51 protein-coding genes, 1 tRNA gene and 2 pseudogenes (1 of these 54 running past the window's edge) are annotated in these 57671 nt (G+C 68.2%); 20 read left to right on the top strand and 34 right to left on the bottom strand.

Annotated elements, in window-relative coordinates; translation table 11 throughout:
• Both ACLBYD_RS23105 and ACLBYD_RS23100 read right to left on the bottom strand, forming a co-directional pair.
• Nucleotides 1-527: the 5' portion of a 3-hydroxybutyrate dehydrogenase gene (locus ACLBYD_RS23105; RefSeq protein WP_060653981.1), read on the bottom strand. The gene continues 211 nt to the left of window position 1, outside the view; only the first 527 of its 738 coding nucleotides appear in the window; the start codon lies at nt 525-527; its stop codon lies off the left edge, out of view.
• Nucleotides 524-1912: an MFS transporter gene (locus ACLBYD_RS23100; RefSeq protein ID WP_447818297.1), complete on the bottom strand. Its 1389-nt coding sequence runs from the start codon at nt 1910-1912 to the stop codon at nt 524-526. Before ACLBYD_RS23100 ends, ACLBYD_RS23105 begins: the two co-directional genes overlap by 4 nt.
• Nucleotides 1913-2035: 123 nt before the next feature.
• Between ACLBYD_RS23100 and ACLBYD_RS23095 the strand changes: the two genes are divergently transcribed.
• From ACLBYD_RS23095 to ACLBYD_RS23075, 5 genes are all read left to right on the top strand, one after another.
• Nucleotides 2036-2935, top strand: a complete 900-nt coding sequence (locus tag ACLBYD_RS23095) for a LysR family transcriptional regulator (protein ID WP_447818296.1) — start codon at nt 2036-2038, stop codon at nt 2933-2935.
• Between the two features lie 9 nt (nt 2936-2944).
• Nucleotides 2945-3877 (top strand): tRNA glutamyl-Q(34) synthetase GluQRS, encoded by a 933-nt coding sequence (gene gluQRS / locus ACLBYD_RS23090; RefSeq protein ID WP_447818295.1) that lies wholly within the window; start codon nt 2945-2947, stop codon nt 3875-3877.
• A gap of 86 nt (nt 3878-3963) precedes the next feature.
• Nucleotides 3964-4890, top strand: a complete 927-nt coding sequence (locus tag ACLBYD_RS23085) for a hypothetical protein (RefSeq protein ID WP_413768427.1) — start codon at nt 3964-3966, stop codon at nt 4888-4890.
• A gap of 108 nt (nt 4891-4998) precedes the next feature.
• Complete coding sequence (locus ACLBYD_RS23080; protein ID WP_447818294.1) at nt 4999-5745, top strand: RDD family protein; 747 nt, start codon at nt 4999-5001, stop codon at nt 5743-5745.
• A 125-nt stretch (nt 5746-5870) separates the two neighbouring features.
• Nucleotides 5871-6602, top strand: coding sequence for a queuosine precursor transporter (locus ACLBYD_RS23075; protein WP_447818293.1), 732 nt, complete (start codon nt 5871-5873; stop codon nt 6600-6602).
• 15 nt (nt 6603-6617) lie between these two features.
• On the opposite strand, the gene tgt is transcribed toward ACLBYD_RS23075, so the two are convergent.
• From tgt to ACLBYD_RS23060, 3 genes are all read right to left on the bottom strand, one after another.
• Entirely contained in the window at nt 6618-7877 is a 1260-nt protein-coding gene (tgt, locus tag ACLBYD_RS23070) for a tRNA guanosine(34) transglycosylase Tgt (RefSeq protein ID WP_016690997.1), read from the bottom strand.
• Nucleotides 7874-9136 carry an MFS transporter gene (locus ACLBYD_RS23065; protein ID WP_447818292.1) on the bottom strand — a complete coding sequence of 421 codons (1263 nt, stop codon included), beginning with the start codon at nt 9134-9136 and terminating at the stop codon, nt 7874-7876. Before ACLBYD_RS23065 ends, tgt begins: the two co-directional genes overlap by 4 nt.
• A gap of 162 nt (nt 9137-9298) precedes the next feature.
• On the bottom strand, nt 9299-12040 hold the full coding sequence (locus tag ACLBYD_RS23060; RefSeq protein WP_447818291.1) for a calcium-translocating P-type ATPase, PMCA-type: 2742 nt from the start codon (nt 12038-12040) through the stop codon (nt 9299-9301).
• 148 nt (nt 12041-12188) lie between these two features.
• On the opposite strand from ACLBYD_RS23060, the gene ACLBYD_RS23055 reads away from it, so the two are divergent.
• On the top strand, nt 12189-12608 hold the full coding sequence (locus ACLBYD_RS23055; protein ID WP_447818290.1) for a pyridoxamine 5'-phosphate oxidase family protein: 420 nt from the start codon (nt 12189-12191) through the stop codon (nt 12606-12608).
• 36 nt (nt 12609-12644) lie between these two features.
• Nucleotides 12645-13511 (top strand): cation diffusion facilitator family transporter, encoded by an 867-nt coding sequence (locus tag ACLBYD_RS23050; RefSeq protein ID WP_229568230.1) that lies wholly within the window; start codon nt 12645-12647, stop codon nt 13509-13511.
• A gap of 5 nt (nt 13512-13516) precedes the next feature.
• On the opposite strand, the gene ACLBYD_RS23045 is transcribed toward ACLBYD_RS23050, so the two are convergent.
• Nucleotides 13517-14119 carry a LysE/ArgO family amino acid transporter gene (locus ACLBYD_RS23045; protein WP_016690991.1) on the bottom strand — a complete coding sequence of 201 codons (603 nt, stop codon included), beginning with the start codon at nt 14117-14119 and terminating at the stop codon, nt 13517-13519.
• Nucleotides 14120-14191: 72 nt separating this feature from the next.
• Here ACLBYD_RS23045 and ACLBYD_RS23040 point away from each other — a divergent pair, with 72 nt between their 5' ends.
• The gene (locus ACLBYD_RS23040) at nt 14192-15073 is read left to right on the top strand and encodes a LysR family transcriptional regulator ArgP (protein WP_447818289.1); all 882 of its coding nucleotides are present in this window, start codon (nt 14192-14194) and stop codon (nt 15071-15073) included.
• Between the two features lie 81 nt (nt 15074-15154).
• Here ACLBYD_RS23040 and ACLBYD_RS23035 read toward each other — a convergent pair whose 3' ends face one another.
• Genes ACLBYD_RS23035 through mdlC form a run of 4 tightly spaced genes read right to left on the bottom strand, consistent with a single transcriptional unit; the run spans nt 15155 to nt 20830 of the window.
• Nucleotides 15155-16252 (bottom strand): ABC transporter substrate-binding protein, encoded by a 1098-nt coding sequence (locus ACLBYD_RS23035; protein ID WP_447818288.1) that lies wholly within the window; start codon nt 16250-16252, stop codon nt 15155-15157.
• Between the two features lie 31 nt (nt 16253-16283).
• On the bottom strand, nt 16284-18092 hold the full coding sequence (locus ACLBYD_RS23030; RefSeq protein WP_447818287.1) for an ABC transporter permease: 1809 nt from the start codon (nt 18090-18092) through the stop codon (nt 16284-16286).
• The gene (locus ACLBYD_RS23025; protein ID WP_271038718.1) at nt 18089-19210 is read right to left on the bottom strand and encodes an ABC transporter ATP-binding protein; all 1122 of its coding nucleotides are present in this window, start codon (nt 19208-19210) and stop codon (nt 18089-18091) included. Before ACLBYD_RS23025 ends, ACLBYD_RS23030 begins: the two co-directional genes overlap by 4 nt.
• 39 nt (nt 19211-19249) lie before the next feature.
• A complete protein-coding gene (mdlC, locus tag ACLBYD_RS23020) occupies nt 19250-20830 on the bottom strand; it encodes a benzoylformate decarboxylase (RefSeq protein ID WP_447818286.1) in 1581 nt (526 codons plus the stop codon).
• 140 nt (nt 20831-20970) lie between these two features.
• Here mdlC and ACLBYD_RS23015 point away from each other — a divergent pair, with 140 nt between their 5' ends.
• Complete coding sequence (locus tag ACLBYD_RS23015; RefSeq protein WP_447818285.1) at nt 20971-21888, top strand: LysR family transcriptional regulator; 918 nt, start codon at nt 20971-20973, stop codon at nt 21886-21888.
• Between the two features lie 89 nt (nt 21889-21977).
• Here the strand turns inward: ACLBYD_RS23015 and ACLBYD_RS23010 are convergent, their stop codons facing one another.
• The 8 genes and pseudogenes from ACLBYD_RS23010 to ACLBYD_RS22975 all read right to left on the bottom strand — a co-directional run bounded on the left by ACLBYD_RS23010 (nt 21978) and on the right by ACLBYD_RS22975 (nt 30195).
• Nucleotides 21978-22733, bottom strand: coding sequence for an IclR family transcriptional regulator (locus ACLBYD_RS23010; RefSeq protein WP_447818284.1), 756 nt, complete (start codon nt 22731-22733; stop codon nt 21978-21980).
• Nucleotides 22734-22830: 97 nt separating this feature from the next.
• Nucleotides 22831-24288: a benzaldehyde dehydrogenase gene (locus ACLBYD_RS23005; RefSeq protein ID WP_447818283.1), complete on the bottom strand. Its 1458-nt coding sequence runs from the start codon at nt 24286-24288 to the stop codon at nt 22831-22833.
• Between the two features lie 34 nt (nt 24289-24322).
• Nucleotides 24323-25147: an enoyl-CoA hydratase/isomerase family protein gene (locus ACLBYD_RS23000; RefSeq protein WP_016690982.1), complete on the bottom strand. Its 825-nt coding sequence runs from the start codon at nt 25145-25147 to the stop codon at nt 24323-24325.
• Nucleotides 25148-25173: 26 nt separating this feature from the next.
• Nucleotides 25174-26409: a CaiB/BaiF CoA transferase family protein gene (locus ACLBYD_RS22995; RefSeq protein ID WP_447818282.1), complete on the bottom strand. Its 1236-nt coding sequence runs from the start codon at nt 26407-26409 to the stop codon at nt 25174-25176.
• Nucleotides 26406-27572: a citramalate synthase gene (locus ACLBYD_RS22990; protein ID WP_447818281.1), complete on the bottom strand. Its 1167-nt coding sequence runs from the start codon at nt 27570-27572 to the stop codon at nt 26406-26408. The genes ACLBYD_RS22995 and ACLBYD_RS22990 overlap by 4 nt, the downstream gene beginning before the upstream one ends.
• Entirely contained in the window at nt 27569-28096 is a 528-nt protein-coding gene (locus ACLBYD_RS22985; RefSeq protein WP_447818315.1) for a hypothetical protein, read from the bottom strand. The genes ACLBYD_RS22990 and ACLBYD_RS22985 overlap by 4 nt, the downstream gene beginning before the upstream one ends.
• Nucleotides 28097-28312: 216 nt before the next feature.
• Nucleotides 28313-28988, bottom strand: a pseudogene (locus ACLBYD_RS22980) (MmgE/PrpD family protein); the annotation flags it as partial.
• Between the two features lie 22 nt (nt 28989-29010).
• The gene (locus tag ACLBYD_RS22975; protein WP_016690978.1) at nt 29011-30195 is read right to left on the bottom strand and encodes an acyl-CoA dehydrogenase family protein; all 1185 of its coding nucleotides are present in this window, start codon (nt 30193-30195) and stop codon (nt 29011-29013) included.
• A 314-nt stretch (nt 30196-30509) separates the two neighbouring features.
• Here ACLBYD_RS22975 and ACLBYD_RS22970 point away from each other — a divergent pair, with 314 nt between their 5' ends.
• Entirely contained in the window at nt 30510-31727 is a 1218-nt protein-coding gene (locus tag ACLBYD_RS22970) for an FAD-dependent monooxygenase (protein ID WP_271038711.1), read from the top strand.
• Nucleotides 31728-31773: 46 nt separating this feature from the next.
• Here the strand turns inward: ACLBYD_RS22970 and ACLBYD_RS22965 are convergent, their stop codons facing one another.
• On the bottom strand, nt 31774-32583 hold the full coding sequence (locus ACLBYD_RS22965) for an IclR family transcriptional regulator (protein ID WP_447818280.1): 810 nt from the start codon (nt 32581-32583) through the stop codon (nt 31774-31776).
• 114 nt (nt 32584-32697) lie between these two features.
• Between ACLBYD_RS22965 and ACLBYD_RS22960 the strand changes: the two genes are divergently transcribed.
• Nucleotides 32698-33738 carry a cupin domain-containing protein gene (locus tag ACLBYD_RS22960; protein ID WP_447818279.1) on the top strand — a complete coding sequence of 347 codons (1041 nt, stop codon included), beginning with the start codon at nt 32698-32700 and terminating at the stop codon, nt 33736-33738.
• Nucleotides 33739-33743: 5 nt separating this feature from the next.
• Complete coding sequence (locus ACLBYD_RS22955; RefSeq protein WP_447818278.1) at nt 33744-34598, top strand: fumarylacetoacetate hydrolase family protein; 855 nt, start codon at nt 33744-33746, stop codon at nt 34596-34598.
• Between the two features lie 101 nt (nt 34599-34699).
• Here ACLBYD_RS22955 and ACLBYD_RS22950 read toward each other — a convergent pair whose 3' ends face one another.
• From ACLBYD_RS22950 to ACLBYD_RS22925, 6 genes are all read right to left on the bottom strand, one after another.
• Nucleotides 34700-35782, bottom strand: a complete 1083-nt coding sequence (locus ACLBYD_RS22950) for a helix-turn-helix domain-containing protein (protein ID WP_447818277.1) — start codon at nt 35780-35782, stop codon at nt 34700-34702.
• Between the two features lie 71 nt (nt 35783-35853).
• A complete protein-coding gene (locus ACLBYD_RS22945; RefSeq protein ID WP_447818276.1) occupies nt 35854-37743 on the bottom strand; it encodes an ABC transporter ATP-binding protein in 1890 nt (629 codons plus the stop codon).
• The gene (locus ACLBYD_RS22940) at nt 37740-39467 is read right to left on the bottom strand and encodes an ABC transporter ATP-binding protein (protein WP_447818275.1); all 1728 of its coding nucleotides are present in this window, start codon (nt 39465-39467) and stop codon (nt 37740-37742) included. Before ACLBYD_RS22940 ends, ACLBYD_RS22945 begins: the two co-directional genes overlap by 4 nt.
• A gap of 118 nt (nt 39468-39585) precedes the next feature.
• Nucleotides 39586-41922, bottom strand: a complete 2337-nt coding sequence (locus tag ACLBYD_RS22935; protein ID WP_447818274.1) for an MMPL family transporter — start codon at nt 41920-41922, stop codon at nt 39586-39588.
• Nucleotides 41923-41998: 76 nt separating this feature from the next.
• Nucleotides 41999-42592 carry an acyl-CoA-like ligand-binding transcription factor gene (locus ACLBYD_RS22930; RefSeq protein ID WP_447818273.1) on the bottom strand — a complete coding sequence of 198 codons (594 nt, stop codon included), beginning with the start codon at nt 42590-42592 and terminating at the stop codon, nt 41999-42001.
• Nucleotides 42593-42688: 96 nt separating this feature from the next.
• Nucleotides 42689-43153, bottom strand: a complete 465-nt coding sequence (locus ACLBYD_RS22925; RefSeq protein ID WP_019290305.1) for an RrF2 family transcriptional regulator — start codon at nt 43151-43153, stop codon at nt 42689-42691.
• Nucleotides 43154-43350: 197 nt separating this feature from the next.
• On the opposite strand from ACLBYD_RS22925, the gene ACLBYD_RS22920 reads away from it, so the two are divergent.
• Complete coding sequence (locus ACLBYD_RS22920) at nt 43351-44298, top strand: sterol desaturase family protein (protein ID WP_447818272.1); 948 nt, start codon at nt 43351-43353, stop codon at nt 44296-44298.
• Here ACLBYD_RS22920 and ACLBYD_RS22915 read toward each other — a convergent pair.
• A complete protein-coding gene (locus tag ACLBYD_RS22915; RefSeq protein WP_447818271.1) occupies nt 44279-44965 on the bottom strand; it encodes a YceI family protein in 687 nt (228 codons plus the stop codon). The genes ACLBYD_RS22920 and ACLBYD_RS22915 overlap by 20 nt on opposite strands.
• Before the next feature lie 38 nt (nt 44966-45003).
• Nucleotides 45004-46524 (bottom strand): MFS transporter, encoded by a 1521-nt coding sequence (locus ACLBYD_RS22910; protein ID WP_447818270.1) that lies wholly within the window; start codon nt 46522-46524, stop codon nt 45004-45006.
• 119 nt (nt 46525-46643) lie between these two features.
• Between ACLBYD_RS22910 and ACLBYD_RS22905 the strand changes: the two genes are divergently transcribed.
• Together ACLBYD_RS22905 and ACLBYD_RS22900 are read left to right on the top strand one after the other, a co-directional pair.
• Nucleotides 46644-47186, top strand: coding sequence for a TetR/AcrR family transcriptional regulator (locus ACLBYD_RS22905; protein ID WP_447818269.1), 543 nt, complete (start codon nt 46644-46646; stop codon nt 47184-47186).
• 73 nt (nt 47187-47259) lie between these two features.
• Nucleotides 47260-47884, top strand: a pseudogene (locus ACLBYD_RS22900) (maleylpyruvate isomerase family mycothiol-dependent enzyme).
• Nucleotides 47885-47895: 11 nt separating this feature from the next.
• Here the strand turns inward: ACLBYD_RS22900 and ACLBYD_RS22895 are convergent.
• Nucleotides 47896-48399 carry a metallophosphoesterase family protein gene (locus tag ACLBYD_RS22895; RefSeq protein WP_447818268.1) on the bottom strand — a complete coding sequence of 168 codons (504 nt, stop codon included), beginning with the start codon at nt 48397-48399 and terminating at the stop codon, nt 47896-47898.
• Between the two features lie 77 nt (nt 48400-48476).
• On the opposite strand from ACLBYD_RS22895, the gene ACLBYD_RS22890 reads away from it, so the two are divergent.
• Together ACLBYD_RS22890 and ACLBYD_RS22885 are read left to right on the top strand one after the other, a co-directional pair.
• Nucleotides 48477-49274, top strand: a complete 798-nt coding sequence (locus ACLBYD_RS22890) for an SDR family oxidoreductase (protein ID WP_447818267.1) — start codon at nt 48477-48479, stop codon at nt 49272-49274.
• A gap of 69 nt (nt 49275-49343) precedes the next feature.
• Nucleotides 49344-49964: a hypothetical protein gene (locus tag ACLBYD_RS22885; protein WP_447818266.1), complete on the top strand. Its 621-nt coding sequence runs from the start codon at nt 49344-49346 to the stop codon at nt 49962-49964.
• Here ACLBYD_RS22885 and ACLBYD_RS22880 read toward each other — a convergent pair.
• The 4 genes from ACLBYD_RS22880 to ACLBYD_RS22865 form a co-directional block, all read right to left on the bottom strand.
• Nucleotides 49918-50721, bottom strand: coding sequence for an alpha/beta fold hydrolase (locus ACLBYD_RS22880; RefSeq protein WP_447818265.1), 804 nt, complete (start codon nt 50719-50721; stop codon nt 49918-49920). The genes ACLBYD_RS22885 and ACLBYD_RS22880 overlap by 47 nt on opposite strands.
• 250 nt (nt 50722-50971) lie before the next feature.
• Nucleotides 50972-51062, bottom strand: a tRNA-Ser gene (locus ACLBYD_RS22875).
• 46 nt (nt 51063-51108) lie between these two features.
• Nucleotides 51109-51582 (bottom strand): nucleoside deaminase, encoded by a 474-nt coding sequence (locus ACLBYD_RS22870; protein WP_447818264.1) that lies wholly within the window; start codon nt 51580-51582, stop codon nt 51109-51111.
• Nucleotides 51583-52143, bottom strand: coding sequence for a tRNA adenosine deaminase-associated protein (locus ACLBYD_RS22865; protein WP_202400029.1), 561 nt, complete (start codon nt 52141-52143; stop codon nt 51583-51585).
• 48 nt (nt 52144-52191) lie between these two features.
• On the opposite strand from ACLBYD_RS22865, the gene ACLBYD_RS22860 reads away from it, so the two are divergent.
• Together ACLBYD_RS22860 and ACLBYD_RS22855 are read left to right on the top strand one after the other, a co-directional pair.
• A complete protein-coding gene (locus ACLBYD_RS22860) occupies nt 52192-53154 on the top strand; it encodes a prephenate dehydrogenase (RefSeq protein WP_447818314.1) in 963 nt (320 codons plus the stop codon).
• Entirely contained in the window at nt 53142-54488 is a 1347-nt protein-coding gene (locus ACLBYD_RS22855; RefSeq protein WP_447818263.1) for an amidase, read from the top strand. Before ACLBYD_RS22860 ends, ACLBYD_RS22855 begins: the two co-directional genes overlap by 13 nt.
• Here ACLBYD_RS22855 and ACLBYD_RS22850 read toward each other — a convergent pair.
• A complete protein-coding gene (locus tag ACLBYD_RS22850; RefSeq protein WP_447818262.1) occupies nt 54485-55084 on the bottom strand; it encodes a putative glycolipid-binding domain-containing protein in 600 nt (199 codons plus the stop codon). The two genes, ACLBYD_RS22855 and ACLBYD_RS22850, sit on opposite strands and share 4 nt — an antisense overlap.
• Nucleotides 55085-55166: 82 nt before the next feature.
• Nucleotides 55167-56186 carry a hypothetical protein gene (locus ACLBYD_RS22845; RefSeq protein ID WP_447818261.1) on the bottom strand — a complete coding sequence of 340 codons (1020 nt, stop codon included), beginning with the start codon at nt 56184-56186 and terminating at the stop codon, nt 55167-55169.
• Nucleotides 56187-56298: 112 nt separating this feature from the next.
• Here ACLBYD_RS22845 and ACLBYD_RS22840 point away from each other — a divergent pair, with 112 nt between their 5' ends.
• Nucleotides 56299-57459 (top strand): GIY-YIG nuclease family protein, encoded by a 1161-nt coding sequence (locus ACLBYD_RS22840; RefSeq protein ID WP_447818260.1) that lies wholly within the window; start codon nt 56299-56301, stop codon nt 57457-57459.
• The last annotated feature ends 212 nt before the right edge of the window (nt 57460-57671 follow it).

The following is a 57671-nucleotide window of genomic DNA, read 5'->3' as shown; positions in this document are numbered from 1 at the left end:
GGGGTGCGGACGTAACCCGGATTGACGCAGTTGCTCGTCACGCCGCGGGGACCGCCTTCGAGCGCGACGACCTTGGAGAACCCCTCGAGGCCGTGCTTGGCGGTGACGTACCCGGCCTTGAACGCCGACGCCCGCAGCCCGTGGACCGACGAGATGTTCACGATCCGGCCGAAGCCCCGCTCGTACATGCCGGGCAGCGCGGCCTTCACGAGCAGGAAGGGCGCCTCGACCATGAGCGTCTGGATGCGGCGGAAGTCGGCGAGGGCGAAGTCCTCCACCGGCCGCACCACCTGGATGCCGGCGTTGTTGACGAGGATGTCGACGTCGAGGCGGAGACCGTCGAGGCCGTCGGTGTCGAGCAGGTCGACACCCCACGCCTCTCCCCCGATCTCGTGGGCGAGCGTCTTCGCGGCGACCTCGTCGACGTCGGCGACGGTCACGCGGACTCCCTGCCGGGCGAGGGCGCGGGCGCAGGCCGCCCCGATCCCGCCGGCACCACCGGTCACGAGTGCGGTGCGGGCCCTCATGCCGAGATCCTGGCGTTCTCGGCGGCCTTCTCCTGGGCGACGGTTTCCGCGTCCGCGGCGTCGATGTCGCGCAGCGAGATGCCCTTCGTCTCCCGGGCCACGATCACCGCGACGATCGTGATCAGCGACGAGCCGAGCAGATAGAAGGAGATCGGGACCGACGACTCGAAGCGGCTGAGCAGGCTCGCGGCGATGATCGGGGCGAGCGACCCGGCGACGATCGAGGTGACCTGGTAGCCGAGCGAGACGCCCGAGTAGCGCATGCGGGTCGGGAACATCTCCGCCATGATCGCCGGCTGCCCCGCATACATGAACGAGTGGAAGACGAGTCCGATGACGATCGCCGAGATGATCCACGCACTGTTGCCGGTGTCCATCATCGGGAAGGCGAGGAAGCCCCAGGCGCCGGCGGTGACGGCACCGATCATGTAGACGGGACGGCGTCCCAGCGTGTCCGACAGTCGTCCGACCATCGGGATGATCACGAAGTGCACGGCGTGCGCGGCGAGCATCCACCACAGGATGTGGCTGGTGTCGGCACCGACGACGATCTTCAGATAGGTGATCGAGAAGGTGACGACGAGGTAGTACATGACGTTCTCGGCGAACCGCAGGCCCATGGCCGTGAACACGCCGCGCGGGTAGCGCTTGAGCACCTCGAAGACGTTGAACGACGTCTCCTTCAGCTTGTCGGCCTCCTGCTGCGCCTCGAGGAAGATCGGGGCGTCGGTGACCTTGGTGCGGATGTAGTAGCCGATCAGCACGATGACGGCCGAGAGCCAGAACGCGACTCGCCAGCCCCACGACAGGAAGGCCGATTCGGGCAACGTGGTGGTGAGGACGAGCAGGACGATCGTCGCGAGGAGATTGCCCATCGGCACACCGGCCTGCGGCCACGACGACCAGAATCCGCGCGAGCGGTTGGGGCTGTGTTCGGCGACCAGCAGTACCGCGCCGCCCCACTCGCCGCCGACCGCGAAGCCCTGGATGAACCGGAGCGTCACGAGCAGCGCCGGCGCCCAGTACCCGATGGCACCGAAGGTCGGCAGGCAGCCCATGAGGAAGGTCGCGACGCCGACCATGATGATGCTGGTCTGCAGCAGCTGCTTGCGTCCGAACCGGTCACCGAAGTGGCCGAAGACGATCCCACCGAGCGGCCGGGCGACGAAGCCCACGGCGTAGGTGACGAACGCCGCGATGATCGCGTCGAGTTCGTTGCCGCCGTCGGGGAAGAAGACCTTGGCGAAGACGAGGGTCGCGGCGGTGCCGTAGAGGAAGAACTCGTACCACTCGACGACGGTGCCCGCCATGGACGCACCGACGACCCTGCGCAATGCCGACGGTGAACTCTCCGGTCCATCCGTTCGTGCCTGTTCGACGCTCATGCCTGCACCCTCCCGGGACACTGTGTGACGGGGAACACTTCCAAACACATATGCCGAGTATCGGTACGCACATATGCATCCACAATGACGCGATTCGCAGATGCGATCTGCAAAACTGCACACATGAGCGTGCCCTCGGCCGATGACCTCCTCGTCCTGCTCGCCGTCGGGCGCAGTGGCAGGTTCACCAGCGCCGCCGACGACCTGGGCGTCAACCACACCACGATCTCCCGGCGGATCGCCGCGCTCGAGCGCAGCCTCGGCGGTCGCGTGCTCACGCGGTCGGCGGCGGGATGGGAACTGACCGACCGCGGTCGCGAGGCGCTCGAGGCCGCCGAACGCGTCGAGGCCGCGGTCGGGAGTCTGCGGAACCCCCGGGGCGAGCGCCGCCTCGAAGGCGTCGTGCGTATCTCCGCCACCGACGGCTTCAGCGCCTACATCGCCGCCCCGGCCGGCGCGCTCGTGCGGCAACGCCATCCGGGTATCTCCGTCGAGATCGTCGCGACCACCCGGCGCGCCTCGCAGCAGCGGTCCGGCATGGACATCGAGGTGGTGGTGGGACGCCCGCAGGTGCATCGGGCCGAAGCGCACCGCCTCGCCGACTACAACCTGGGCCTGTACGCCTCGCGCGACTATCTCGCCACGCACGGCTCCCCGTCGTCGGTCCGCGACCTGCGTGAGCACACCCTCGTGTACTTCATCGATTCGATGCTGCAGGTCGACGATCTCGACGTCGCGCGGCGCATCGCCCCCGACATGCAGGATTCGATCAGCTCGACGAACGTGTTCGTGCACGTCGAGGCGACCCGCGCCGCCGGAGGACTCGGTCTGCTGCCGTGCTTCATGGCCGATCGGCACCCCGATCTCGTCCGGGTCCTGCCCGGCGAGGTCGAGGCGCGTCTGGCCTACTGGCTCGTCGCGCGCTCGGAGACGCTGCGGCGGCCGGAGGTCGCGGCCGCGGTCGCGGCGATCCGGGAAGTCGTGCACGCCCAGCGAGAGGTGCTCCTGGGGGTCGCTCGATAGAGTGCACGGGTGTCACTTTCGGACGAGGACGAAGCAGGAGCGGGTCGCTTCGCACCGAGTCCCTCCGGCGACCTGCACTTGGGCAATCTGCGCACCGCCGTCCTGGCGTGGTTGTTCGCGCGGTCGACGAACCGTCGGTTCCTGGTCCGCGTCGAGGATCTCGACCGGGTGCGTCCCGGCGCGGAGCAACGCCAGCTCGCGGATCTCGCGGCGATCGGTCTCGACTGGGACGGCCGGGTGGTCCACCAGTCCCGCCGCCGGCGCCTGTACGACGAGGCGATCGCGCGGCTCGAGCAGGCCGGTCTGACCTACGAGTGCTACTGCACCCGACGCGAGATCCTCGAGGCCACCTCCGCACCCCACGCCCCTGCGGGCGCCTATCCGGGCACCTGCCGCAACCTCACCGACGAGCAGCGGGCCGAGCGCCGGGCCTCCGGCCGCGCCCCCGCGATCCGGTTGCGGGCGACCGAGGAGTGGTTCACCGTCCACGACCTGCTGCACGGCGATTTCACGGGCATCGTCGACGATCTCGTGTTGCGCCGCAACGACGGAACCCCCGCGTACAACCTCGCAGTGGTGGTGGACGACGCCGACCAGGGCATCGATCAGGTGGTGCGCGGCGACGACCTGCTCACCTCCGCGCCCCGGCAGGCCTGTCTCGCACACCTTCTCGGACTGTCGGAACCCGTCTACGCGCACGTGCCGCTCGCGCTCAACAAGGAGGGCAAGCGACTGGCCAAACGGGACGGCGCGGTGACACTGGCCGATCAGCTCACGCTCGGTCACACGGCCGCCGACGTGCTGGGCACGATCGCCGTGTCTCTGCGGCTCGCCGACCCCGGCGAGCCCGTGTCGCCGGACCTGTTGCTGGACCGCTGGAATCCCGTGCGGCTTCCCCGGGATCCGTGGGTGTTCACGCCGTCCGAGGAAGGCATCCGATAGGACACGATGCGGACATAGCGGATGCGGACCCGAGGTGATGTCCGTACTCTCTCGGAAGTGTCCGATCCCGGAGACGAGAGGCAGCCATGACCACCGGTGGTTACGACCCGAATCAGGATCCGAAGAACCCGGGTGGTTATCCGCCACCCGGAAACTATCCGCCGCCCTCGGGCGGTGGCACTCCCCCGCCGGGTGGGAACTATCCGCCGCCCGGCAACTACCCCCCTCCGGGGAACTATCCCCCGCCCTCGGGTGGCAACTACCCGCCGCCGGGTGGGTCCTACCCGCCGCCGGGGAACTATCCGCCTCCCCCGTCGGGTGGTGACTACCCGCCCCCGCCGGGTGCATACGGCGCCGGGAGCTTCGGTGGTCCGCCCCCGAATCAGCTGAGTGTCGGCGACGCGATCTCCTACGGCTGGTCGAAGTTCAGCGGCAACGCCGGCGTGTGGATCGTCTTCATGCTCGCCGCGTTCGTCATCCAGGGCCTGATCAGCGGCATCTTCAACGGGTTCGACTTCACCGGTGAGGCGACGGACTTCACCCTCCTGAGCGCCATCGGCAGCATCGTCTCGGCGATCGTGGGATACCTGATCCAGGCCGCCTTCGTGCGCGGTGCGCTGGCCGAAACCGACGGGCAGCGACCCGCTTTCGGGACGTTCCTCCAGATCGGCCCGATCGGTGCGGTCATCGTCGCGGGTCTGCTCGTGGGCATCGGCACGTCGATCGGTCTCGTGCTGTGCATCCTCCCGGGCCTGGTGTTCGCGTTCTTCGCGTGGTGGACGATGCAGTTCGTCATCGATCGCAATCAGGATGCCGTCACCGCGATCAAGTCGAGCTTCAATGCCGTCAGATCGAATGCGGGAACGCTCGTGCTGCTCGCCCTCGCACTGCTCGGCATCAACCTCCTCGGTGCCCTGTTGTGCTTGATCGGCCTGCTGGTCACCGTGCCGGTGTCGATCATCGCCGTCACGTACGCCTACCGGGTCACCACGGGTGGTCCCGTAGCGGCCTGACACAACCCCGGCGGGACCCTCCCGTCGCATCCGGAGGCATCTACCGACGCGCCACGGCACGCTGTACCGTGGCGCGTTGCCATGCCGATCGCGACAAGGGAGACACAAGTGACCACTGGTGGCTATCCACCCCCTCAGCAGGATCCTCGGGCGACGGGCGGTCATCCCGGCGCCCCCTCGTACGGCGCCACCCCGCCCGACTACACCCAGCAGTTTCCTCAGTACGGCGCTCCCCAGAACGGTGGCCCTCAGTACGGCGCTCCCCAGTACGGAACACCGCAGTACGGAACCCCGCAGAACGGCGCGCCCCAGTTCGGCGCTCCCCAGTACGGTGCACCTCAGTACGGGTCGCCGCAGGGCAGTGGGTTCGGAGGCCCAGGATTCCCCGGCCCGAACTTCGGCACCGGCACCCCGGGGGAGCTGCTCCCGCGTCTCGGCGCCCGCATCATCGACGGTCTCATCGTCGGCATCCCCATGGGGATCCTGACCGCGATCATGCTCCTCGCGAGCGGCGGAAGTGGCTTCGTGAACTTCTTCATGACGGTCGCCAGCGGTGTCGTCGCCTTCGGCTACTGGACGTACATGGAGTCCGCTCGGGGCGCGACCGTCGGCAAGAAACTCCTCGGCCTGTCGGTCGCCGGCCCCGCCGGTGGCAACCCCACCCTCGAGCAGGCCGCCAAGCGCAACGCCTTCGTCGCGCTGCAGATCCTCACCGGCGTCCCGCTGCTGGGCTTCCTCGCCGGTCTGCTGTCGCTCGCCGCATACATCGGTATCGCGGTCACCATCGAGCAGGACGGCAACAAGCAGGGCTTCCACGACAAGTTCGCCGGCGGCACCCGGGTACGCAAGTCCTGATCTCCCGCGCGCTCCGGGTCCCGTCCTCGTCAGGACGGGACCCGTTCGTCGCATATGGGGTGTTCGCGCACGTACAGACGGTCCGCAACTTCGTGATCGCCCCGTGGTGATGCTTGGATGTCCGGGTGACCGAGCACAGATCGAACACCTCCCCCGCCCTCTTCGACCACGCCGCCTTCGCGCGCGTGGGCCGCAGCCCGTACACGGGGATCGTCGTGCTGTTCACCGCGGTGCTGATGATCTCCAACATCTCCGCGACGAAGGGCATCGCGTTCTTCACCGGCTCCGAACTCACCGTCGGGCCGCTGCAGATCCTGCCGATCATCACCGACGGCGGGTTCTTCCTGTTCCCCCTCGCCTACATCCTCGGCGACGTGCTCAGCGAGGTGTACGGCTTCGCGGCCACCCGCCGCGCCGTCTTCTACGGCTTCGGGGCGGTCGCGCTGTCCGCGCTGTGCTTCTGGATCACTCAGCAGCTGCCCCCGGCCGACTTCTACGCCGGTCAGGAGTCCTTCGAGAACGTGCTCGGTGTGGTGCCCCGGATGCTGATCGCCGGGCTCGCCGGGTACGCGGTCGGGCAGCTGCTCAACTCGTACGTGCTCGTCCGCATCAAGGAACGCACCCGGGAGAAGCACCTGTGGGCGCGTCTGATCGGGTCGACCGTCGTCGGCGAGTTCGCCGACACCCTCATCTTCTGCTCGATCGCCGCAGGGGCCATCGGCATCACGACCTGGGCTGACTTCGTCAACTTCGTGATCGTCGGGTTCCTGTGGAAGACGCTGGTCGAGATCGTCGTGCTCCCGGTGACCTACCGTGTCATCGCGTACGTCAAGAAGCGCGAACCCTCCTACTCCTGACGACTCAGTGACGACTCAGGCCTGGCGCCGGCTCGCGTAGAACCGGCCGAGCGTCTCGGCCTTGAACTCGGCGAGGGTGCCGTTCTCCATGTTCGTCCGGATGTCGTCGACGAGCCGCACCGTGAACCGTTCGTTGTGGATCGTGCACAACGTCGAGGCGAGCATCTCCTTCGCCTTGAACAGATGGTGGATGTACGCCCGCGTGTAGTTCCGGCAGGTGTAGCAGTCGCAGTTCTCGTCGATCGGCGTGAAGTCGCGCCGGTGACGGCTGGTGTTGATGTTGAACCGGCCGTCCGGATGGTAGATCGCGGCGTTGCGCGCGACCCGCGACGGATTGACGCAGTCGAAGGTGTCGACGCCGTGCTCGACCGCGACGAAGATGTCGTCGGGTTCGCTGATGCCCAGCAGGTGCCGCGGCTTGTGCTCGGGCAGCTCCTCGGTGCACCACCGCACGATCGTGCCGAGATTGTGCTTCTCGAGCGCACCGCCGATGCCGTAGCCGTCGAACCCGCGGCCGGTCTCGCCGACGATGGACTCGAGGCCCCGGCACGCCTGTCGTCGCAGGTCCTCGTACTGCGCGCCCTGCACGACCCCGAACAACGCCTGGTAGGGACGGTGGGCACGTTCGGCGGTGAGCTTCTCGTGCTCGGCGATGCACCGCACCGCCCACGCCTGGGTCCGCTCGAGGGAGCGTTCCTGGTAGCCGCGGGTGTTCATGAGGGTCGTGAGTTCGTCGAAGGCGAACATGATGTCGGCGCCGAGCTCGTGCTGGATGCGCATCGACACCTCGGGGGTGAACCGGTGCCGCGACCCGTCGAGGTGCGATTTGAAGGTCACCCCGTCGTCGTCGACGTGGGCGAGCCGTTCCTTGCCCTTGGCGATGACGTCGTCGTTCTGGACGCCGACGGACTCCATCGCGATGACCTTCTTGAACCCGGCTCCGAGCGACATGACCTGGAAGCCGCCGCTGTCGGTGAAGGTCGGGCCGGGCCAGTTCATGAACTTCCCGAGCCCACCGGCCTCGTCGACGATGTCGGAGCCGGGCTGCAGGTAGAGGTGGTAGGCGTTGGCGAGCAGCGCCTGCGATCCGAGCTCGGCCATCGTCTCCGGCAGCACCGCCTTGACCGTCGCCTTCGTGCCCACCGGGACGAAGGCCGGGGTGCGGATGTCTCCGTGCGGGGTGTGGATCGTGCCCGTGCGGCCGAGTCCGTTGTCGAGACGCGCTCCGACCGTGAAGAAGGGATCGGGCGGGGTCGGAATGCTGGAATCGGTCACTTCCGTATCCAATCACGTCGGGAATCGGTGGCCTTCTCGCGGCGAGCGCCGACGGCCTTCTCACGGCGGCGGACGGAGATCGCGAACACGGCGACACCGGCGAGCGCCAGCAGCACGCCGACCGCGGCGGGAGCGGTGTAGCCGAATCCGGCCGCGATCACGACCCCGCCTATCCACGCACCGAACGCGTTGGCCAGGTTGAACGCGGCGTGGTGCAGCGATGCCGCGAGCGTCTGGGCGTCCTCCGCGACGTCCATCAACCGCACCTGCAGGGCCGGACCCACCGCGGCGCACCCGACACCCAGACCGAAGACCATCACGAAGGCGGTCCACGGGTTGTGGGCCGCGGCGACGAACAGCGCGAGCAGCACCGCGAGCGAGGTGATCGACGCGTAGACGCCGGGGATCACACCGCGATCGGCCACGCGACCACCGATGGCATTGCCGACGACCATGCCCACGCCGAAGAGCATCAGCGCGACCGGCACGAGCGATCTCGACACTCCGGCGACGTCGGTCAGGGTCGTGCTGATGTAGGTGTACACCGCGAACACACCACCGAAGCCGATGACGGCCACGGCGAGCGTGAGCCAGACGGTGCTGCTCTTCAACGCCCCGAGTTCGACCCGCACGCTGGTCGTCGGTATCGACAGTGTCGGCACCCAGGCCGCGAGAGCCGCGACGGTCGCGATTCCGATCACCGCGACCAGCACGAACGCCGCGCGCCAGCCCAGGGCCATGCCGAGCCACGAGGCCGCGGGCACGCCGACGACGTTCGCCACCGACAGCCCCATCATCACCAGCGACACCGCCCGCGCGCGGCGACCGGGTCCGGCGAGATGCGCCGCGACCAGCGCGGCGACCCCGAAGTACGCGCCGTGCGGCAGGCCGGCGACGAACCGGGAGACGACGAGCAGACCGTAGTTCGGGGCCAGCACCGTGGCGGCGTTGCCGAGGGTGAACGCGACCATCAGCGCGACCAGCAGTGTCTTGCGCGGCACGCGGGCGGCGATCGTCGCGATGAGCGGGGCACCGACGACGACACCGGCCGCGTAGGCGGAGACGACGTGACCCGCGGTGGGTTCGGAGACCCCGATGCTCGTCGCGATCTCGGGGAGCAACCCCATGGCGACGAACTCGGTGGTTCCGATCCCGAACCCGCCGAGGGCGAGTGCCCACATCACCAGCGTGCGCGCGGGATGTCCGGAGTCGGTGTGGGCAGGATCGTCGAGTGGGCGGCCGGAAGCCGTGGTGGTCATCGGTGAGGAAACCTTCGATCTGTCGAGGGTCCCGGAGCCGGAGGTCGTGCGGGCCGGGACGCGGGCGCGCTCGGGGAGCGACGCGGGGGCAGCCTCCATTCTGGGGCAGTCCGGCCTCGCACTTCTCCCCGTGTCGACGTGAGTTCCGCCATCTCCCGATCGTCAGGTGAGGAAGGTCGTATCCGCCTGCTCGGCCCTACGCGCCTCGATCCTCCTGGCGACGAACTTGCCGATCTCGTCCACCCACAGCACCGACGAGCCGACGGCGACCGCGAGCAGCCACTGTTCGGAGGTGAGCGAGGTGGTGTCCATGAATCCCTGCAGGGCGCCGAGTTGCACGACGCAGATCTGCAGGACGACGACGGCGATGATCGCGATCCAGATGGTGTGGTTGGTGAACGTCTGTGCCGAGAACACCGATCCGAGATCCGAGCGCACGTTGAACAGGTTGAACACCTGGTAGAAGACGAACGTCGTGAACGCGAGGGTGGTGGCGAAGAGTGGGTCGGATGCGCTGTCGGGGAACAGTTCCGGGCCGGAGTGCAGCACAGCGATCGTGCCCACCGTCATCACGATGCCGAGGCCGAGGATGCGCTGCACCCGGGAGCGTTCGAGCAGGGCCTCGTTCGCGGGCCGCGGTCGTCGTCGCATCGCGTCGGGGGCGGTCGGGTCGACACCGAGGGCGAGCGCCGGCGGTCCGTCCATGATGATGTTCACCCACAGGATCTGCAGTGCGCTGAAGGGCGCCCCACCCGCGAGTCCGAGCACACCGGCCGTCAGGAAGATCAGGACGAAGCCCCACGCCGTGGTGAGCTGGAACTTCACGAATTTGATGATGTTGTCGTAGATTCCGCGTCCCTCGGCGACGGCGGCGACGATGGTCGCGAAGTTGTCGTCGGTGAGGATCATGTCCGCGGCGCCCTTGGAGACGTCGGTGCCCGTGATGCCCATGGCCACACCGATGTCGGATTGTTCGAGCGCGGGAGCGTCGTTGACGCCGTCACCCGTCATCGCGACGATCTGCCCGTCGGCCTGCAGCGCTTCGACGAACCTGATCTTGTGTTCGGGCGCCACGCGCGCGAGGACACCGAATTCCTTTGCTTTCTGCCGCAGTTCGTCGTCGGTGAGTTTGTCGAGATCGGAACCGGAGGCAGCCGACCCGCGGATTCCGAGTTCCTCGGCGATCGCGGAGGCCGTCACCAGATGGTCGCCGGTGATCATGTGCACCGAGATGCCCGCCTCGTGGGCGACGGCGATCGCATCCTCGGCTTCGGTCCGCGGCGGGTCGACGATGCCGACGATCGCGTGGATCGTCAGGTCGGCCACCTTCTCCTGCAGGGCATCGGTGTCACCGCGGGGAACGGCGTCGAGGTCGCGACCGGCGATCATGAGGGTCCGCAGCCCTTCCGATGCGAGCGCCTCCACCGCCCGGTGGATCCTTGAGCGACCGTCGTCGCCGAGCGGGATCGGCCCGTCGGGGCCGGCGATCGTCGTGGCCCGGTCGAGGAGCACACCCGGTGCGCCCTTCACGAAACAGCGGTACCCGCCGTTCGGCAGCGTGTGGAAGGTGGCCATGTACTTGTAATCCGAGTCGAACGGCACCTCCGCGATACGGTTCAGCGCGGCCCGCGCACCCTCGACGTCGATACCGCCCTTCTCGGCGAGCACCACGAGGGCGCCCTCGGTGGGATCGCCGACCAGCACTCCGTTGCGGACGGTCGCGTCGTTGCACAGGCCCATCCCGAGCAGTGCGTCCGTGAAGTCCGGTGCGGGCAGACCGTCGCCGACGAGGATCTTGCCGTCGGTTCCGTACCCGGTGCCGGTGACGCGGAAGGCACGACCCGCGACGAGCAGTCGCTGCACCGTCATCTCGTTGAGGGTGAGGGTGCCGGTCTTGTCGGTGCAGATGTGGGTGGTGCTGCCGAGCGTCTCGACCGCGGCGAGCCGTTTGACGATCGCGCCGCGGGCCGCGAGGCGCGAGGCGCCCATCGCGAGGGTGAAGGCGACGACGGCCGTGAGCCCTTCGGGGATCGTCGCGACCGCCAGCGACACCGCGGTGACGATGAGATCCGACCAGGTCTGTCCCCGTAGCAGGCCGAGGACGAACACGAGCGTCACCGTCACGATCGCGATGATCGTCAGGGCCTGGGCGAGCTGGCCGATGCGCCGCTGCAGCGGTGTCTGTTCGACACCGGCCGATCCGAGAAGGGTTGCGATGGCTCCCATCTCGGTGCGCATGCCCGTGCCCGTGACGATCATCGCGGCACGACCGCGTGTGACCTCGGTGTTCATGAACAGCATGTCGGTGCGGTCGCCGAGGGGTGCGTCGGGATCGTCGACGACGTGGACCTGTTTGTCGACGGGCTGGGATTCACCGGTGAGGGCGGCCTCGGCGACCTGCAGCCGGACGGCGGTGACGAGTCGGCCGTCGGCCGGGACGGTGTCGCCGGCCTCGAGGAGCACCACGTCGCCGGGGACGAGTTCGGCGCGGGGCACCTCCGTCCCGCGACCGTCGCGCAGCACCCGGCTGGTGGAGACCGACATGTTCTTCAGTGCCGCGAGGCTGCTCTCGGCCCGGGATTCCTGCACGTAGTTCAGCACGGTGTTGAGCGCGATCACCGCGAAGATGACGACGGGGGTCTCCCACTCACGGGAGACGGTGGCGCTGACCACCGCCGCGACGACCAGAACGAGCGTCATCCTGTCGACGAGCAGCGACAGCACGCGCCGCCAGGTCGGTACCTTCTTCGCCTCGTCGAGCAGGTTCGGGCCGTATTCGCCGCGCCGTCGTCCGACCTCGTCCGCGCTCAGTCCTCGTTGCGGATCGACCTCGAACGCCTCGGCGACGTCGGTCGCGGCGCGGGTGTGCCAACTCGAGGTGGTCGCGGGAGCCTGTGCGGACATCGGCACTCCTCGTTCGGGCTGCTCTCGGCGGATCGGGCGAACACGGTCCTGACGGCCGGTTTCACCGTAACCGGCGGAGCGTTCCACTGCGCCGGAAGCCGGTTCGTGATGTGCTGGATACGGCAGCGGAACCGGAGGAGTGAACGCGATGAGCGACAACCCGAACACCGATGATCCTGTCGTCCCGCTCGACGAGGACCAGTGCTGGGACCTGCTCGCGACGGGCAAGGTGGGCCGCCTCGTCACCGTCGTGGGCGGGCGACCGGAGATCTATCCCGTCAACTACGTCACCGACGATCGCACGGTGTACTTCCGCAGCGGTGAGGGCAGCAAGCTCTCCGAACTGGCGGTGCACCCGCAGGTGGCCTTCGAGGTGGACGAGATCCGCGAGGACTCCGCATGGAGCGTCGTGCTGCACGGACACGCCCGGATCCTGCGGAGCTTCGACGACGCGGCGCGGATCGACGCCCTCGGACTGTCGCCGTGGGTTCCCACCCCGAAATACGACTACGTCGCGTTGACGGCCACCGACCTCACCGGGATGCAGCTCAAGCTCGTCAAGCGCTGACCGGTGGCGCCCTCTGCGCAGCAGCACCGCCTGTTGATGCGGTTCATGCTGCTGTCGGTGGCGACCGCGCTCGCGACGATGCTGCTGAAGGCATCGGCGGCGTGGATCACCGGATCCGTGGGTCTGTTGTCGGACGCGCTCGAATCCGGGGTCAACCTCGTCGCGGCGCTCGTCGGTCTCGCGGCGCTACGTCTCGCCGCGAAGCCGGCCGATGCGAACCACGATTTCGGGCACGGGAAGGCCGAGTACCTCTCCGCCGCGGTCGAGGGCACCATGGTCTTCGCCGCCGCGACGGTGATTCTGTGGACCTCGGTCGAGCGCCTGATCTCACCGCAGCCGGTGACCGAGGTCGGACTCGGTCTCGTCCTGTCGGCCGGATCGTCGGCGCTCAATCTCGTGGTCGGTCTGCTGCTCATCCGGCAGGGTCGGGCACACCGGTCGATCACGCTGGTCGCCGACGGGAAACACCTGCTGACGGACGTGTGGACGTCGGCGGGCGTGCTCGTCGGCGTCGCGCTGGTCGCGCTGTCCGGGTGGGACGTGCTCGACCCGATCGTGGCAATCCTCGTCGCCCTGAACATCCTGCGGATCGGTTTCGGGCTCGTGCGGCAGGCGGTCGTCGGCATGCTCGACGCGGTTCTTCCCCCGGAGGACGTGACGGCGGTGAACGCCGTCCTCGACCGCTACCGGGAACCGGGGGTGGTGACGATCCTGCCGCCGCGCACCCGCGAGTCGGGACGTCAGCGCTTCGTCTACCTCGTCGTGCGGGTGCCGGGCGACTGGACGGTGCGGGCCGGGCACGACCTGCTCGACCGCATCGAGGCCGATCTCGGCGAGGCGCTGCCCGGCGTCGTGGTGTTCAGCCATCTCGAGCCGGACCGCACCCCCACGGGACGCAGGTGAGGTGATCAGGCCGAGGCGACGAGTCCGGCACCGAGGCCGAGCATCAGCACCGCGACGCCACCGTCGAGGATGCGCCACGAGGACGGCTTGGCGAACCAGGCGCGCAGATAGCGGGCCCCGTACCCGAGGGCGGCGAACCACACGACGCTCGCGGTGATCGCCCCGGCACCGAACCACCACCGGCCGGGGTTGCCGTAGTGGTTGGCCACCGAACCGAGCATCAGCACGGTGTCGAGATAGGTGTGCGGGTTGAGCCAGGTCAGCGCCAGGCAGGTCAGCAGAGCCGCGCCGATGGTGACGGCACCGCCCGGGGCGGCGGACAGCGCGGACGGCTTCAGCGCGCGACGTGCCGCGAAGAGTCCGTAGCAGATGAGGAAAGCGGCACCCGCCCAACGGATCACGTCGATCGCTCCGGGTGCGCGGTCGAGGATCGTCGCAATCCCGGCGATGCCCGCGGTGATGAGCACGGCGTCGGAGATCACGCAGATCGCGATCACAGGCAGCACGAATCGTCGCGCGATGGCCATGCGCAGGACGAAGGCGTTCTGCGCACCGATGGCGACGATGAGGGACAGACCTGTGACGAATCCGGCGACGACGAGTGACATGGCATCGACGCTAGGAATCCTGTCGAGATAAGAACAGTTGATTTTGCTGTACCTACATTAGAGTTTCTTAATATGGACCTGGACTTCGCTCAACTTCGCACTTTTGCAACGGTATTGGACGAGGGCACTTTCGAGGGTGCGGCGGCTGTTCTTCGCGTCACACCGTCCGCGGTGAGTCAACGCATCAAGTCGCTCGAACAACACGTCGGTCAGGTGCTGTTGCGACGGACCCGGCCCGTGAGCGCGACGGCGGCCGGCGAAGTGGTGATGCGACTCGCCCGGCAGGTCGCGCGGCTGGAGCAGGACGCCTCCGAGGAACTCGGCCTCGGCGCCGACACCGGGAGCTACGCCACCATCCCGCTCGTCGTCAACGCCGACTCGATGTCCACCTGGATGCTGCGCGCCCTGGCCCGGATGCCCGTGCGCTACCGAGCCCTGTTCGAACTGCACCGCGAGGACGAGTTCCACTCCACGGATCTGTTGCGCGACGGCACCGCCATGGCAGCGGTCACCTCCGTCCCCGAACCCGTGCAGGGCTGCACGTCCGAGAAGCTCGGCGCCATGGGCTATCACGCGATGGCGAGCGTGGACTTCGCCGAACGCTGGTTCCCCGAGGGCATGACCCCCACCGAACTGCGGGAGGCCCCGATGCTCACCTTCGACCGCAAGGACGACATGCAGGATCGCTTCGTCCGCAAGCGGACCCGGCGGCGGCTGAATCCGCCGCGCAACTACGTTCCGGGCGCCCTCGAATTCGTCGAGGCCGCGCGGCTGGGGTTGGGCTGGGCCATGCTCCCCGACGCGATGGTCGCCGACACGACCGATCTCGTGAGCCTGGCCCCGGACGACCCGATCGCCGTGCCGCTGTACTGGCAGCGGTGGCGGCTGGACTCCCCCGTGCTCGACGCGCTGACCGGTGCGGTCCGTCGCACCGCGCGCGAAGTGCTGCACTGACCTCCCGGAACCCGACCTTCCGAAACGGGAGCGGCCCGAATCGGATCGCTCCGGTTCGGGCCGCTCTCGTCGTGATGCGGATCAGTAGTTGAACGCCTCTGCCCAGTGCTGCGAGTACTCGGCCTGACGCCCCACCTCGGTCAGCGGCATGCGCCAGACCTTGTCGGAGTCGAGCGGCGGGAGTTCACGGCCGAGCGCGGTCGGCGGTGCGACGTCGGGTCGCACGCTGTAGTCGCCCAGCTCGGTGAACAGCTCCTGGCCGCGCTTCGAGAAGTTGTAGTTCATGAACACCTCGGCCGCTTCCGCGTTCTTGGCGGTGGCGGTCCTGCCCAGGTAGTAGTCGAAGGTCACGAAGCCTTCCTCGGGCACGACGAAGTCGATGGGCGCCTTGTCCTCGGTGGCGGTGACGTTCACCGACGCCGAACCGGTGGTCGCGACCGGCACCTCACCGCGGGCGAAGGCGGTCAGCTTCTGACCGGCACCGTCGTAGATCGTCGGCTGCAGTGCCGCGAGCTTCTCCCAGTAGCCGTCCTCGAGCTTCTCCTCGACGAACCAGTTGAGTGCGACGTTGGAACCGCCCGTCGCGCCCTGCGAGATGCCGATCTTGCCGCGCCACTTCTCGTCGAGCAGGTCGGCCCACGAGGTGGGCGCCTCCTCCTCGGTGACGGCGCGGGTGTTGTAACCGAAGGTCTGCACCACGTTGGTGACCCGGGAGAAGTTGCCGTCCTGGATCACGACCTCCTCGAGCTCCTCGGTGCCGGGCACGACGTACGGGTTCCACACGCCGGCATCGGTGAAGCTGTCGACGATGTCGTAGTCGGAGGTGCGGATCACGTCGGCGTTCAGACGGCCTGCACCCTGCTCGGAGAGCACGCGCTCGGCCAGACGGGCCGGGACGAGGCGCATCAGGTCGACCTTGATGCCGGTGTCGCGGGTGAACGCCTCGATGAAGGCCTGCTCATTGGATTCCTGGTAGCTCGAGTACAGACTCAGCGTCTGCGACTTCGCTACCTCGTAGGTCTCCTTGTCGGCGATCGTCTCGCCGTCGATGACCAGGCCCGCCGAGGTGTCGACCTCGGCCTGGGAGGTGACGCCGTCGGAATCTCCGCCACCGCACGCCGCGAGTGTCGTGGCGAGGACGACCGACAGAGCGGTGAGCGCTACTTTGCGCGTTTTCATGGTGAGGCCCTTCGTTTCTCGAAAAGTCCGGTCAGAGCGAATTGGTTCCGGAGTCCGACGCTTCGGCGAGCTGTTTCTTCTCCCGGTTGCCGGCGAGCTGGGCGAGAACGGCCAGCACGGCGATCACCAGGACGAACAGCACACTGATGGAGGCCGCGACCGCCGTCTGCCCGTTCTCGAAGTTGTCGAAGACCAGGATCGACAGGATCCGGGTGTCGGAGGTGAACAGGAACAGCGAAGCCGACAGTTCGCGCATCGCCAGCATGAGCAGGAGCAGGAAGGTCGACACGATACCGACGCGCATCAGCGGCACGGTGACGTTGACGATGGCGCGCGACCGGCGGGCGCCGAGCATCACGGCACTGTCCTCGAGGTCGCTGTGCAGCTGCAGCATCGACGACGAGATCGAGCGGTAGCCCTGCGGCAGCGCCACGGCGACACAGGCGACGGCGAGGATGATCAACGTGCCGTAGATCGGGATCGGCAGGCTGAGCCAGGTCCAGAGGATGCCCATGCCGAGCACGATCGACGGGATGGCGAGCGGTGCGGTGGCGATCTGCTCGAGCAGGGCGCCGAGGCGGCTCTTGGTCCGGTAGCGGATGTACGAGGCGGAGAAGCTGATCGTCGTACCGGCGAAGGCGGCGACGACGGCCACGACCACCGAGTTCACGAGCGCCTTCTGGAAGTCGGCCGCCGAGGCCACCTCCACGATGTTGTCGAACGACGTTCCGCCCTGGAACATCTGGGACATGCTGTACAGGTACGGCGAGTCCTGGGTGGCGGCGAGGAAGAGCGCGCCCATCGGCAGTGCGATCGCGAGCAGGAAGTACACGAGCGCGAAGATCGTTGCCGGCCAACGCCAGCCGCGCAGCGGCACCTGACGGGGACGGGCACCCTTGCCGGTCATCGTCGTGAACTTGCGGCGGTTGACGATCCACTGCTGGCCCATGGTGACGAAGACCAGGCCGAGCGTGAGCAGGATGGCGATACCGGCGGCGGCGTTCGCCTGGGCCGGGGCCGCACCCATGAGCCGGAAGATGTAGGTGGGCAGGGTCTCGATCCCCGCGGGGTTACCGAGCACCGCCGCGACCGGGAAGTTCTCCATGCTCAGCGCGAAGACGAGGATGCCCGAACCGAGCAGGGCCGGCATGGCGAGCGGCAGGGTCACCGTCCGGAACATCGTCTTCAGGGAGGCGCCGTGCACGGTCGAGGCCTCTTCGAGGTCGGCGTTCATCATCGACAGCGAACTGTGCACGAGCATGAACACGTACGGCGCGTAGAACAGGCCGAGAACGAAGATCAGGCCGGGGATGCTGTAGATGTTGATCGTCATACCCAGGCCCAGGTCGGCAAGGAGGATGTTGACGAATCCGGCACTGGGAGAAGCGAGCAGCGACCAGGCGAGCGCACCGACGAGAGCCGGCACGAACACCGGCGCCATTCCGATGAAGAAGATGAACCGGCGCCAGGGCGCATCGGTGCGAGCACAGATGAAGGCGAGCGACGCACCGATCACGAGCGCGATGACCGTCGCCCCGAGGCCGAGCATGAGGGAGTTCACCAGACCCTTGACGGCGTCGGGACTCGTGAGCACCTTGAGGTTGTCGAGTGTGAGGGCACCGAGACCGCTGTTGCCCGGCCGCGGCACCTCGGTGGCGATCGCGGCCACGAGCACCAGGATCATCGGCATGATCACCAGGACGGCCAGGACGGCGAGGACCACAAGTGCCGCGCCGTTCTTGCGGAGGATTCCCCTGCGCCACAACGGCGCCGATACCGGGGCCTCCGGCTCGAGGTCGTCGACCGGACGTGTTTCGGGGGGTGTGGCCAGCTGGGTCATGCCGCGACCTCCTGCAGTCGTGCCTGTCGTGCCACATCGGCCGGCAGGACCTGGACGTTCTCCGGAGAGACCGAAGCGAACACGCGATCGCCGATCTCGAAGCGCTCGGCACCCTTCGTCGGGGCGAAGATGTCGAGCTCACCCCCGTTGTCGAGGGTGACGGCGTAGCGGACGCTCGAGCCCTGGAAGCTCGTGACGGCGACGCGACCCGAGAACTCGTTGGTGCCACCGCCGGACACAGTCGACAGCACCAGGTCCTCGGACCGGATGCACGCCTTGAAGTCGTCGGCGGCGGCGAGGCCGCGCTGCTCGGTGCGGATCACCTCTCCCCCGTCGCGAACGGCCGTGACGTAACCGTCGGCGCCGACGGTGGCGGTGCAGTCGAAGATGTTGGACACACCGAGGAAGTGCGCGATCGACGCGCTTGCCGGCTCGTTGTAGATGGCGGTGGGGCCGCCGATCTGCACGATCCGTCCGCCCTGCATGAGCGCGATGCGGTCGGCGAGTGCGAATGCCTCCTGCTGGTCGTGCGTGACGTAGACCGTGGTCAGGCCCAGGCTCAGCTGGATCTCACGCAGCTCCACCCGCAGGCGGTCGCGCAGGCGGGCGTCGAGGTTCGACAGCGGCTCGTCGAGCATGAGCACCGAGGGGCGCATCACGAGCGAGCGGGCGAGTGCCACACGCTGCATCTGCCCACCGGAGAGCAGGCTCGCGCCACGCTGCGCGAAGTCCGACAGACCGACGAGCTCGAGCACCTCCGCGACACGCGACTTGATCTCCGCCGCAGGGAGCTTCTGCAGCTTCAGCGAGTAGGCGACGTTCTGGAAGACGGTCATGTGCGGCCACACCGCGTACGACTGGAAGACCATGCCGACGTTGCGCTTGTTGGGCGGCAGGTTGATGCCCTTCGCCGCGTCGAAGACGACCGTGTCGCCGATGGTGATGCGACCGGCGGTGGGTTCCTCGAGGCCGGCGATGCACCGCATGGTGCTGGTCTTGCCGCAACCCGACTTGCCGAGGAGCACAACCGATTCGCCCTCGTCGATCTCGAGGTTGAGGTTCTCGATGGCCGTGAACTTCCCGTAGCGGAGCTGCAGGTTCTCGATCGTGATCTTCATAGTGGTTCCTCAGGTTGTCTTTCCGGCGGGTGTCGGGTCCTACTCGAAGTACGTGACGGCTTCGATCAGCACCGGGGAGGTGCCTTCGAAGGCTCGGTGCAGGGCCGCCTTCAGTTCCTCGGCACCGGTGACCCGTTCGCCCTTCACGCCGTAGCCTTCCGCGATCTTGACGAAGTCGATGTCGGGCACGTCGAGTCCCGGGGTGTCGCCGGTGTCCAGAGCGCGGGTGAACCGGCGCAGCGCACCGTACGTGCCGTTGTTGAGGATGACGAACACCACCGGCACGTCGCGGCGGGCCGCGGTCCACAGTGCGGTGATCCCGAAGTTGGCGGATCCGTCACCGATGGTCGCGACCACGCGACGCTCCGGATGGGCGAGCTGGACGCCGACGGCGGCGGGCAGGCCGAAGCCCAGGCCGCCGGAGGCCGGCGAGTAGAACGAACCCGGTTCGACGAGTTGTGCGTGCCGCCAGAAGGCGTCCGCCGTGGAGGTCGATTCGTTGACGTAGACCACGTCGCGGGGAGCGATCTCGGCGATGGTGGCGAACACCGTGTCGGGGTGCATGGCCTCGGTGCGATCGGCTCCGCGTGCGAACGCCTCCCGTGCCGGCTCGGCCGGAAGGTCGCGGCGGCGGACCCGCTCGGCGAGGATGCGCAGCGTCGCGCCGACCGGCGCGAGGTAGGCCTCGCCGAAGGGCGCACGGGCGACCTCGCCGGTGTCCTCGGACAGGTGCAGCACGCGGGTGCCCTCCGCCAGGAAGGGACCCGGACGGTAGTGGTGGTAGCGGAAGACCGGGGCACCGGCGACGAGCACCACGTCGTGGTCGGCCAGTGCCTCGTGGATGGACATGACGTTGGCGGGCAGCACCCCGCGGAACAGCGGGTGGGTGTTGGGGAAGGGGCACCGCGACGGCGACGGCGCGATCCACACCGCGGCTCCGAGCGATTCCGCGAGCTGCACCGCGAAGCCGTTCGCTCGCTCCGCGTCGACGTCCGGTCCGAGGACCAGGGCGGGACGGACGGCACCGTCGAGGGCGGCGAGCAGTTCGGCCGTCATCGCCTCGGACGGTTCGGTCGTCGTGGTGACGCGCCGTTCGGCCAGATAGGAGGTGTTGGCCGGGGCCTCGTGCTCCCAGTCGTCGTAGGGCACCGAGACGTAGACCGGGCCGGGGGCGGGCAGGGTCGCCATGTGGACGGCCTGGCTGATGGTGCGGGGCACGTCCTCGGGGCAGGTCGGTTCGGCGCTCCACTTGGTGAGCGGGCGGGTCAGGCTCGCGGCATCGACGTTGGCCAGCATGACCTCCTGGCCGATGGTGTCGCGCACCTGCTGTCCCGCGGTGATCACCAGCGGCGAGTGCGAGTACACCGAGTTGGTGAGCACACCCATGCCGTTGCCGGTGCCGGCGGCGGCGTGCAGGTTCACGAAGACCGGCTGTCCGCTCGCCTGCGCGTAACCGTCCGCCATCGCCACCACGGCGCCCTCGTGGAGACCGAGGACGTACTCGAAGTCCTCGGGGAAATCCTTGAGGAACAGAAGTTCGTTCGAGCCGGGGTTGCCGAAGACCGTGGTCATACCGTGCCGGCGCAGCAGCTCGAAGGTCACTTCGCGAATCGTGGGCATGCAGAGGTCCCCTTACAACAGGACGAGAAGAGAATTCGTAGGGTCGGGACGACCACTTGCCAGCACACTATGTTAGGGCGGTCACATAGATCCAATAGATTCTGCCGATCGCATTATTCAATGCATCTATAGTCAACCGAATGGCGAACAACTACGACCTCGGTATGCTGCGGGTGTTCGTGTCCGTCTACAAGACCAGAAGCGTCACGCTCGCGGCCGAGAACCTCTTCGTGGCCCAGCCGACCGTGAGTTACGCACTGGGCAAGCTGCGCAAGCGATTCGGCGACGAATTGTTCGTCCGCCGCCACCAGCAACTCGTACCCACACGACTGGCCGACGAACTCTACCCCCGCCTGCGAGAGGTGCTCGAGCGTCTCGACGCCGTCATGAACGCCGCCGAGGCGTTCGACCCGGCCGCCACGACCCGGACCTTCCGGTTGGTGCTGTCCGATGTGGGTGTTACGGGACTTCTGCCGAAAATCATGACCGCCCTGTCCGTTCGGGCACCCCTCGCGAGCGTCGACGTGGTTCCCCTCGCCCTCTCGCACGCGGGCGAGGCGCTACGACTCGGGGACGCCGACGCGGTGGTGTGCACACCGGTACTGAACGGGCAGGATCTCGACCGCACGCCGCTGTTCACGCAGCCGTACATCGGGGTGCGCCGACCCGACCATCCGCGCATCGGACAGACACCGAGTCTCACGGAGTTCGAGGCGGAACGGCACGTGTCGGTCGCGGTCGAAACCGGACATACCGCAGTGGATCTGCGTATCCGGGAACTCGGGATCCACCGCGACGTCGCGGTGACCCTCCCGAGCTTCACCGGCATCGCCGGCGTGCTGGCCTCGACCACCTATCTGGGTTTCGCGCCGCGCGTCTACGCCGAACGCTCCGCCCGTCTCGGTGAGGTCGGCCTGTACGAACTGCCCTTCGAGGTCCCGGAATCGGTGGTGTCGCTGTACACGATCCGGCGCGACCTGCCGTCCCTCGAGATCGACTGGCTGCGCGAGCTCGTCGTCGAGATCCTCGGCGACGGTTCGACACTCGACCCGGCGTAGCCCTCCGCTCGCCTGTTCGTCATCCGCTACCGCAATGCCGCAGCGGATGACCGGGACGGTAGCGGTTACTGCCGCCCGCAGGTCACAGGTCAGAACTCGCCGGTCGCCGCGAGATCGCGGGAAATCGCACGCGCCGTGGCGATCACACGCGGCACGATCTGCTGGGGTTGCGGAATCCGGGACTCGGGGAAGGCCACCGTCACGCTGGCGACGATGGCGCCCTGCGAATCGAGCACGGCAGCCGCGACGGAAGTGCGGCCGGGCAGGCCGTCGTTGCGGGTGATCCCCACACCCGTGCGGCGGATCTCCGCGAGCTGCGCGCGCAGTTCCGGGATACGTGCCGCCATCTCCGGATCCGACGCCGCATCGGCGACGAGCTCGTCCCAGGCCTCGGGACTGTAGGCGAGCAGGACGCGCCCACCTCCGGTGCGGTGCAACGGAAGTCTGCGGGTCGCCCGGGAGGAATTGGCGGTGGGTTTGACGCGGGTGATGCGGTCGGAGAAGATCCCGTCCGATCCGTCCCGCACACCCAGGTAGACGGTGCCGCGCGTGGCGACGTGCAGGTCGACGAGATAGGGCTGCGCGAGCTCCCGCAGGCGACGCACCTGCGGCGCACCGATTCCCAGGCTCCAGATCCGCCGTCCGAGACGGTAGCGGCCGTGGGACAGGCGTTCGACGCCCTCCCACCGCACCAGCGCCGCGAGCATCCGATGCACCGTGGCCGGCGGGAGCCCCGTGCGCTCGCAGATCCCCGCGACCGTCATCTCGGCGCCCCCGGCGAAGCAGTCGAGGATATCGAAGGCACGACCCAGGACCGACCGCTTGCCGTCGTCGTTGTTGCTCATGGCTCGTCCTGGGGTGGTGCGGGATGTGTACGACAACATCGAATCACATCCCGCACGCACCGTCCCGGACAGCCGTGTCGCGCACCGTCGATCGTTCTCAGAACGGATACGGAGCGATCTCCGACCTCACTGTGACCCACTGGGTTTCGGTGAAGGCCTCGAAGTTCGCCGCCGGACCGCCGAATCGGGATCCCGTTCCCGACGCACCGGTTCCGCCCATCGGTGCGTACGCTTCGTCGCCGACGGTCTGCTCGTTGATGTGCAGCTTGCCGCAGTCGATGCGATCGGCGAGCTGCATCGCGAGACCCACCTCGCCGAGGATGCCGACCGACAGTCCGTACTCGCTCGCGTTCACCAGGGCGGCGGCCTCGTCGAGGTCGTCGAACGGCACCACCGGGGCGACCGGCCCGAAGATCTCGTCCGTCCACGCACGCATCGACAGGTCGAGGTCCGCGAGCACGGTGGGCCGGTAGTACTGGCCGTCGTTGGTGCCACCGGCACACACCCGGGCGCCGGCGTCCACCGCGTCGCGCACGATCGCGTCGATCGACTTCAGCTGTCGCTCGTCGATGATCGGGCCCAGGTCGACGTCGTCGGTGAACGGATCGCCGACCCGCAGCGCGTCGGCCTTCGCGGCCAGTTTCGCCACGTACTCGTCGTAGATGTCGCGGTGGACGATGTGGCGGCCGGTCGCCATGCAGATCTGGCCCTGGTGCAGGAACGATCCGAAGGCCCCGGCGGAGGCGGCGCGGTCGAGGTCCGCACCGGGCAGCACGACCAGCGCGTTGTTGCCCCCGAGCTCGAGGTGGGCCCGCTTGAGCAGGCGCGATGCGGCCTCCCCGACCCGGCGTCCGGCCGCGGTGGAACCGGTGAACGAGATGACGGCGACCTCCGGTGCGGAGACCACGGCCTCCCCGACGTCGGCGCCACCGGTGAGCACGTGGAGCACACCCTCGGGGAGACCGGCCTCCTCGAAAATCCGCGCGAGCACCACACCGCCGCTCACGGACGTACGCGGATCGGGCTTGAGCAGCACGCTGTTGCCGAGCGCGAGCGCCGGTGCGACGGAACGGATCGACAGCGTCAGCGGGAAGTTGAACGGAGCGATCACCGACACCACACCCGCGGGACGGCGGCGCGAGAACGACCAGCGGTCGCTGTCGGTGGCCAGCACCTCTCCCGACGGATGTGTCGGAAGACCGGCCGCCTCATAGCATTCCGCACGCGCTGCAGCGAGCTCCCGGCCGGCCTTGAGCCGGGTGCCACCCGACTCGCGGACCAGCCACTCCTCGATCTCCCCGGCGTGCTCGGCGAACAGGTCGCCGGCGCGGCGCAGCACGGCAGCCCGGTCGGCAGGCTTCGTCGCGGCCCACGCCCCCTGCGCACGGGCTGCGGCGGTCGCCGCAGCCCGGACCTGGTCGGCGTCGGCGACACCGATCCGGCCGAGCTCCGTGCCGGTGGCGGCCTCGAGCGTCGGCTGGTCGCCCGCCGATCCGGGGATCCAGCCACCGTTGTGGATGTTGCCGGCCCAGCGGCCGGGATCGAGAAGGTTCATCATGCTCCTTGCAGGCGCCGCGGCGTCGGGTCGGTCAGCGGTTCTTCCACACGGGTGCGCGCTTCTCGAGGAAGGCGCGGACACCTTCGACGCGGTCCTCGCTCAGGTAGGGATTGGGGCCGACGTTCAGGCGCAGAGCGCTCGGCAGCGGCAGACCCCAGCTCTTGGTGGCCATCTCCTTGTAGCGGCGCAGCGTCACCGGCGAATTCGCGAGGATGTCGTCGACGTACTTCTGGACCTCGGCCTCGAAGTCCTCGCGCGGGACGACGCGGTTGATCAGGCCCATCTCCTTGGCCTCCTCGACCGGGATGGTCCGCGCGGTGTAGAGCAGGTCCATCGCGACGGCGCGGGGCACCAGACGCGGGAGCAGCACCGAACCGAGGTTGGCGCCCATGCCGCGGCGCGCCTCGGTCAGGCCGATCGTGGCGCCCTCGACGGCGATGCGGACGTCGCTGGAGAGCACGATCTCGCAACCACCTGCGATGGCGTGGCCGTTGATCGCGGCGATGACGGGCTTGTACGTCTCGAGCATCACCTCGAACAGCGCCCGGTACAGGCCGGTCATCGGGACGTGGACCTGACGTCCCGAGCGGGCGATGTCGTCCATCTCCTTCATGTCGCCGCCGGCGCAGAACGCCTTGTCCCCGGCACCGGTGATGACGACGGCGAAGACGTCCGGGTCCTCCCCTGCCTCGACGAACGCCTCGGTGAGCTGGTTGACGGTGCGACGCGCCATCGCGTTGCGGCGATGCGGGCGGTTGATCGTGATCCACGCGGCGTTTCCGCGCACCTCGTAGAGGACCTCGTCGGAGTAATCCGGCTCGGCGTTGTCGACGGAACCGACTTCGGTGGTGGTCATGCTCTTTCGTTCCTTTCGCGGTCTCGTCAGGCCGGGGCCTGCTCGGTGGCGGTTCGCACCACACCGTCGGCGATCAGTGCGCGGATCTCGTCCTCGCTGCGTCCGAGCGCCTCGAGTACCTCGACGGTGTCCTCACCGAGGGCGGGCGGGCACTTGGTCAGCGGCGGGTACTGCCCGTCGAAGGTGACCGGGAGGTTGACGACCTCGAGATCCTCGACGACAGGATGCGGCAGCGGCTGCAGCATGCCGGTCGCCTTGACCTGCTCGTCGCGGTACACCATGTCGACCGTGTTCACCGGCGAGTGCGGCACGTTGGCGGCCTTCAGCCGGACGAGCAGTTCGTCGAGGGTGAACTGCGAGGTGCGCTCGCCGAGGACGTCCTGGACGAGCTTGCGGTTCTCGACGCGTACGGGGTTGCTGGTGAAGCCTTCGCGCTCCCCCAGGTCCTGCGCGTCGATGGCGCCCAGCAGGCGACGGAAGATGTCGTCGTTGCCGGCCGAGATGAAGATGTGGCCGTCGGCGGTCGGGAAGGCGCCGTAGGGCACCACGCCGCGGAAGCCGGAGCCCAGGCGACGCGGGGCGGGGTTGCCGGCGGCGATCCCGATGAGCGGCGAGGTGATCCAGGTCAGTGCCGTCTGCAGCAGCGAGTTCTGCACGTGGCAGCCGTTGCCCGTCATGTCGCGGCGGCGCAGCGCCTCGAGCACCGACATCGCCATCCACATGCCGGTGCCCATGTCGAGCAGCGAGACGGGCACGCGGGCGGGTTCGCCGCCGTCCTCACCGGTCATCGACACGATGCCCGAAAATGCCTGCAGCAGCGGGTCGTAGGCGGGCTGCATGGCGCGGGGGCCGGTGTGGCCGTAGCCGGACATCTCGCAGTAGATCAGCCGCGGGTTGAGTTCGTGCAGGTACTCCCACGTGAAGCCCGCCTTGGCGAGCGCACCGGGGCGCAGGTTCTGGACGAGCACGTCGGCGTCGCGCAGCAGGTCGACGAGAATCTTCTTGCCCTCGTCGGTCTTGTAGTCCAGCACGACGGACTTCTTGTTGCGGTTGAACGACATGAACGCGATCGACTCGCCGTTCCATGCGGGCGGGGCCCACTTGCGGGTGTCGTCCCCGGCCTGTCGCTCGATCTTGATGACCTCGGCACCGAGATCCCCGAGGATCTGCCCGCCGAACGGCGCGGCGACCGAGGTGCTGATCTCGATCACCCGCAGGCCGGTGAGGGAACCGGGCGTGGGCTCCTGGATGGGAGTGCTCATGCGGAATCTCCTGTTCGGGACGACGCACCGGTGAGCAGCGTGCGTTCGAAGTCGTCGCGGGCGGCCGAGCGGATCTCGGTCTTCCAGGGCGAGAGCGCACCCTCGTAGACCTGCGGTCCGAGCCGGAAATGCTGTGCCTGTTCGAAGGTTTCGATGAACGGCATGTCCATCGCGTAGACGTCGCTGCCGTAGGGTCGCGGACCCGCCTTCGAGACGTGACCCCACAGTTCGTGCCCGACGATCTCCTCGGCGAGCACGACGGCCTCGATGAGAGCCGCGAGATCGACACCGGTATCGATGCCTTCGCTCTCGAGGAAGTGCACGAAGTCCTCGGTGGGGATCATGCGGGTGAGCCGGCCGTTGCCGCAGTAGGGGCACCCGCCGAGTCCGCCGATGGCGGTGTCGACGACGAGGGTGTGGCGCTCGTCGAGTTCGCAGAAGGCGGCGTAGGCGCTCAGCGGCGCCATACCGCGCGCATTGTGCAGGTGCACCTGGAAGTGCCAGATCTCCGGCCAGGTCGCGAGAATCCGGCGGATCTGGGAACACATGGCGGCGGGGGTGTTCCAGCTCATCGGATCACCGAGGTGGACGCGCGTGACGGGAACGCCCGCGGCGGTCCACTTGTCGATCTGCAGCTGCAGGATCTCCATGCGGCGGTCCTCGCCGATCTCACCGGTCCAGTTCGATCCCCAGCACGCGTTGACGGAGACCTGGGCCTCCTGCGCACCGCGTTCGACGGCGCGGGCGATGACACCGTCGAGCGCGTCGATCTCGTCCTGCATCGACCGTGCGGTGTTGCGCTGGACGAAGACGTCGTCGAGGTGGATCTTGGACTGTCCGACGCGCGGGTCCGGCGGGGTGATCTTCGGTGCGAACGACGCGCGCCGCTCGACACCCTTCTGGTTGAGCGCCAGGGCTGTGTAGCGCACTCCCTCGACCGGGGTGAATCCCTCGACGATCTTCTCGATCTCCGCCATCTGCGGCACCCACTTGGGTGAGACGAACGAGCCGACCACGATGGTCTTCAGGCCCGTGGCCGAGAGTGCGTCCAGCAGCCGGATCTTGTCCTCGACCGGGATGTGCGCACTCTCGATCTGCATGCCTTCGCGCATGCCTTCCTCGATGATCTCCACCCGCGGGTGCGAGCGCTGTGGGGCGGTCATGCCAGTCGTCCTTCCGTACGGTATTCCGGTGCCAGGGCCGCGGCGACCTGCTGCAGGGCTCCGCCGCGCGCCGATGCGACGAGCGCGGTGTGCAGGGTCGATGCCGCCTCGGCGGTGAGTCCGCCGGTGGCGCAGCAGTCGTCGAACTTGTCTCGTAGTTCCTCGTCGCTCAGTGGGTTGCGTCCGTCGCCGCGGGTGATGTCGACGCGTTCGGTGTGTCGCGCACCGTCCTGCGTGACCACCTCGACCACCGAGTACCCGCCCGAGAAGGTCGGTGCGCCGGCGGGAGGCTCGGCGCTCTCGGTGATGCTCACCGCGTTCATCAGGCGAATGGTCTCGGGTTCGGCGAACGCGTCCTCGGTGAAGTCGGCCAGGACGACGGCTCCGCGCTGCAGTGCGACCGAGACGGCGTACTCCGCGCTGAACTTCGCGGCCGTGGCCGAGGCCGGCGGGAGCGCCACGAGCGCACGGGTCCCCCTCGGGTGCACGGTGATCCGCACCTCGCGGATCGGGGCGCCGGCGATGCGCTCACGCAGTGCCAGGCTCGCGTCGATGCTGCGATGTGTGCCGTAGCAGGCGGGATACCGCTTGATACCCCAGTCGGTGGGCCACGCGTCCAGCCAGTACTCGAGGCGTTCGGCGAGGGTCTCGTCCGGATCGCCGAGCGGTGCCAGTTCGGGATCGCCGTAACGGTCGAAGAATCCGGCATCCGCTTCGAGCTCGCGCGGGTTGGCGGTGAAGCCCGCCTCAGCGAGATCGACGGCAGTGACGGCGTCACGGGCGGCGAGACCGGCGTGCAGCGGCTTGGTCATCGAACCGAAATTGGGACGCGAACCCGCAGCCATCGAGGCCACGATGCCCAGGGCGTGCGCCGCATGCTCGGACGACATCTCCACCAGGCGCGCGACAGCCGCGACCGCGGCGAGCCGGCCCACCGTGGAGGTGGTGTGCCAGCCTCGGGCGTAGTGGACGTGCTGCGGGAGCAGGTCCGCCACCGCGCGGAAGACGGCGGCACCGACGTCGTACGCCTGCACCAGCCGGCGGGTGTCGGCCCCGCGCNTCGGCGACGGCGAGCAGCGCGGGAACGATCACCGTGCTGGGGTGGATGGGCATGCTCGGCGAGATGTCGTCGTAGTCGAGCTGGTGCCCGGCGGTGCCGTTGAGCAGCGCTGCGGTGGCAGCGCTCGCTGTGCGGCCCGTCGTCCATACCGTTGCCCGGCCCGAGGTTCCCTCGGCCGCGGCCCAGTTCTGCAGGATCCGTTCGGCGGGCTCGTGCGCGGAGGCGAGAGCCGAGCCGACGGTGTCGACCAGGATGCGGCCGAGAAGTTCCTCGTGCTCGTCGCGGGCGATCTCGTCGCCCGCGGCGAAGGCGGCCAGCGCCGACGTCAGTCCGTCGGTGTCGGTCCGCAGCGGCATGGGTGCACCCATCGTGCTTCTCCTAGTACGACTTCGGCAGGCCGAGCGTGGCGTGCGCGATGCCGGCGAGGACGATGTTGTTGGAGATCGGCGCGGTGGAGGGGAGGCGGGCCTCGCGCCACTTGCGCTCGATGCCGTACTCCTCGGCCGCGGCGTATCCGCCGAAGGTGTCGAAGGCGGCCTGTGCTGCCTGCCAGAGTGCCTGCGAGGCGAGCAGTTTCGCGCCGTTGACCTCGAAACGAGGGTTCTCGCCGGCGGCGTACATCTCGGCGGCGCGCCAGCGCATGAGCGAGGCGGCCTGCAGGTTCGCGTAGGCCTGGGCGATGGGGAACTGGACGCCCTGGTTCATGCCGATCGGACGGCCGAAGACGTGCCGCTCGTTGGCGTACTGGACGGCGCGGTCGATGAGGTGGAAACCGGCACCGATGTACTCCGAGGTGACGATGATGCGCTCGGAGTTCATGCCGGACAGGATGACCTTGAAGCCCTTGTGCTCCTCGCCGATCCGGTTCTCGACCGGCACGCGCAGGTTCTCGATGGCGAGCTCGTTGGTCTCGTGGTTGACCATGGTCTTGATCGGGGTGGCCCGGATGGTGCCGTCCTCGATCGCCTTGCGCAGGTCGACGAGCAGCACGGTGAACCCGTCGGACGGCTTGGAGGCGTCCTCGCGCTTCTTGGTGCGGGTGAGCAGCAGCAGCAGGTCGGAGTGCTGGATGCGGGAGATGAAGATCTTGTTGCCGTTGACGACGTACTCGTCGCCCTCGCGCTGGGCGAAGGTGCGGATGCGAGTGGTGTCGGAGCCGGCATCGGGCTCGGTGATGCCGAAGGACTGCAGACGCAGTTCGCCGGAGGCGATCTTCGGCAGGAAGCGCTGCTTCTGTTCGTCGTTGCCGTGACGGAGCAGGGCGCCCATGGTGTACATGCCGGCGCGTGCTGCACCGGCGTGGCAGCCGTTGCGTTCGAGCTGCTCGAGAACGACTGCGGCATCGCGGATGTCGGCTCCGCCTCCGCCGTACTCCTCGGGGACGAGCATGCCCATCCAGCCGGTCTCGTAGAGCGTGTCGACGAACTTCTCCGGGTACTCACCGGCGGCGTCGCAGGCACGCCAGTAGTCGTTGTCGAACGGCTCGCACAGCTCGTCGATGGCGCTACGGATGGCTCGCTGTTCTTCCGTGAGACTGAAGGCGGACGATTCGATTGCGGTCACGGCGACCTCTCCTGCATGTCGTGGGTGTGATGACAGCCAATCCGACGTCCAGGCGACGCAGAAGCCCATCTATCACCCAGTGAAATGGTTCGTGGAAATCGGTGGTCGGGAACTCCCGACGGACGGTAGCCGTGAGAGTAGGGCCGTCCGGAGCGGCCGAACAACGCCGACTGTCACTCAGTGATAGATCGTTTTCGGAATCGCAGGAATCGAGCGGTCGAGAGTTGACCAGCCATTCCTGCAAATCTAATCTGTCATGCAGAATCGAATTCCTCGATACAGAACATCTCTGTGATCACCGGAAAGGTTGCCCTATGAGCACCTCGGCAGAAATCATCGACGTCCCCCTGCTCATCGTCGGCGGCGGCATCGCAGGCCTGGCCACGGCCCTCGGCCTCGCCCGCAAGGGCCGCCCGGCGCACGTGATCGAGCGCGCCCCCGAGTTCGGCGAGGTCGGCGCCGGCATCCAGCTGGCCCCGAACGCCATGGCCGTCCTCGACAGCCTCGGCGTGATGGACGCGATCATGAAGGACGCCGTCCTCCCGCAGAAGAAGCGCTACATGGACGCCGTGACGGGCGAGGAGATCGGCACCGTCGATCTCGGACCGGAGTTCGTCGAACACTACGGCTACCCCTACGTCGTCACGCACCGGGCCGACCTGCACGGCGCGCTCCTCGAAGGCTGCCGCGCGAGCGATCTCGTCACCCTGGAGACGAACCGCGAGGTCCTCCGCGCCGAGAACCTGCCCGACGGCCGCGCGAAGGTGGTCTGCGCCGACGGCACCGAGTACGTCGCCGACGCCGTGGTCGGCGCCGACGGACTGCGCTCGTCGATCCGCCCGCTGATCGTCGAGGACGAGCCCGTCCCCTCCGAGTACGTCGCCTACCGCGGCACCGTGCCGATCGAGATGGTGCCGGCCGACGCCGTGGAGACCCCGATGGTGCTGTGCTGGCTGGGCCCGCACATGCACCTGATCCAGTACCCCCTGCGCGGCGGCAAGCTCTACAACAACGTCGCCGTCTTCCGCTCGGATTTCTACTCCCCCGACCACGAGAACTGGGGAACCGAGGAGGAGCTCGACGCCCGCTTCGGCCTGTGCTGCGACAAGGTCCGTGAGGCCGGGAAGTACCTCAACCGCGAGATCCGCTGGCCGATGTACGACCGGGAGCCGGTCACCACCTGGACCTCGGGCGCGGTGAGCCTCATCGGCGACGCCGCCCACCCGATGCTCCAGTACCTCGCCCAGGGTGGCGCCCAGTCACTGGACGACTCGCTCGCGATGGTCGATGCGCTCGTGACCGAGCCGAACGTCGAGGCCGCATTCAAGACCTTCGAGGCACGACGGGTGCCGCACACCGGCAACATCCAGCGCCTCGCCCGGGTCGCCGGCGAACTGTTCCACATCGACGGGGTCGGCCGCGCGCTGCGCAACTACTCCTTCAAGGACCACAACCCCACCGACTACGAGAACCTCGACTGGATGTTCATGCCGCTGTCGGTGGCCGGCGACACCCGCAACTACCCGTACTGACCTGCATCGTCGCCGGCCGGACGNGTCCACCCGGCCGGCGACGGGGCTACCGTCCGGAACCGGCGAGGGCGTCGGCGAGTTCGTCGGCCGCCTTCCGGGCGGCGGCGAGCACCTCGCCCCAGCGGTCGACACCGATCCGCCCGGTCGGGAAGGTGATACCGATGGCGAAGCCGGAGGTGCTTGCACCGGTGAACCCGGCGGCAGGGGTGCCCGCACCGGAGATCCCGGCGGAAGCGGCGCCCACCGAGACGGCCACCGCGCTGACACCCGACTCGACCTCGCCGTCCTGTGCGGAGTAACCCCGCTCCCGGATCACCTCGAGCTGGGACAGCAGGTTTTCTCGTTCGGACTGTTGCAGGCCGTTCGGCAGATGAGGCTCGATGTCCCCGCCCATCCCGGCGAGCAGCGCCTTACCCATGGCGCTGGAATAGGCAGGCTGCGAGTGACCCGATCGGTCGCCCACGCGCAGCAGATGCGGGCTCTCCACCGAGAGCAGCGTCAGGGCCCGATCCCCGTCGAGGGTGGCGAGGTGCACCGTCTCCTGGGTGAGGGCCACGAGCCGCTCCAGGATCGGACGAGCCAGGTCGATGACCCGGCCGCGGAAGTTCGACAGCCGTTCCATGGTGGGACCGGCCCGGTACATCTTGGACTCGGGATCCTGTTCGGCGAAGCCGTAGTGCGCCAGCATCTGCAACAACCGGTGCGCGGTGGACGGGGCGATACCCAGCAGGGCGGCGGCATCGCCCACCCGCAGTCCGTCGGGTCGCTCGGCGACCACGAGGAGCAGTCGGAGAGCCTTGTCGACCGATCCGACCGGATATGCCGGTGCGTCTCGACGCGCAGAGTCAGTGGCCATGATTCTTTATAACAGAACGATTCACCGTTATTCCTTGACCAACCAACCCAAATCCCGTATTAGTTCTGTATTGAGGAATCAACATCCACAATGCAGAACAGAGAGGATCGTGCGATGAGTGTCGACACCACCCGGTCCGACGAGACGGTGCACGACGACTTCTACGCCGAACTCGCGGACAACCACTACTCCCCGCTCTGGCAGCTCATGGGCAACCTGGGTCCGGAAGCGAAAACCACTCTGGTGCCGCATATCTGGCGCTACGAGCAGGCGCGGCGGCTGATGGTCGAGGCCGGCGAGATCGTCCCGCTCGAGGACGCACTCCGCCGCGTCCTCGGTTTCCGCAACCCCGGCTGCCTCCCGCACCAGCGCACCGGAGCCACCGACACCCTCTGGTCCGCACTGCAATTGGTGCTCCCGGGAGAGATCGCCCCGGCACACCGCCACACGCCGTCCGCACTGCGCTTCGTCGTCGAGGGCGACGGCGCCTACACCGTCGTCAACGGCCAGCGCGTCCCGATGGACGAGGGCGACTTCCTGCTGACCCCCAACGGGCACTGGCACGAGCACGGCCACACGGGCGAAGGCCCGATGATCTGGCTCGACGGACTCGACTCCCCGCTGATGTCGCGGCTGAACCAGTACATCATCGAAGAGGACCCCGGATGCCAGGAGGTGGACGCCCCGCTCCCCGCCGCCTACGGCAACGGATTGTTCGCCAAGCCCTGGGGTGAACCCGAAAAGGTCGAGCAGCCACTGGTGTACAAGCTCGCGGATGCACTCGAGACCATCGAGTACCTGCGTACGCGCGAGGGCGATCCCTTCGACGACATCATCGTCGAGTACCGCAACCCGATCACGGGCGGACCGGTGATGACCACCATCGGCGCCTACCTCCAGCTGATCCGCCCGGGCGTCGACACCCGCGCCCACAGGCACACCCACTCGACCGTCTACCACGTGGTCCGAGGATCCGGATACTCGATCGTCGACGGCCGGCGTATCGACTGGACCAAGGGCGACACCATCGCAATTCCGTTGTGGTACGAGCACTCCCACCACAATCCGACCGGCGGGGACGCAATCCTGTTCTCGTACACCGACAAGCCCGTCATCGATGCGCTCGGAATCGGCCGCATCCGACCCAGCGAGTAGGAATCATGAAGCTCTACGTCTACAACGACTACCGACTCGGCGTCGAGGCCACGGACGGCACCCTCGTCGACATCACCGATCTCGTCCCGGAGCACACCGAACCGCGTGAGCGCACGAACGCGCTCATCCGCGCCTGGTCGACCGTCTCCGCCGACGTCTCGTCCCGCGTCACCGCCGGCGGCGGGCAGGCACTGGACTCGGTGACCGTCCGCGCACCGCAGCCCCAGCCGCGCAACCTGTTCGCCGCGCCGGTCAACTACCACAAGCACCAGCAGGAGATGGGTGGGGAGAAGGGCGTCTACACCGATCGCAAGATCCTCGACGTCTCGGTCCGCAAGGGCTTCCTCAAGGCCGTCACGTCCATCGTCGGACCGGACGGCGCGATCGAACTCCCCTACGAGGACCGGCGTTTCGACCACGAGGCCGAGGTCGGCATCATCATCTCGAAGGAGGCGAAGCGGGTCTCCGTCGAAGAGGCACTCGACTACGTCTTCGGGTACACCCCGCTGCTCGACATCACGCTGCGTGGCGACGAGGACCGGTCGTGGCGCAAGTCCATGGACACCTTCACCCCGATCGGCCCCTACATCCTCACCGCCGACGAGGTGGAGGACCCGGAGAACCTCGACTTCTGGCTCACCGTGAACGGTGAGATGCGGCAGAAGTCCAACACGTCCTTCCTCATCTGGGGCATCGCCAAGCTGATCTCGGAGTACTCGCAGGTGATCACCCTGCAGCCCGGTGACATCATCGCCACCGGCACCCCCGAGGGCGTCGCGCAGATCGTCCCCGGCGACACCGTCGTGCTCACCATCCCCGCGATCGGCGAGCTGACCATGCCGGTCGTCGCGCGTCCCTAGAGTTCGACCGTAATAGACCGCGTCGGTGGCCCGTTCGGGATATCGAGCGCCTGTCGATCGGACCACGCATCCGACTCGAACGGGTCACCGACGCTCTCGTCTCACCGCGCCTGCATCGCGCCGATCGGGTCGACGTACATCACCCGCGACGCCGCACCGAGCGCCGCCGCCGACCGCAGATCGTCATCGGCTTCCGAGAACCGCAGCGGCACATCGTTGTACGACGACCGCTGCCGGTAACCGTCGGACACGTCCTCGCGCTCCCGTCCATGTCGGGTGAACAGCTCACCACCGACGGTCACCACGTCGGGATTGACGACGTCGCGCACCAGTGCGACCGCACGGCCGAGGAGCACCGCCCGGTTCGGCGACGGGTCGGTGCCATCGGCACTCCCCGGTTCGAGTACAGCACAGAACGATTCGATGTCGTCGGCCGAGGACCGTGCGAGGCCGTCCACGAGCCACGCCATCGAGATCGATTCCTCCGCACACAGATACAGCCAGCTCTCGGGTCGTCGCCGGAAGGCGCTCTCGAACCGGCGGTATTCGACCTCCGCGACCGCCTCCACGTACGGAACGACCGTGTACGGCGTGGGCACGATCGTCCGGAACAACACGTCCACGGGCGCTTCGCACCAGCCCAGTCGCGGGTGGTCGAGCGCCCCTCGGTGCTCGTCGTACAGACCACCCACCGCGAGGCCTGCCCACAGCGGCTGCCTGCCCCGCTGGTGGGACTCGTGCACCCGCAGCGCCGCACCGATCGCGGCGAAGACGTCGAACGCCGACGCCGGTGTCGCGAAGGTCGTCCGGTGCAATTCCCGTCCGAGCAGGTCGCCGGAGACCACCCGGGTCTCCCGCTCCCCCAGATGGATACCGGCGAGGAAGCCCCGTTCGGTGTCCACCTCCACCGGCACGTGCGGCCGTCCCACCCGTCCCCGCGGAGCGAGATCGGGGCGGTCGCGCAGCAACCCGTGCTCGAGCAACGACGTCACCGCCCGGTTGACCGTCGACGCCGACAGGCCCGTGAAATCGGCGAGCATCGTGCGCGTCGCCGGTCCCCCACGTCGTAGGTGCTGCATGATCCACCCCGCCGGTGTGGTCTCGTCGACCCGGAAGACCCCCGGTCGCGCAGAGCGCAGGAGATCGAGAGGTGACCGTACCGCTGTTGTCCGCACCCCCGTCATGGCCAGAAGTGTCCCGTCCCGCCCGCGAGGACGGAATGGTTTGTATCAGGCCGCGCCGAAGTCTCCCGCGTTCACTCCACGAGTGCCTTGAACTGCGCGTCGTACAACCTCGCGTACGCACCGGCCGCCTCGAGCAGCCCCTCGTGCGTGCCCTGTTCGACGATCCGTCCGTCCTCCATCACCACGATGCGGTCGGCGTTCCGGATGGTCGACAGGCGGTGGGCGATGACGAAGCTGGTGCGGTCGTCGCGCAATCGCGCGGTGGCCTGCTGGACGAGCAGTTCGGTGCGGGTGTCGACCGAGCTCGTCGCCTCGTCGAGGATGAGGATCGACGGCTTGGACACGAACGCCCGCGCGATCGTGATGAGCTGACGCTCACCGGCGCTGAGGTTGCCGTCGTTCTCCTCGTCGATGATCGTGTCGTAGCCGTCGGGCAGGGCCCGCACGAAACGGTCGACGTAACTCATCCTGGCCGCGGACATGATCTGATTCTCGGTCGCGTACGGATTGCCGTAGGCGATGTTCTCGCGGATGGTGCCGCCGAACAGCCAGGTGTCCTGCAGGACGATGCCGATGCGCGAGCGCAGTTCGTCGCGGGACATCGAACGGATGTCCACGCCGTCGACAAGGATCCGGCCCGCGTCGACCTCGTAGAAGCGCAGGATCAGGTTGATGAGGGTGGTCTTGCCGGCGCCCGTGGGTCCGACGATCGCGATCATCTGACCCGGTTCGGCCCGCAACGACAGGTTCTCGATGAGCGGCCGATCGGGGGTGTACGAGAAGGCGACGTTCTCGAACTCGACGAGTCCGTGCCGGCTCCACGGCATCGTCGGCGCTGCGATCTCCGGTTCCTCCTCCGGTTCGTCGAGCACCGCGAACACCCGCTCGGCCGACGCCGACGCCGACTGCAGCAGGTTGACCATCGCGCCGATCTGCGCGAGCGGCTGCACGAGCTGACGCGAGTACTGGATCATCGCCTGGATCTCACCGAGCGTCGCGGTGCCCGACGCGATCCGCAGACCACCGAGAACCGCGATGACGACGTAGCCGACGTTGCCGAGGAAGGTCACGAACGGCATCACCAGTCCGGACACGAACTGCGCGCGGTAGGAGGCCTGGTACAGCGACTCGTTGGTGTCGGTGAAGCGTCGCTGCACCTCCGCGGTCCGGCCGTAGGCGGTGATGAGCTCGTGCCCGGTGAAGGCTTCCTCGATCTGCCCGTTGAGCTTACCGGTCGTCTCCCACTGCGCGAGGAAGTGCTTGCGCGAGCGACGCGCGATCACTGCCGTCGCCACGACCGACGCCGGGACGGTCAGGATCGCGACGAGCGCGAGCATCGGCGAGATGAACAGCATCATCACCACGAGACCGAGCAGCGTCAGCACCGCGAGGACGAGCTGGGAGATGGACTCCTGCATGCCCGCCGCGACGTTGTCGATGTCGTTGGTGACGCGGCTGAGCAGGTCGCCGCGCGAATGCGTGTCGAAGTACCGCAGCGGCAACCGGTGGATCTTGCGTTCGATCCGCGACCGCATGTCGCGCACGACGCGCTGCACGATCTCGTTGAGGCCGTAGGCGGCGACCCAGATCAGACCGGACGAGAGCAGGTACAGCGCCAGGACGATGACGAGGATCCGGCCGAGGGCCGAGAAGTCGATGCCGAGTCCGGGCACCACGTCCATCCCCGAGACCATGTCGGCGAACTGGTCGCGGCCCTCGGCGCGCAGACCGGCGACGGCTTCTTCCTTGGTCTGTCCGGCGGGGAGCTGCATGCCCACCACCCCGTCGAAGATGACGTCGGTGCCGCGGCCGAGCACGAAGGGCGCCACCGACATGCTCACGACGCCGAGGAAGGCGGAGAGCAGCACCGAGTAGACGGCGTAGCGGTGCGGGTGGAGCAGGCCGAGCACCCGGCGGATGGTGCGCAGACGCGACGGTGCCGCCGCTTCCGGAGTCGTCATACTGTGGCCATCCTCTGCGACTCGACGATCTCCGAGTACGTCCGGCACCGGCCGAGCAGACCGAGATGTGTCCCGGAATCGACCATGACGCCGTTGTCGAGGACGACGATGCGGTCGGCGTCCTGCACGGTGGAGACCCGCTGCGCGACGATGAGCACGCACGCGTCGCGCGTCTCGGGTTCGAGCGCCGCGCGCAGGCGGGCGTCGGTCGCCGGGTCGAGTGCGGAGAAGGCGTCGTCGAACAGGTAGATGGCGGGCCGGCGGACGAGGGCGCGAGCGATCGCGAGTCGCTGCCGCTGCCCGCCGGAGATCGTGGTGCCGCCCTGGGAGAGGACCGTGTTCAGTCCGTCCTCGGTCTTGTGGACGAAGTCGGCGGCCTGCGCGACCTCGAGGGCGTGCCACAGTTCGTCGTCGGTGGCGTCGGCGCGTCCGTACCGGAGGTTGTCGGCGATGGTGCCGGAGAACAGGTAGGCCTTCTGCGGCACGACGGCGATGCGCGAGCGCAGCACGTCGGTGTCGAGTGCCCGGACGTCGACACCCGCGACGAGCACCTGCCCGGCGGTGACGTCGATGAGCCGCGGCACGAGGCGCATCAGGGTGCTCTTGCCCGATCCGGTGCCGCCGATGATCGCGGTGGTGGAACCGGGGTCGGCGCGGAACGACACCCCGCTGAGCACGGGAGCGTCGGCACCGGGATACGAGAAACCGGCATTGCGGAGTTCGAGGGTGACGCGGGTCGGGAGTTCGCGGACCGGTTCGGCGGGCGAGGACACCGTCGGTTCGGTGTCGAGCACGTCGAGGATGCGCTCGGCGCAGACCGCGGCGCGCGGAGCCATGATCGCGACGAACGACGTCATGAGCACGGCCATGAGGATCTGGGCGATGTAGGTGATCATCGCGGTGATGGAGCCGACCTGCATCGCACCGGAGTCGATACGGTGGGCGCCCACCCACAGGACGCCGACGGTGCTCACGTTCGAGATCAGCAGCACCGCCGGGTACAGCACGGAGTTCACGCGGCCGACGCGCAAGGCGGTGGCGGTGAGATCGTCGTTGGCGCCGTCGAAGCGAGCCTTCTCGGTCTCGTCGCGCACGAATGCCCTGATCACGCGGATGCCGGTGATCTGCTCGCGCAGCACCCGGTTCACAGAGTCGATGCGCTTCTGCATGACCCGGAAGCCGGGCAGCATGAGCGCGATGAGCGTGACCATGGTGAAGATCAGCACCGGGACGGCGACGACCAGCACGAGCGAGGTGCCGGGGTCCTGGCGGATCGCCATGATGACGCCACCGATCCCCATGATCGGGGAGGTCACGACGATAGTGCAGGTCATCAGCACGAGCATCTGGACCTGCTGCACGTCGTTGGTGTTGCGGGTGATCAGCGACGGGGCACCGAACGTCCCGAACTCGCGCGCCGAGAACCGCCCCACATTCCGGACGAGCGCGAGCCGCACGTCGCGGCCGAAGCCCATCGCGGCACGCGCCGCGAAGTAGACGGCACCGGTCGCGGCGCCGACCTCGACGGCGCTGATGACGAGCATCAGCAGACCGGTCCGGACGATGTAGTCGATGTCCCCGGTCGCCACGCCGTTGTCGATGATGTCGGCGTTGAGACTCGGGAGCAGCAACATGCCCCCGGTCGCGACCAGCTGCAGGAGTACGACCCCCGCGAGGGCACCCCGATAGGGCGCCATGAAGCGGCGCAACAGCCGTAGCAACATGGGCATTACGCTACCTGCGACTCCCTGCAGCGATCTTCACGAACCACCTCGGCACCGCCGACCGTCTCACCCAGCCCGGCCACGCACCGCGTCGGGTACGTGGCCGCCCGGGGGTTCGTCACACGCGTGCGGATTCCGGTGCGGGCTCGGTGGCACCGAGCTCGCGGGTGAGCTTCTCGCCCTCGACGTCGACGTTCGGAAGGATCCGGTCGAGCCACTTCGGCAGCCACCACGCCTTGTCGCCGAGCAGCGCCATCACCGACGGGATGATGACCATGCGGACGATGAAGGCGTCGAAGAAGACGGCCGCGGCGAGTGCGAAACCGATCGACTTGATCAGCGAGTCCGGTTCGGCGATGAACGCCGCGAACACCGAGATCATGATGATCGCCGCTGCGCTCACCACGCGCGCGCCGTGTGCGAAGCCGCTGCGGACGGCCTCGAGTGCGCTCGCGCCGTGGACGTAGTCCTCACGCATACGCGTCACCAGGAACACCTGGTAGTCCATCGCGAGACCGAAGACGACGCCGATGAGGATGATCGGCATGAAGCTCACGATGGGCTGCGGGTTGGCGATCAGGCCGCCCCAGCCCTCCTGGAAGACCGCGACGGTGGCACCGAAGGTCGCCAGGACGCTGAGCAGGAAGCCGAGGGTCGCGGTGAGCGGCACCAGGATCGAGCGGAACACCAGCATCAGCAGGATGAAGGCGAGGCCGACGACGACCGCGAGGTACGGAGCCAGTGCGCTCTGGAGGCTGTCGGAGACGTCGCCCTCGAGCGCGGTCTGGCCGGTCACGCCGTAGGACAGGCCGAACTCCTCGTTCAGCTCGGTCTCGCCGTCGCGGATGCTCTGGACGAGGTCCATCGTCGCGGGATCGGTCGGGCCGCTGCGCGGGGTGACGAGGATCTGGGCGGTGTCCCCCGCCTCGTTCACCGCGACGATCTGGGCGTTGACGACCTCGTCGTTCTCGTACAGCTTGCCGACGACGGCACCGAACGCGACCGGGGCCTCCACGTCGGCGTTCTGGGTGTCGACGACGACGACCAGCGGGCCGTTGCGTCCGGGACCGAATCCCTCGTCGACCAGGTCGTAGGCCTTGCGGGCGCTGGTCGCCGGGTCGGAGGTGGCCTCCGACGGCAGGGCGAGGTTCAGTCCGGTGGCGGGCAGCGCGAGCGCACCGAGGAGGACCACACCGGCGATGAGCGGGATGGCCGGGCGGCGCGTGATCAGGCCGACGAACTTGGCGCCCGCCTTGGGGGTGTCGTCGTCGGAACCGCGCTTGTTCAGGAACGGGATGCGGCCGGCGAAGGCCTTCTCCCCGAACAGTCCGAGCACGGCGGGCAGCAGCGACACGGCGATGAGCACGGCCATGAGCACCGTGAACGCGGCGGCGTAACCCATGACCGACAGGAACGGGATGCCGACGACGCTCAGCGCCATGAGGGCGATGATGACCGTCAGGCCGGCGAAGACGACCGCGGAACCGGCGGTGCCCACGGCACGGCCGGCGGCCTCGGTGCGATCCGAGGTGATGGTGAGTTCGTGCCGGAAGCGCGAGACGATGAACAGCGAGTAGTCGATCGCCACGGCCAGACCGATCATGACCGCCAGCGTCGGGGTCATCGAGCTGAGGTCGGCGAAGCCGGAGGCGATGGTGATGCCGAGGCTGCCGATGCCGACGCCGACGAGTGCGGTGATCAGCGGAAGTCCGGCGGCGACGAGCGAGCCGAAGGTCAGGGTGAGCACGATCGCGGCGATGCCGATGCCGATGAGTTCGGCGGTGCCACCGGGCATGCCCATCTCGGCGGCAGCCGTACCGCTGACCTCGACGGTCAGGCCGGCGTCACGGCCGATCTCGGCGGCGTCGAAGATCTGGTCGCGCAGGGCCTGGTCGACGTCGGTGATCTCGCCCTCGAACGGGACGGTGACGAAGCCGACGGTGCGGTCGGCGCTCAGCGGGGACAGGGCCTGAGCGTCGGACAGCGCAGCCTCTTCGGGGGTGCCCTGCTGCGCGGCGACGGCCTTCATCTGCTCGACGAGACCGGCGTCGGCGAGGACCGGGTTGACCAGCGCGCCGGCCTGTTCCTCCGGCGAGGCGGTGGCGGGATCGACCTTGGCGGGCGGCGAGACGCGGTCGATGCCGCGGACCGCGGCGAGGACCTCGTCGACGGCGGCCAGGTTCTCGGGGTCGTCGAGCGTCTGCCCGTCGGGCGCGGCGAAGACGTAACGCGCGCTGAGCCCGTTCATCGGATCCTCGGTCGACGGGAACCGCTCCGCCATGAGGTCCTGGGTCTTCTGCGCGGGGGTGCCCGGAAGCGTGAACGCGTCCGTGGTGGGCCCGGACAGAGTTGCTGCACCGACCCCGAAGAGCACGAGCAGCGCGATCCAGAAGGACAGCACTGCGCCCTTCCGTCTGTGGGCGAACTTGCCCAGCCGGTACAGGTAGGTCGCCACGGGGCACCCTTTCTATGTCGGAAGATCCTGCGGGGTCGGATGGTGGGGCGGAGACAGCGGTCGGACGGAACTACGGCTACGGGAAACCACGGCGGAGCCGGTCGAACGCCTCGCGGATGAGCTCTTCGACCGACCGGTCCGTCGTCCCGGTCGCGTGTGTCTCCATGGCCGCGCGCACTGCGCCCATGGCGGCGTAGTTCAGCAAGGAGGGATACAGATCGGCATCGGGGTCGGTGCCGGTGCGTTCGGCGATGATCTCGACGAGCAACTGCGACGAACGCCGCTCGACCTCGATCTGCCGGGACAACAGCACGTTGCTCTCCTCGAGCAGAGTGATGCACGCGACGATCTCATCGAACGGCCAGTCGGGGTTCTGCACGACGTCCAGGGCCACCGTGAGCAGCGAATCCATGATGTCCTCGTCGGCGGGACGATCACGCAGCAGGTCGATCCACTCCTCGACCCGGGTCTCGAGATACGCGAGGACGGCGTCTTCCTTGCTCGCGAAGTAGTTGTGGAAGGTGCGGGTCGAGACACCCGCGCGCGCTGCGATCGCATCGGCCGTCACGGCGGACAGACCGTGTTCACGAGCGAGTTCGGCCGCGGCGGTCGCGAGAGCCGCACGAGTGGCTGCCTTCTTGCGGTCGCGCAGGCCGGGAGTGATGGTCACTCCATCCAAGGTACCGATTTTGCAGAGCTCTGTAAGTTTGCAGAGTCATGCAAATTTATGACATCGCCCACAGGCGATCCCGGCCTATCGCGGGCTTCACACCCGGCGACGCTCCCAGGCGCCCGGATCCTTCGTGAGATCCTCCACGAAACCGGGGAGATCTCCCGTGACGACGTCCGCGAGCGATACCTCTTCGAGCACGGCGCGCAGGTTCACGCGCACCGCGATCCACACGTCCTGCAGTCGCTCGGCCGCCCCGCTGTAGACGACGTCCTCGGGCCGCTCGCCACGCACCGACGCCAGCGGGCCCTCGACCGTGCGGATGATGTCGGCGATGGAGATCTCGGTCGCGGGTCGCGCGAGCCAGTAGCCGCCCTCCGGTCCCCGCCGACTGTTCACCAGCCCGCCACGACGCAGGTCGGCGAGGACCGCCTCGAGGAACTTGTGCGGGATGGTCTGCGCCGTCGCGAGGGTCTCCGCCTTCGTCAGGCGACCGTCCTCGATCGCCGCGAGTTCGAGCAGGGTCCGCACGGCGTAGTCGACCCTCGCGGTGATGTGCATGCCATGCCTCTCGCGCTGCCTGATGTCGTCGGCCGGCCCGTCTCGACGGGACGGGTCAATTCCTACCAGCAATACCGAACCACCCGGAATCGTGCGGACGCGAGTCGCCACCCGGGTCCCGATTCGAGGGCCCTGGTGATCCAGGCCACACCAGCGGTAATGTGGACGGTTGTTCACAGTTATCGGAGGTCGTTGCGATGTGGGAAACCCTGCAGGAATCGTGGGGGTCGCTGCTCGACCCCCTCCACGATCCGGTGACCCTGGCGATTCCCGCCTTCCTCACCTTCCTGATCCTCGAATGGATCGCGGCCCGCACCCTCGAACACGTCGAGCCGGGCCCCGACGGACGCGCCCATCCCCCGCGCGGCGGCTACGAGAAGCGGGACGCACGCGCGAGCATCTCGATGGGTCTGGTCTCCATCGTCACGAGCGCTGCCTGGAAGGTGCTGGCCCTCGTCGGATATTCGGCCCTGTGGGTCTACGTCGCGCCCTGGCACCTGCCCGCCGACGCCTGGTACACGTGGGTGATCCTGCTCGTCGGCATCGACGTCCTCTGGTACTGGTACCACCGGATGGCGCACCGCGTCCGCCTGGTCTGGGCGACCCACCAGGCGCACCACTCGAGCGAGTACTTCAACTACGCGACCGCGCTGCGCCAGAAGTGGAACAACAGCGGCGAGATCATCATGTGGCTGCCGCTCCCCCTGATCGGTATCCCACCGTGGATGGTCTTCGTCGGCTTCTCCGTCAGCCTCGTCTACCAGTTCTTCGTGCACACCGAGCGGGTCGGCAAGCTCCCCCGCCCGATCGAGTTCGTGTTCAACACGCCCTCGCACCATCGGGTGCACCACGGCTCCGATCCCGACTACCTCGACCGCAACTACGCGGGCATCCTCATCATCTGGGACCGGATGTTCGGCACCTTCAAGGCCGAGGAGCACCGCCCCACCTACGGGCTCACCAAGCCCGTCGGCACGTACAACATCTGGGACCTGCAGACGCACGAGTACCGGGCGATCGCCCGCGACTGGCGTACGGCCGGGACGTTCCGTGACAAGCTCGGCTACGCCTTCGGCCCGCCCGGCTGGGCGCCGAAACAGACCCACGCGGAGGAGACCGAGAGCGTCAGTTCTGCTCGAGCGTGACGAGGAAGTCGACGCTGCCCGCGCCGTCGACCGTCACGAATCCGAGGTTCGGCGGCTCCACGCCGTAATCGGTCCAGGTGGTGGGGATGCTCCCCGACGCCACGAGACGCTCACCCGTGCGCAGGACGTCGACGTCGACGGTCACGGGCCGTTCGGCGCCGCGCAGGGTGAGCGTGCCGGTCGCGGTGACGGAACCGATGCTGCCGTCGTCGGGCAGGGTCGACAGGTCCACCGGCTCGGTGAGTGCGAACGTCGCCGTCGGGTGCGTCGCGGTGTCCATCACCCGGGTGCGGAACTGGTTGTCGCGCTGGCCGCTGTCGGTGGTGATGCCCTCCACCTGCACGACGACCTCGGCGGCCTCGAGGGTGCCGTCGGTGACGGTCGCCGAACCGGAGACCTGGTCGGTGCTACCGACCACGGTGACGTCGGCGCCGCGCAGGATCTCGTGCACGGTGTAGCCCGCGGCGGTGCGGTTGGGTTCGGCACCCTCGACGACGGTCCACTCACCGTCGAGCTCGCCGGTCGCGGCTTCTGCGCCCTCGGTCGAGACGGAGGCGGCGGGTGCGTCGTCCTCGGCGATGAACGTCCCGTATACCCATGGGGCAACGAAGAAGCCGAGCAGCGCCACGACCACGACGGCGACGAGCGCCCACACCAGTTTCCGCATTCTGCAAATTTAAACGATGTCGGATTCCGTGTGGGGTGCTACGTCACAGGCGCGGCCGCAGCGTGGCTCACGCTACTGGGGCGCAGCGTGAGCCACGCGATTGCGGCGGAGGCGATCATGAGCACCACGCCGATCCCCGAGGTGATGGTGACGCCGCTGTCGAACGCCGATCCCGCTGCGGCGAGCAACGCGTCGGCCCGGTCGACGGGCAGGGTCTCGGCCACGGCGTGGGCGCCACCGAGCGTCTCGCGGGCGGCCTGCGCCTGCTCCGAGCTCAGCCCGGCAGGGAGCAGCAGGTGCGCGCTGTAGGACGCGGAGAGCACCGATCCGAGGATCGCCGTACCGAGCACGGCACCCATCTCGTAGGCCGTCTCCGACACCGCCGACGCGGCACCGGCCTTCGCGGGCGGGACGCTGGAGACGATGAGGTCGTTCGACAACGTCTCCGCCGCCCCGATACCCGCGCCGAGGACCGCGAACGCCACGATGATCGGTGCGAGCGCCGACGGTGAGGCCAGCAGGAACACCAGCACGTAGCCGGTCGCCGAGAGCAGGAGCGCGCAGACGATGATCGACGACGGCTGCACCCACCGCACGAGCGCGACCACCGACATCCCGGCCACGACCATCACCGCCAGTCCCGGGACCAGACTCAGGCCGGCCTCCATCGGACTCTGCCCGATCACCAGTTGCAGATGCTGGGACACGAAGAACAGGAAGCCCACGAGGGAGACGACGGACAGCAGGTTCACCGCGACAGCACCGGAGAAGGTGGGCACGCGGAAAAGGCGGACGTCGAGCATCGGATTCGGGCGACGCAACTGCCGGCGCACGAAGACGACGAGCGCGACCACCCCGACCACGGCCGGAACGATGACGACGGCACCGACGCCGCTGTCGGCGATCTTCTTGATCGCGAAGACGATCGGGGCGAGGGCCAGCATCGACAGTGCGATGCTGACGACGTCGATGCGGCCCGGATTCGGGTCCTTCGACTCGGGAACGAACATCGGCGCGAGCACGAGCAGCGGAATCAGTACCGGCACCGCCAGCAGGAAGACCGAACCCCACCAGGCGTGTTCGAGGAGGAACCCGCCCACGATCGGCCCCAGCGCGGCACCCGCCGCGAAGCACGAGGCCCAGATCGCGATGGCGAGGCGACGTTGACCGGCGTCGAGGAAGATGTTGCGCAGCAACGACAGCGTCGACGGCATGAGCATGGCTCCGAAGAAGCCGAGCACGCCGCGTGCCGTCACGAGCAGTTCTGCGGAGGGTGCATAGGCCGCGGCCACCGAGACGGCGGCGAAGCCGGTTGCGCCGACGAGCAGCAGCCGGCGCCGTCCGATGCGGTCGCCGAGACTGCCCATCGCCACCAGCAGGCCCGCGAGTACCAGTGGATAGATGTCGATGATCCACAGCTGTTGCGCGCCGGTGGGCTGCAGTGCGGACGAGATCCCGGGCAGCGCGAACGCCAGGACGGTGTTGTCCACCGACACGAGCAGCACGGGGAGCATGAGCACCGCGAGCGCGACCCAGTCCCGAGGAGCCGCCTTCGTCACGGTGGGTTCCGAAACAGGCACAGATGTCGCCACGGATATCGAACTTTCGCGAGAGAGGAATCGAACCCTCGTTACTGTACCAGCTGGACGGTACAGTAACGACGTCGTACGATCGGGCCGTGCCACCCGCCCCAGCCGCCCGCGCCAAACTCCTCGACGCCTTCGTGACGATCCTGCTCGAGCAGGGTGAGCGCGCCGCGACCCTCGAGGCCGTCGCCGCGACCGCCGGCGTCTCGAAAGGTGGCCTGCTCTACCACTTCCCGTCGAAGGATGCTCTGGTCGAGGGCCTCGCCGAGCACGTCGAAGCGCTCGGCGCCGAGGACGTCGAACGCATGCGCGCGGCTCCCGAGGGACCGGCGGCGTATTACATCCGCACCTCGGTCTTCGCCGACACCCCGATCGACCGGGCCATCGTCGCCCTGACCCGCCTGAGCCAGACCGCGAACCCGCGCGCCCGGCAAGCACTGCGTCATATCCACCAGGGCTGGTTCGACGCCCTGGCGGAGGAGGTCACCGACTCCGCGGCAGCACGAGCGGTGGCACTCATCGGCGACGGCCTCTACTACGGCGCCGCCATGTCGGGTGAGACGAGCACGACGCCACCCGAGGACGTCGACGAACTCCTGAAGGTCGTGCGGAAATTGATCGGCCCGAGCGACTGAGTTCGGGGAGGTTGTGTGCGTCCGTTCGCGAAAATCCGAACACAACCTCCCTCGAATCACCTACCTTGTGGCCATGACCGGGTCCGTCCTGGCGATGGCCCACGACGAGCGCGCCGACCTCGCCGACCTCCTGGAGACACTGTCGCCGGAACAGTGGGAACACCCGAGCCTCTGTGAGGGGTGGACGGTGCGGGACGTCGTCGCCCACATGATCAGCTACGAGGAGCACGGACCTCGCGACCTGGTGCGACGCCTGGCGGCCACCCGGTTCCGTCCGTGGCGACTCAACGAGGCCGCACTCGCCGATTACGCGGACCTCGGGCCCGACGAACTCCTCCGGTTCCTGCGGAGCCATCTCGATCCGCAGGGCTCCACCGCAGCGTTGGGTGGTCGCGTCGGTCTCGTCGACGCCCTCATCCACCACCAGGACATCCGACGCCCACTCGGTCTCGCGCGCACGGTGCCTCCCGAGCGTCTGCGTGTCGCGTTGCCGTTCGCCGTCACCGCGGTGCCTCTGCGTGGATTCTGGAAGGCCCGCGGCGTGCGACTCGTCACGACCGACCTCGGCTGGTCGTATGGACGGGGTCCCGAGGCCGCAGGTCCGGGAGAAGCTGTGCTCATGACCATGGCGGGGCGACGAGGGATCGCGCGAGCTGTCGGGCCCGGGTGCCACGATCCTTGCCGAGCGGCTGGGCTGAGCGTCCCGGTGTCAGCCCTTCTTCGGAAGCCGGTGCAGGTCGACGTCGCGGAGCGTGCCCTCGTCGATGGTCGCGGTCATGTAGGTGCAGTACGGCTGCCGACGCCGGTCGGTGGGTGAATCCGGGTTGAGCAGGCGCAATCCGCTCGGCGCGGTCGTGTCCCAGGGGATGTGCGAGTGACCGAAGACGAGGACGTCGGTGTCGGGATAGGCCGCGGCCATCCGCTTGTCGCGCCCGGTCGACGCCCCGGTCTCGTGCACCACCGCGATGCGCACACCGTCGAGGGTCACCCGCGCGACCTCCGGCAGCCGTTCCCGCAGGATCGGACCGTCGTTGTTGCCCCAGCACGCGACCAGCTGCCGCGACCGCTCTCCCAGCGCGTCGAGCAGTGCCACGTCCATCCAGTCGCCCGCGTGGATCACCACGTCCGCTCGGTCCACCTCGTCCCACACCTGCGACGGCAGGTCGCGGGCGCGCGTCGGTACGTGGGTGTCGGCGAGCAGCAACAGGCGCATGGTCCCAGTCTGCCGTGGGGTCACAGTCTGCCGTGGGTTCGCAGTGTGCCGCGGGCGCTCATGGGTAACCACGACGCATGACCACTCCAGCTCACGACAGACTCGCCATCATCACCGGCGCCGACTCCGGCATGGGCAAGGCGACCGCCGAACTGCTCGCTGCCGAGGGGTTCGACGTCGGCATCACCTTCCACACCGACGAGGCCGGGGCCGAGGACACCCGCGCCGCGGTCGAACAGCGCGGACAGCGGTGCTTCGTGGCCCGCCAGGACCTGACCAGCCCGGACACCGCCGACGTGATCGACGAACTCGCCGGGAAACTCGGCGGTCTCGGGGTGCTCGTCAACAACGCCGGCACCGGACACCGCGACGAGGTGCTCGACCTGTCCTTCGAACGGTGGCGGGAGATGCTCTCCACCGACCTCGACGGTCCGTTCCTGTGCTCCCAGCGCGCCGCGCGGCACATGATCGACTCCGGTCGCGGTGGTCGCATCGTCAACATCACGAGCGTCCACGAGCACATCCCCCGCTACGGCGCCTCCGCCTACTGCACGGCGAAGGCCGGCCTCGGCATGCTCACGCAGTGCCTCGCCCTCGAATGGGCCCGGTACGGCATCACGGTCAACTCGGTGGCTCCCGGTGAGATCTCCACGCCCATGACCGGCATGGACGAATCCGAGGCCTTCCACGAGGAGCGACCGGGCAACCCCACCGGACGTCCCGGGCACGTCAACGAAGTCGCTTCCGTCGTCGCCTTCCTCGCGTCCCCACGCTCGTCGTACCTGACGGGGCGCTCGATCCCCGTCGACGGCGGCCTCATGTTGATGGCCGCACACGGACACGACATGAACGACGGGAGTTGGCGCGAACTCTGACGACGACCGGCCACCCATCCGCTAGCGTCCACAGGCGGATCGGTGGTCGACTCGGAGTGGGGGAACTGGATGCGCACGACACCGCCTGCGGAGCGATTCGGGCCGGGAACGGCGAGGGGTTACCGAGCGACCCATCGTCCCGAGGTGTGGGGAGCGCTGATCGGCGCGGGTGGCGCGTCGGCCTTCATGCTCGTGAACGGTGCCGCTCTGGGATCACCGTGGACCTGGATCGTCGTTGCCGGATGGTTCTGCGCCATCGCTGTTTTCGTCTGGGCCGTGCTCATACGACCGCGGAGTTTCGAGCAGTTGGAGCCGCCCTCGAAACAGGCATCGACGATCTACCTCGTGTCGGTCGCGGCCATGATCGTGCTGATCGTCGGTGGCGCACGTCTTCTCGCGTCGCTCGATCGTTCGGAACTGACAGTCGCGTGGGTGGTCTGCGTCGTCGGTGCGCACTTCGTTCCCTTCGCACGGGCCTTCGGCCGCGCGATGTTCCGGGTCATGGGCTGGGGAATGCTGGTGATCGGAATCGTCGGTCTGGCAGGCGGTCTCGCATCGCCTGTCGTGGCAGCCGTCGCCGGTGTCGCGGCGGGGTTGTGGATGTTCGCCGTGATGGTCGCCGACGCCGTCGGCCGACCTATCGTCAACGGGCGTCGGCCCGGCTCCACAGTTCCTCGAGCACCTCGTTGACTCGTTCCGACTGCTGGACGTGCGGGTAGAAACCGGGAACCTCGAGCAGTTCTCCCCCGATCCGGTCGGCGACGACCCGCGCGGTGATCGTCAGTGGATCTCCCGCCAGTCGCTTGTACTCGTCGGGTGCGCCCGCCCAGTCACCGATGACGACGAGCTTCGGCCACGGCACCGCGGCGAGCGGCTCGAGTGGAATGTCGGCGTCCCAGCACGGTCTCTCCCGCATCGACGTCGCCGCTGTGCGTAATCGCTTCGGGGTGGGTTCCGCCGGCGGCATGCCGACGCTCTCCGTGGTGAGACGCAGATAGTCCTCCGCAGTGAGCTCGGCCGGGAGCGTCGTCTGTGACGCGCGGGCGCGGGCGAGGTTCTCGGCGACCACCGGTTCGCTCTCCGCAACCTTCAGGCACCCGGGCTGGATCAGGCACAGCGACCGCACCAGGTCCGGCCGCTCCGCCGCCGCGAGCATCGCTGCGACCGCACCGTACGAATGTCCGACGAGGTGGGCACCGTCACCGAGCAGTTCGACGATGTCGGCGGCATCCACCTCGTAATCGGTGCGATGGGTCCCGTCGAGATCCGGCGAGTCGCCGTGCCCGCGGCGGTCCATCAGGATCAGTCGACGTGACGCCCCCAAGGGCCGCTCCCGACCGAACCCGTAGGTCTCGTCGTCTCCCCAGGCCAGCACCCCGTGCACGAGAACGGCCGGCGGGACGTCGGATTCGGCAGGTCCGACGATCGTCGAGCAGACGCGATCCACTGTTCCTCCCGATTGCGAGCATGCAGGCGCGAACCCATCGGAATACCTGGGCGGACACAGGCAGCCCGACCCACACTCCCTCGGGCGCTTCGTCGACTCCGCAGTCCATTCGCGATCAAGTTCGCTGTCCGCTACAGCAATTGCCGCGGCGGATAGCAAAAGCCGTAGCGAATGATTCGGAGCTCCCGGCGTCGACCTCCAGACATGAGAAAAGCCCCCTCACCTGCGNTGAACAGGTGAGGGGGCTCTCTGGCGGTGGCGGAGGGATTTGAACCCTCGGACGGGGGTTACCCGTCACACGCTTTCGAGGCGTGCTCCTTAGGCCGCTCGGACACGCCACCGCTAAAAGACTCTACCGGATCGAGCGCCTGAGCAGAAATCGCCTGGTCAGATCTCCTCGGGGAGGCGCCGCGTGCGGAAGAACTCCTCGAGCACCGCAGCGCACTCGGCTTCGAGCACACCGCCGCGCACTTCCGGACGGTGCGTGAGGCGCCGATCGCGCACCACGTCCCACAGCGATCCGACGGCGCCCGTCTTCGGTTCCCACGCCCCGAAGACCACCCGCGACACCCGGGAGAGCACCAGCGCACCCGCGCACATCGTGCAGGGTTCGAGGGTCACGGCGAGGGTTGCGCCCTCGAGACGCCATCCGTCGCCGTAGACCTGCGCTGCCGCGCGCAGGGCGAGCACCTCGGCGTGCGCTGTGGGGTCTCCGGTGGCCTCGCGCGAGTTCGCCGCCCGCGCGATCTCGGTGCCGTCCGGCCCGAACACCACCGCGCCCACCGGTACGTCACCGGCGGGCGCGGCAGCGGCGGCCTCCAGCGCGACCCGGATCATTGCCTCGTCGTCGCGCAGCCCCATCTAACGGAGCTTGTCCAGGGTGTTACCCAGGACGTCGTCGAAACCGAGTCGCTGGGCGATCTCGTCGAGCTGCTCGTCGGGATACAGGTCGGTCTCCGACAGGATCACCGACAACACCGGCTCGGGCAGACCCATGTCGGCCAGGATGCCGAGGTCGCCCTCCTCCCACGGCTCGATGTCGTCGAGCTCGTCGGGATCGATGTCGGGGATCTCGATGTTCAGCGCATCGAGGACGTCGGCGGCGATGTCGTAGTCGACGGCCATCGTCGCGTCGGACAGCAGCAACCTCGTTCCCGCAGGTGCGGGACGCACGATGATGAAGAATTCGTCGTCCACGTTCAGCAGACCGAACACTGCGCCGGAGCTTCTCAGCTCCCGCAACTCGGTCACTGCGGTATCGAGACTCGTCAGTGCGGCACCGGACAACGCCCGGCACTTCCAACGACCTTCCTCCCGCGTCACGGCGACGGCGAAGCCGTCGAGGTCGTCGCTCGAATTCCCGGCGGTGTTCCCGCTCTGGGTCACGGAAGGGCTCTTGTTCCCTACACGCTGTGCAGCCATGGGCGCAACGGTAGTCGGCCATGTCCGGTGAATGAAGCCCAGCACGGGATATGCCAACCTGATGAGGTGTCCTCAGCCGTCTCTTCCCCGCCCGTCTGTGTCCTCGGCCTCGGTCTGATCGGTGGTTCGCTGCTGCGTGCCGCCGCGGCGACCGGAAGGCAGGCGTGGGGTTACAACAGGTCGTCGCAGGCCGTGGAGGCCGCCGTCGCCGACGGCTTCGACGCGTCCACCGACCTCACGGCCACGTTGCGTCGCGCAGCCGACACCGACGCCCTGGTGGTGATCGCGGTGCCGATGCCGGCGGTGGGCAGCATCCTCGAGGCGGTGGCCGAGCACGCTCCCGACGTCGCACTCACCGACGTGGTGAGCATCAAGGCGGAAGTGGCCGCTGCCGTCGCCGCTCACGGTCTGTCGCGGCGTTTCGTGGGTGGACACCCCATGGCGGGTACGGCGGAGTCCGGCTGGACCGCTGGGACCGCCGACCTGTTCCGCGACGCGGTGTGGGTGGTGACCGTCGACGACGGCACCGATCCCGAGGTGTGGCGGCAGGTCGCCGACCTCGCGCTCGACTGCGGCTCCGTCGTCGTGCCCGCAGAGTCCCGGGAGCACGACGCCGCGGTCGCACGGGTCTCCCACCTCCCGCACCTGCTCGCCGAAGCATTGGCCCTGTCGGGCGCCGGAGGTGGCGATCTCGCGCTCGGTCTCGCCGCCGGCTCGTTCCGGGACGGTACGCGGGTCGCGGCGACGGCCCCGGCCCTGGTGGACGCGATGTGTGAGGGCAACGCCGAGGCACTGCTGGTCGCGCTGGACGAGACGCTCGAGGTGCTGAGGACGGCCCGGGAGCAGCTGGCCGATCGCAGCACCTCCGAACTCACCCGAGCCGGTCACACGGCCCGGACCCGCTACGAACAGCGTCGTCGCGAGCCCATCGTCGGCGCGCAGCCCGGCGACGAGGGCTGGATCGAGGCGTTCCGCGAGGCCGGACGACGCGGTGGAGTGTGGACGCGATGAACCTCCGCGACATCGCCTCGGCACTGACCACCGGCAAGACGACCCCGACCGAGCACGTCCGCTCGGTTCTCGCCGGACTCGACGCCCTCGTCGGAACGCCCTGGGAGAACGCCGTCGCCGCCCGCAACGACGAGGCGGCACTCGAAGCCGCAGCCCTCGCCGACGAGCAGATCGCCGCCGGGAACTGGATCGGCCCGTTGCACGGCGTCGCGGTCGCGGTGAAGGACAACATCGACGTCGCCGGGTTCCCCACCCGCTGCGGCAGCGCGGTCCTCGCCGATGCGCCTCCGGCCCGGCGCGACGCTCGCGTCATCGAAAAGCTCCGCGAAGCCGGAGCCATCGTGGTGGCGAAGACCCATCTCCACGAGTTCGCCTACGGACCCACCGGGTTGATCAATGTGTCCGGCGCGGCCCCCCATCCCCACAACCCGGACCTGATCAGCGGTGGTTCGTCGTCGGGCTCCGCAGTGCTGGTCGCGAGGGGCGTCGTGCCCGTCGCGCTGGGAACCGACACCGGCTGCAGCGTCCGCACCCCGGCGGCGCTGTGCGGGATCGTCGGATTCAAGCCGGGCTTCGGTGCTCTTCCCGAGCAGGGCGTGTTCCCGCTGTCGACGACCTTCGACCACGTCGGTCTGCTCGCCGCCGATGCACTGGACGCCTCGCTCGCATGGGGTGCCGTTCCGGGCATCGCGCACCTGCGCACCCCGGTCTCCGAACTGCGCATCGGACGCCTGCGGGGCGGCATCTGGGATCTGTCGCCCGTCTTCGACGAGGCCGTCGAGACGGCGTGCCGCACCCTCACGGATCTGGGCGCCCGCGTCGTCGATGTGGAACTGCCCGAGACCGACGAGATGCTCGAGTTGTATCCCGTGGTCACCGGCTCGGAAGCATACGAGACGCATCGCGCGTGGTTCGAAGCCGATCCCGACCGCTACCAGCCTCCGACGGCCGCTCTGCTCGCCGCGCAACGCGACCGGCCGGCCTACGAGTACATCCACGCGGCCCGGGCGGCGGCGCGACTGCGTCACGACGTCGTGCACCGCCTCCGCACCGTGGACAAGTTCGACGCGCTGATCACCGTCACTACCGGCGTGCGTTCGGCGCCGCTGACGAGCGATCCCGTCGAGCTTCGCGCACCGCTGCTGCAGATGTGCATCCCGTTCAGCGTCCTCGGTGTCCCGGCCGTGTCGGTGCCGGCCCCGGACGGCGGGTCGTCGCCGGTGGGACTCCAGATCGTCGGCCTCACCGGAGGCACGCACGGGCACGGCAGCCACCCCGCCGAATCGGCCGCGTTCGCCGTGGCCATGGCGGTGGAGGCGTCGGGACAGCCCTAGATGCGGGAGGCGAGTCCTCGGTATTCGAGGACGAAGCCGTCCTCGTCGACGGTCACCGACGACGAGGAGCGCGGCGACAGCACGTGGATGCCGTCGGACGCACTGCTGTAGACGACCGTGGCCTCCTCGATGCTGAGATCGATGAGGTTGACGTAGACGACGGGCACCTCCACGTCGTCGGCTCCGGCCTGCAGGTCGTGCCGGCGGATGGGCAGGGCGTTGAAGAACGGACTGAACACCACGTCGACGTCGAGTGCCCCGCCGAAGGTGGACCGCTGATGGTTGATGCCGTTGTCGGACATCCAGATGCCCTCTTCGGACCGGGTGAGGGACATGTGCCGCTCACCCGAAGCGAGGGTGGTGCGCACCGACAATCGGCGGGTGACACCGTTCTCGTCCGTCACCAGGTCGTACGACGCGCTGAAGGCCGGATGGTCGGTGCACTCCGCACCCACGATGCGACCGGACGCCTTGATGCGGCGGCCGGAGAGCTGTACTCGTACCGACTCCATCCGAGACACATCGGTCGCACGCCACGTGAGTAGCGCGGGCCACGTCGACGCGGAACCGGTGGCGTCAGAGGCTGGGGTGCTCACGTCTATACGGTATGCGACGAAGCGCACATGGTGGGCAGCGGTGCCGTGATTCGTCCACCACACGGTTGCGGGGCCCACCTGCTCACGCCGTGTCCGGCAGCGCCTCGTGCCGGGACATCTGCCGCAGGTGGTGTGAGAACACCGACAGCGCGGCGGCGCCCACGGCGACGTTGAGCAGCGCCCCGAACTCCTGGACGGCGAACTCCAGCACGTCGACGAAGAAGACGGTGATCAACGCGGCCGTCCGCAGCGCACGGATCGCCCACCTCCGCCTGCGCCACAAACCCACCGATCCCACCACGCACAGCAGGACGGTGACACCGGACCCGATGAGCTGGATCACGGTCACCACGTTGCTCGTCCGGGCGGCGAGGTCCTCCTCCAAGGTGGCGGCTGCGTTGAGGAGAATGCCGATGGAGAAAACGGTGAGCAGGGCTGCCGCGACGCGGACGCTGCGCTCACCCCGCAGTCGCTCCGGCAGCCGGAGCGACACCCACGAGAAGCGCGACGGCACCTCCCGGCACCGGGCGAGCAGGAGATCGATCTGTTCGACGACCTCGGGGTCGACTCCACCCTCCCGGGCTCGTTCGAGCTGCACTCGCGCCTGGTCGCGATCGGTCGGGGTCAGGCCGTGGGTGAGTCCGTCGGTCGCCGTGAGCGCGGCGTTGGCGAGATACTCGTCGGGCGACGGCCCGCGACGGAGGTGGACCGCTCGATTGACGACGAGCAGCAGAACGACCACCACGTACATGATCGCCACCGAGGGGCGGTAGAAGTAGTCGTTGGTCTTCGTGACGAACTTGCCGACCTCGTCGAGGAACAGGCCGAACCCGATTCCGCCGAGCAGCACCGCGATGCGGTCGGGCGCCCGGCCGATGAAGGTCATCGAGACCATCAACGCGGCGACCATGAGCAGACCGCCCCACAGCACGTGAGCGATGTGCAGGACCGACCCGCCGACCTGCGGATAACCCGTCAGATGCAGGTACAGACGGGTGACGAGGATGGTCGCGACCGCGATGATCAGAAGTGCTTCGACCTGCGCGGACGACGCGGTGTCCCGCAACAACCGAGAACGGGAACGGGTCCGCACCGCTGTCATGGCACGCGAGCTTATCCCGCCCGGGTTCTCGTCGGGTTCTTCCTCCGGATTCGGCGGCGCGGCGCCTGCGCGGAGCGACTCCCCAATCTTGTGTGTGGCCTAGAGTCGCTCTATGCGCACAGTGTGGACAGTTCCTCCGAACATTGCCCAAACTCTGCTGGAATCTCCCGAGATCCAGATGTTCCTGACCAGCAACGAGTTGCCGGATACAGCGGACGATCCACGCCAGAGACTTGCGGAGTTCACCCACGCGCTCGGCGCCCTCAGCCGTCACATCGGACGCACCTTCGGCTCCGTGGACGCAGCCAACCGCGAACTCTTCGGCGGCTCCGCCGGCAAGGTCCCCGTGGCGTTGCGCCTGACCGTCCTGCGGGCTCTCGTGAACCATGTCGAGGACCGCGCCCCCAGCCCGAAACTGCTTCCGAAGAACATCTGCGATCAGCTCGGCGCCTACGTCTACGCCCTGCTCGACCCTCGCGACCGGAGCATCTTCTACGTCGGCGCCGGACGCGGAAATCGCATCTTCACCCTCGTCTGGACGGCGCTCGGAGAGACCTCGAAGCTGACCGAGGCCGGCGAGAAGACACCGCTGGCCACCCCCGAGACCGAGGCGGCTCTGCGGCGCATCCGAACCGTCTACGAGTCCGGCTACGCGGTGGAGCACTTCGTCGTCGCCGACGCGCTGAACCCGAAGTCCGATGGCGACCACACCGCCGCAGTGACGGCCGAAGCGGTCATCGCGGCACTCGGACTGACCGAGCCGCATCGCGGCGACTGGGTCCTCACCAACCTGGCGGGGTCCACCGAGGAGTCCGAAGCCGATCGCACGGCGATCCCGATCGCGGAGCTCGTTCGTCAGTACTCGGCCTCGCCTGCGCCCGAGCTGCCGACGCCGTGCGTGGTGCTGCGGGTGAACGAGGCGAAGAAGGCGTCGCCGACGGCGGTGCGCGAACTCGCGTCGAAGCCGTGGCCGGCGGGATCGGCGGCGCGTGGGATCGACGGCCTGCCGATCATCGTCGTCGCCGACAACATCGTCCGGGCCGTCTATCGCGCCACCGGGTGGGAGGCGGCCGCTCGCACGGAGGAGAACGGCGGCACGATCCTCTACCGGTTCGTCGGGGAGGCCGACGAAGAGCTCGAGGGCAAGTTCGTCAACACTCGCGTCACGCCGGACCGGCTGGGTCTCAAGCGTTGGCCGTCGCACGGTTGGGCTCCGCGTCTGACGCGTGCTCTGCCGCGGCCGGTCGCGCGCCCGAAGGCACCGCGCCCCTGATTCTCCGGCTGCTCCCCCGGTTCGTCTGCGGACCGGGGGAGCAGCTCGTGCCTGTTCTCGAAAACCGTTGGGCCGGCACATTTTCTGCATAAGAAAACACGAAAGGGGACCCACGATGTGGGTCCCCTTTCGGAACGGGTGTTCGGCGGTGTCCTACTCTCCCACACCCTGTCGAGTGCAGTACCATCGGCGCAGACAGGCTTAGCTTCCGG

The sequence above is a fragment of the Rhodococcus sp. C26F genome (genome assembly GCF_053345925.1).
The sequence above is the reverse complement of the archived record's forward strand: the minus strand, read 5'-3'. Positions and strand labels throughout refer to the sequence as shown.

Coding starts and splice junctions, on each gene's coding strand:
- ACLBYD_RS23100 (WP_447818297.1), bottom strand. CDS start 1,912: ATGAGCGTCGAACAGGCACGAACGGATGGACCGGAGAGTTCACCGTCG.
- ACLBYD_RS23095 (WP_447818296.1), top strand. CDS start 2,036: ATGAGCGTGCCCTCGGCCGATGACCTCCTCGTCCTGCTCGCCGTCGGG.
- ACLBYD_RS23085 (WP_413768427.1), top strand. CDS start 3,964: ATGACCACCGGTGGTTACGACCCGAATCAGGATCCGAAGAACCCGGGT.
- ACLBYD_RS23065 (WP_447818292.1), bottom strand. CDS start 9,136: ATGACCACCACGGCTTCCGGCCGCCCACTCGACGATCCTGCCCACACC.
- ACLBYD_RS23060 (WP_447818291.1), bottom strand. CDS start 12,040: ATGTCCGCACAGGCTCCCGCGACCACCTCGAGTTGGCACACCCGCGCC.
- ACLBYD_RS23055 (WP_447818290.1), top strand. CDS start 12,189: ATGAGCGACAACCCGAACACCGATGATCCTGTCGTCCCGCTCGACGAG.
- ACLBYD_RS23050 (WP_229568230.1), top strand. CDS start 12,645: ATGCGGTTCATGCTGCTGTCGGTGGCGACCGCGCTCGCGACGATGCTG.
- ACLBYD_RS23045 (WP_016690991.1), bottom strand. CDS start 14,119: ATGTCACTCGTCGTCGCCGGATTCGTCACAGGTCTGTCCCTCATCGTC.
- ACLBYD_RS23040 (WP_447818289.1), top strand. CDS start 14,192: ATGGACCTGGACTTCGCTCAACTTCGCACTTTTGCAACGGTATTGGAC.
- ACLBYD_RS23035 (WP_447818288.1), bottom strand. CDS start 16,252: ATGAAAACGCGCAAAGTAGCGCTCACCGCTCTGTCGGTCGTCCTCGCC.
- ACLBYD_RS23030 (WP_447818287.1), bottom strand. CDS start 18,092: ATGACCCAGCTGGCCACACCCCCCGAAACACGTCCGGTCGACGACCTC.
- ACLBYD_RS23025 (WP_271038718.1), bottom strand. CDS start 19,210: ATGAAGATCACGATCGAGAACCTGCAGCTCCGCTACGGGAAGTTCACG.
- mdlC (WP_447818286.1), bottom strand. CDS start 20,830: ATGCCCACGATTCGCGAAGTGACCTTCGAGCTGCTGCGCCGGCACGGT.
- ACLBYD_RS23015 (WP_447818285.1), top strand. CDS start 20,971: ATGGCGAACAACTACGACCTCGGTATGCTGCGGGTGTTCGTGTCCGTC.
- ACLBYD_RS23010 (WP_447818284.1), bottom strand. CDS start 22,733: ATGAGCAACAACGACGACGGCAAGCGGTCGGTCCTGGGTCGTGCCTTC.
- ACLBYD_RS23005 (WP_447818283.1), bottom strand. CDS start 24,288: ATGAACCTTCTCGATCCCGGCCGCTGGGCCGGCAACATCCACAACGGT.
- ACLBYD_RS23000 (WP_016690982.1), bottom strand. CDS start 25,147: ATGACCACCACCGAAGTCGGTTCCGTCGACAACGCCGAGCCGGATTAC.
- ACLBYD_RS22995 (WP_447818282.1), bottom strand. CDS start 26,409: ATGAGCACTCCCATCCAGGAGCCCACGCCCGGTTCCCTCACCGGCCTG.
- ACLBYD_RS22990 (WP_447818281.1), bottom strand. CDS start 27,572: ATGACCGCCCCACAGCGCTCGCACCCGCGGGTGGAGATCATCGAGGAA.
- ACLBYD_RS22970 (WP_271038711.1), top strand. CDS start 30,510: ATGAGCACCTCGGCAGAAATCATCGACGTCCCCCTGCTCATCGTCGGC.
- ACLBYD_RS22965 (WP_447818280.1), bottom strand. CDS start 32,583: ATGGCCACTGACTCTGCGCGTCGAGACGCACCGGCATATCCGGTCGGA.
- ACLBYD_RS22960 (WP_447818279.1), top strand. CDS start 32,698: ATGAGTGTCGACACCACCCGGTCCGACGAGACGGTGCACGACGACTTC.
- ACLBYD_RS22955 (WP_447818278.1), top strand. CDS start 33,744: ATGAAGCTCTACGTCTACAACGACTACCGACTCGGCGTCGAGGCCACG.
- ACLBYD_RS22950 (WP_447818277.1), bottom strand. CDS start 35,782: ATGACGGGGGTGCGGACAACAGCGGTACGGTCACCTCTCGATCTCCTG.
- ACLBYD_RS22945 (WP_447818276.1), bottom strand. CDS start 37,743: ATGACGACTCCGGAAGCGGCGGCACCGTCGCGTCTGCGCACCATCCGC.
- ACLBYD_RS22940 (WP_447818275.1), bottom strand. CDS start 39,467: ATGTTGCTACGGCTGTTGCGCCGCTTCATGGCGCCCTATCGGGGTGCC.
- ACLBYD_RS22925 (WP_019290305.1), bottom strand. CDS start 43,153: ATGCACATCACCGCGAGGGTCGACTACGCCGTGCGGACCCTGCTCGAA.
- ACLBYD_RS22920 (WP_447818272.1), top strand. CDS start 43,351: ATGTGGGAAACCCTGCAGGAATCGTGGGGGTCGCTGCTCGACCCCCTC.
- ACLBYD_RS22915 (WP_447818271.1), bottom strand. CDS start 44,965: ATGCGGAAACTGGTGTGGGCGCTCGTCGCCGTCGTGGTCGTGGCGCTG.
- ACLBYD_RS22895 (WP_447818268.1), bottom strand. CDS start 48,399: ATGCGCCTGTTGCTGCTCGCCGACACCCACGTACCGACGCGCGCCCGC.
- ACLBYD_RS22890 (WP_447818267.1), top strand. CDS start 48,477: ATGACCACTCCAGCTCACGACAGACTCGCCATCATCACCGGCGCCGAC.
- ACLBYD_RS22885 (WP_447818266.1), top strand. CDS start 49,344: ATGCGCACGACACCGCCTGCGGAGCGATTCGGGCCGGGAACGGCGAGG.
- ACLBYD_RS22870 (WP_447818264.1), bottom strand. CDS start 51,582: ATGGGGCTGCGCGACGACGAGGCAATGATCCGGGTCGCGCTGGAGGCC.
- ACLBYD_RS22865 (WP_202400029.1), bottom strand. CDS start 52,143: ATGGCTGCACAGCGTGTAGGGAACAAGAGCCCTTCCGTGACCCAGAGC.
- ACLBYD_RS22845 (WP_447818261.1), bottom strand. CDS start 56,186: ATGACAGCGGTGCGGACCCGTTCCCGTTCTCGGTTGTTGCGGGACACC.
- ACLBYD_RS22840 (WP_447818260.1), top strand. CDS start 56,299: ATGCGCACAGTGTGGACAGTTCCTCCGAACATTGCCCAAACTCTGCTG.